Genomic DNA, 43,163 nt, shown 5'->3' on the forward strand with positions numbered 1-43,163 from the left:
ACTTGTGATCAAGAGACAGACTTGTTCGCGGGGCTTTTTTGTTGCGGTTAATCCGGCAAGGTTGCGTGTAGTTCACCCTGCAGGCAAAGGCGTTGACCAATGCCGACCATAGAGACCTGTTCGCACCAAAGGTGCAGTGGCTGCGGATGGTCAGCCAATTTTAACAATAATTGGTAGGCGCCCAACCTTGCCACAACCTCCCCGCAAACTCTGACCAGTGGCATACCGTTCACCAGCGGTTGCAAGGCTGGGCTAAGTTGTTCGGCATCGGTAAACGTGGCTTGCCACAGCGATAAGTTAAGCTGCTGATAGTCAGTCGTTTGCTCCAGCCTATCAAGTTCTGCTTCGTCGGCATCAATAATCAGAGTCTGTAAGCCGGCATAACTGCACTCTGCCAGCTCTGCGCCGGCATGAAACGGCAGTCGGCTCAGCCGTTTTAGTTTGACGCTGATTTGCATTAACGGCTCGCCATGCCAGTAGCTTGTTCAGCCTGTTCCGGCTCTTCCAGTAAGCCTTCCTGCTTTGCTACCACGCGGGCGACCATTAAATCACCTGAGACGTTGGTTGCCGTGCGCATCATATCGATAATGCGATCGACCGCAGCAATAAAGGCAATACCTTCCAGCGGCAAGCCAACCACACTCAGGGTGACGGTCAGCATCACCATGGCGGTGCCGGGTACGCCTGCTGTACCCAGTGATGCCAGGGTAGCGGTACCGGCAATGAGCAGATAATCCATAGTATCGAGCGGTATGCCGTAAATATGGGCAATAAAGATTGCCGCAATGGCAGGGAAGATGCCACCACAGCCATCCATATTAATGGTGGCACCCAGCGGCAACACAAAGCTGGCATAATTTTTCGATACCTTCAGCTCTTCGGTGGCAACCTTAAAGCTCACTGGCAGCGTACCGTAACTGCTGGCGCTACTGTAAGCGACCAGCTGGGCGGGCAGTATGGCTTTAAAGAATTGACGCCATGACATAGCGCCAAAGACTTTTACCATACCGCCATAGACGATAGCGATATGCAGCAGGCAGGCAAGATAAATCGCGCCAATAAACTTCGCCAGCGGCAACAAGGTTGCCAGACCAAAGCTGCCGACGGCCCAGGCCATCAGGCCAAAGACACCGAACGGAGTCAGTTGCAGCACCATGCGGGTGATGGCGTACATAATCTCCGCACCGGCGTTAACCAGTTTTTTCATCGGTTCCGCTTTTTCACCGACCTGATTAATGGCGATACCCACCAGTACCGCAAACACAATAATTTGTAATACCTTAGCTTCAGCCAGAGCGGCAACCGGATTGGTTGGGATCAGGCCGGTCAGTACATCAGCGACCGGTGGAATATCACGCTGTCGCACTTCAGTGGTGGTCAGTTGTAAAGCGTCGCCCCAGGGGACCAAACTACCAATGGTCAGGCCAATCAGACTGGCAATAAAGGCGGTAAGCAAGAATAAGGCAACGGTTTTAAAAGCCAAACGCTGCATTTTGCTGCTATCAGCAAGCGACGTAATGCTGTTAATCAGTGCAAAAAAGACTAACGGCACGACCAGCATCCGGATGGCATTAATAAAGAGTGTGCCCAGAGGTTTAAACGCACTGGCGTCCTGGCCGAGCAGCACACCGGTGAATACACCCAGGAGCAGGGCGCCCAGCACCCGCTGCCAGAAAGGAATGGCAAACCAGAACTTCAACATCGTTACCTCAATTAACAGTCAGTTAGCGGCTTTACAGCGGCAGCATCGCAGGGCGCTCAGTATAAAATGAAAAACGGCCACAACAAGGCCGTTTTGTCATAAGTTATAAGCTATTCGTAGCTAAGTGGATCAACGGCCTGATTTAAGGCGAAGGCTTCCAGCCGCTCCTGACAAGAGCCACACTTGCCGCAGGCCTTTTCTCGACCGTTGTAGCAGGTCCAGGTTTTGCTGTAATCCAGCCCCATCGCCAGACCATCTCTTAAAATTTCAATTTTGGTCTGCGCCAGATAAGGGCTGACAATATCCACCGGCTCATAGTTGGCGATCTGGCAGACATCATTCATCTTCTGCACAAACTCCGGCCGGCAGTCAGGGTAAATAAAGTGATCGCCGCTATGCGCACCATAATACACCGCCCGGGCACCAATAGAGTCGGCATAACCTACCGCTAGCGCCAGTAATATCATATTACGGTTGGGTACTACCGTTGATTTCATGTTATCGGCCGCGTAGTGGCCTTCTGGTACCTCAATATCGCTGGTTAGCGATGAGCCACTTAACAACTGATTGATAGCAGAGATATCAACAATTTTGTGCTTAACACCCAGTTCAGCACAGACCTGTTCAGCGCATTTCAGTTCTTTAACATGGCGCTGGCCATAGTTAAACGACAGCGCATAGACGTCGTGACCATCCCGTAGTGCCTTATGCAATACCGTGTAGGAATCCATACCACCGGAATAAATCACCACAACTTTTTGCGTCATTGGCTGCTCTCTCTTGTATAATGCCGGAAAATCGGGCCGCGTAGTATAGCGCAACACGTCCCGGCATGCATTAGCCGCTTGTAAGTGAGTAAAGGATCCCTAAGCTTGTATCAGGTAAACGAAGTATTTCAGACCATTCAGGGGGAAGGCCGGTATACCGGTACCCCAGCGATTTTTGTGCGGTTACAAGGCTGCCCGGTTGGCTGCAGCTGGTGTGATACCAAACATACCTGGACACTTGATCCTGAGCTGGCGATTACTCCGGACCAATTGCTGGCCAAGCGCGGCGACAGTCCGAGTTGGACCGGGATAACGCCTGCTGCGCTTCTGGCGCTGTTTCGACAACAGGGTTATCAGGCCCGGCATGTGGTGATCACCGGCGGTGAGCCTTGTATGTTTGACTTAACGTCACTATGCCAGACCTTGCACGCGGCGGGTTACAGCACACAAATTGAAACCAGCGGCACTTTTGAAATCAAGGCGCCGCCTGATACCTGGGTAACGGTATCGCCAAAACTGAATATGCCGGGGGGCTATCCGGTGCTGCCCAGTGCGCTTAAGCGGGCTGATGAAATCAAACATCCGGTGGCGATGCAAAAGCATGTCGACGAGTTGGTGGCATTGTTAGATCTGCATCAACTTAACGATAAGCTGGTGTATTTGCAGCCTATCAGCCAGCAAAAGCGGGCGACAGAGCTTGCCATTGCCAGTTGTATCAAGCACAACTGGCGGCTAAGTGTGCAGGTTCACAAATACTTGGGTATTGAATAACTTCGGAATGTTCTGATAGCCAACCCGGTGGTTGATCACTCAGGCGTTATGCGACAACCAGCCTTGCAGTTCTCGCAGGCAGTGTTCCGGGCTTTGCTGAGCCAGGTCCTGTTTTAACGCCGGCTGCATCGGTAGCAACTCCAGCCAGCGACCAGCCAGCCAGGCGGCATCATTAAGTTGTGGCTGCGGATAGAGTGCAGACAGTTGCGGATATTCAGCCAGTAAATCAGAGAAGGCTTGAGCCAACTGCGATTGCTCGCGAGAGAGCGAGCAAGTAGGCCAGTCAGACTGCGGTTGTACCTCGGCGACATGCAATTTATCGTCTTCCTGCCAACGCCGCACAATCCGTTGCCGGGCGACGCCTTTAATGGTAATACCCAGCAAACCGTCGGGCAGGGTTTCGAAGTCCTCTACCTCCACCTTACAGACCAGCGGCAGGATCCGGTCCGGATGCTGCTGACTGACAAAAGGGTTCAGACTTGCCATTGCAAAGGCTCTTTTGCCACTGACCGCCTCTTTTACCAAACGGACATAGCGTGGTTCAAATACCCGTAATTTCATTCTGCCTTGTGGTAACAGAAAACTGCTTAATGGGAACAGCGCCAATTGTTCGTTCATCTTACTACACTACCTGGAAAACACCTTTGATATTACGAGGCGCTAAACTAAGCAGATTGGCCAGATGAAAAAAATTAACTGCGCCGAACCGGGTCGTCTTTCAGTTTGGGTATTTTAAGCCCAAGTTCTTTGCCGCGGTTACGGGCATAGTAGGTACAACCATAAAACATCAGGCTCGCCAGCAGCAATTCCAGCACCGAAAACCAAAAATAGCTGCCACTGCTAACCCACAGATTAGTGAGGCTATGTAAAAAATACAGCATAACAATAAAGTTGGCCCAGGCGAAGGTATAGGCATGGCCTTTGATAATTCCCCACATCGGTAACCATAGGGGTAACCAGAGCAGCAACAGGGTACTCACCACACTGGGTTTAAGCGCCTGGTCCTCACCATAGCTAACCGGTGCCAGCCAGAGTTGCCATAATGGAATCAATAACCACAGGCCCCAGTAGCCGAGACGTCCAAGTAATAAAAAACGCCGGGTATCGGCGGCCATTGGGATACTATTTGCAGATTGCATTAGTCACTGAACCCCTGTTGTTTTAAACTGGCACTTAACAAGGCCAGACGTTTTCCGAATGCCAGCGCCAGCCGCTGCTCGTCGACACTGAGCTGATTATCCTGTTGCAGACCACTGACATGGCTGGGGCCATAGGGGGTGCCACCACTTTGGGTTTTATGTAGCTCCGGTTCACTATAAGGGACACCCATCAGTACCATACCATGATGTAGTAAGGGCAGCATCATACTCAATAGATTGGCCTCATTACCGCCATGTAAGCTGCCCGACGAGGTAAAAACCCCGGCGGCTTTGTTAATCAGCTCACCTTTTAGCCAGCAGGCCGTCGTGCTATCCCAGAAGGCTTTGGCTTCGGCGGCCATATTACCAAAACGCACCGGACTGCCAAACGCCAAACCATCACAAGCCGTCAGCTCTGCTTGCGTGACCGGTGGATGGCGGGTGGTTTCGCGGTCATTAAAACCGGGAATGCTGCGCAGCCAGGCCTCGGCACCGGCTTGTTGCACGCCATGGGCAATTTTCTCCGCTAAGGCGGCGACCGAGCCATGGCGGGAATAATACAACACCAGTACTCGGGCCGTCATGGTAACAACGCCTGTAATTGCTCCAGTGGCCGGCCAATGGCGGCTTTGTCACCCACCATCAGTACCGGACGTTCCATTAAGCGCGGGTGCGCGACCATAGCCGCAATCAGTTCAGTCTCGCTTAAACGTGGATTATCCAGACCAAGTGTCTGATAGTCTTCCTCTTTGGTCCGTAGTAGCGAACGTGCAGGCAGCTGCAGTTTCGCCAGCAAACTCTGCAGTTCTGTGGCATTAAGCGGCGTTTTTAAATATTCAACGATAGTAAAGTCATGGCCGCTTTGTTGCAGCCAAGCCAGGGCATCACGACTTTTTGAACAACGTGGGTTGTGGAACAGGGTAATCATCATCTCTCACTTACATCCGTTGCAACCGGTCAAATTCGGCTTGCAGTTGGCGTTTTTTGGCTTCTAAGCGCCGGTTTTCCAGCCTAGCTTCGGCTGGCAGATGATTCAAGGCTTCGTTGAGATCATCAATGGCTTTCGGGTAGTTGGCTAATTGGTAGAATAAATCTGCCCGGGTTTCATAATAGCGGGCAAACTCTTCCTTTTGCTTGTAGGCATCGGCGAGCAAATCCAGCGCCAGGATATTATCATCTTTGTAATACAACAGATTGCGTAGCAGGTGAATGGCCAGTTGATGGCTGCCGGCTTTGAGTGCAACGTTGGCGTAGTTAAGCGTAACCACCTGATTATTCGGACGTAACAGATATTCTTGTTGCAACAGGTCCAGTGCTTGTTGGTATTGCTGCTGGCCAATCATCACATCAGTCAGTACATCCAGATAGTACAGATTATGTGGGTCTTGCTCCAGCAGAGGTTCAATTTGAGCGCGTGCTGCTGCGTAATCTTTGTTATCGAGCAAGGCGACCGCCAGACCATAGCGATTGGCGCGGGTATTACCACCAGGCTCGGCCAATTTACGTTGGAAAATCGTCAACGCATCTTTGGTATCATGGTGATAGCGGGCGAGAACTCTCGCTTTGCTTAGCGTAAAATCCATGCTATCCGGCACGAAACGGGTTGGAAACTGTTGCGCTCTTAGCCGGGTATCACTGACCCGAGCCTGAGACAGCGGGTGGGTTTGCAGGAACGCCAATTGCTGGTTAACAAAGCGCGATTGCTCGCTCAATTTAGTAAAAAACTGTGGTACAGCATTAGGATCAAAGCCGGCTTCCGCCAGAATGGTCATGCCGATACGATCTGCTTCCTGTTCGTTACTGCGGGTAAAGTTAATTGCACTTTGCTGCGCCGCGCCTTGTGACGCCATCATCGCTGCCATCCCGGCTTCCGGATTCACCGTAGCCAGTACAATAGCACCGAGTAAGCTGGCGATAGTCAGCGGCGCGCGCTGGTTCTGTGCTTCGACAAAACGGGCGATATGGCGCTGGGTGACGTGCGCAATTTCGTGTGCCATCACCGAAGCAAATTCACTTTCGCTGTCAGCTACTGCCAGCGTGCCGGTATGCGAGGCAATATTACCGCCGAGCGTGGCGAAGGCATTAATCTGGCGGTTATTGACCCAATAAAACTTAAACGGGAATTTGACGTCATTGGCACGCGCCACCAGGCGGTTACCCAAAGCATTAATGTACTCATCGAGCAGGGGGTCATAGATCATCGGCAACTGACCACGGGTTTGCCGCATCATCACATCGCCCAGCTGTTTTTCTTTTTCCGGCGTTAGTGTTGAAAAGGCATTACCACCAATATCCGGCAGTTTATTCAGTGCCTGCGCCGGACTGCTCTGCAGCAGCATCAGCAGGATACTGGTAGCGAATGTCAATTTAACTGCTTGGCGTATCATAACAACGGACCTATTCTGCGGTACTAGCGGATTTTCACAAGCTTTGGCTGTTATCCGGTAACGAAGTTCAGTTTAGTGGCGCCAATAGTCGCCAGCTGCTGAATTTTTCTACGTTATCCAACTCATTGCCGGATCTGAGGCTAATTTAGCACAACCCGGCAGTTAAGCGACAGAGGCTTACTTAGCGAGCAGCCTTGTTGTTATACTGAGTCGGACTAACGATAACAACGTGGAGTAGGCATGCTTGATTGGTTAAGAAAGTGGTACACCAATAAATTCTCAGATCCGCAGGTTGTGACATTGTTCCTGATGTTAGTGTTAGGTTTTCTGGCGCTATATTGGCTCAGTGGCATGCTGGCGCCGGTGCTGGTGGCTATTGCTTTTGCTTACTTACTGGAGTGGCCGGTGGCCCGCTTGTGCCGGATTGGTGTAAGCCGCACTCTGAGCACGGCGTTGGTGGTGCTGGCATTTATGGGCTTGTTAACGCTGATCTTAATGTGGGTAATGCCACTCGCCTGGTATCAGGGCCGGACTTTATTGCGCGATCTGCCACAGATGATCGAAATTGGTCGCACCTACTTACTGCAATTGCCGGAACTCTTGCCTGGCATGGTCAGCGACGAGCAAATCTTGTTATTGATGCACTCAGTAGAAGAGCGGGTGATGGCCTTTGGCCGGCAAATGTTATCTACATCGCTGGCCTCGATTGTCAGCCTGGTGGCTTTACTGGTTTATCTGGTACTGGTGCCGGTGATGGTGTTTTTTATGTTGAAAGACAAAACCCAGTTGAGTGCAGGCTTTGTGCAGTTTTTGCCAGAGGAACGTAAACTTATTTCACAAGTCTGGCATGAAATGAACATTCAGATCATGAATTATATCCGCGGTAAAATGTTGGAAATATTAATCGTCGGTGGTGTCAGTTATCTGGTGTTTACGCTGTTTGGCTTAAACTATGCGCTATTATTGGGGATTCTGGTTGGGCTATCGGTATTAATTCCCTACATCGGTGCAGCCGTTGTGACCTTGCCTGTGGCGCTGGTCGGGTTATTTCAGTGGGGGTTTAGCGCGGAGTTTGGCTATCTGATGTTGGCCTATGGCATTATCCAGGCGCTGGATGGCAATGTGTTAGTGCCGCTGTTGTTCTCCGAAGTCGTCGATTTAAACCCGGTTTATATTATTATTGCTGTGCTGTTCTTTGGTGGCTTGTTTGGTTTCTGGGGCGTGTTTTTTGCGATACCGTTGGCGTCGCTGGTAAAGGCGACGATCAAGGCCTGGTCGACCCGGATGCATCCGGCAGAACCAGAAAATGCGTGAAGCGCAATAGGTTGTGTCGCCAAGCGCCGACACAACCACTTTTCCAGGGCGTTACCATAAGTAATCAATGCTCATACCGGCACTCAGTTGCCGGCCTGGTGCCGGTTCAAAGGCGCGGCCATTACTTTGATTGACAACGACAGCACCGACGTTCGCTCTGTCAGTCAGATTTTGTAATTCCAACCAATACCGTAGTTGCCAGTGGCCCAGTTGCTGCCTTGCGTAGGCGCTGAGATCAAACCTGACCGCGGACGGTGCAAACTGACTGTTCTGATCATCAATGGCAATGCGGCTACGATAATGGCTGCGCCATGCTAAATGCACCGGCAAACTGGCGAACGGTTGCCAATCGAGCTGCCAAAGGGCATCCCATTTTGCTACGCCTGGTAGTCGATTACCGGCCAGTTCAGCATCGACAAAGGCCGCGTCCAGCCAGCTTAAGCTGAGTTGCTGTGATAGCTGCGCTGTTATTTGTTGCTGCCACTGCGCTTCGCCCCCCTGCCGAGAGGTCGCCCCGGCATTACGATAGCTGGTGCGGCCGTTATCTGAACTGGCGACCAGTAGCTCGTCACTGCTGCGGATGCTGAACAGGCTGATACTGCCACGCGCTGCGCCGGCAGCATATTTTAACCCGGTTTCCCACTGCCGGTTTTCACTGGCGTTTAATGCCAGATTCAAACCACTGCCACTCGGCTGGTAAGCCAGTTCGGCCAGAGTAGGAGCCTCAAAGCCCAGACCCGTGCTAACAAACCAGGCCCAATTCGCACTTAGCCGATAGTTTAGTCCCAGGGCGGCGGCATGCTGATAGTAAGTCTTAGTGCCACTATCATCCGGATTGGCGCCGCTGATAAAGCGATCACGGATCTGATATTCCAGTTCGGTATAGCGCAGGCCGCCGTCAATACTCAGCGCGCTGTTGGCTTGATAGCTGACGCGCCAAAACAGGTCACGATTCTCAGCCAGATTGGTCTCATCGCGGCGTAGCTCGCCGCGCTGACCAAAATTGTTCACAAAGCCCTGGCGTTCGTCATCGCTGCTGACCCAGGCAAATCCCAGGGTAGTGCTCAGATCCGGACGCAAGCGCCACTGCTGTTGACCATTGATGCCCTGATATTGCCGGTCGAGCTGAATGTCGCCGCCAGCCGAGGTTATCGCTGCACCGGTAAACGCCAGCCGTTGCTGCACCTCACGTTGACCTTGCCAGACCGCTAATTGCCATGGGGTGTTGCCTTCATCCTGCAATTGCACGCTGAGCTGGCGTTGACGTGTCTGTTTCGTGGTATCAAATAAGGCAGCCTGACTGACGGTTTGCTCCGGATCCTGTCGCCACTGTTCGGGTGTCAGACTTAATGGATCCTGTAACAGGGGATCATAAGCCCAATCCAGACGCAAGCGTAAGCTCAGCTCGTTGCCGAGTTGATATTGCCACAGGCTTTGCAATTGTTGTTTGCGTGCCGCTGATTGCGGCCGGAAGCCGTCGGTTTCAAAATGCTTGGCGCTGAGACTAAATTGTTGCCGTTCTCCCTGCTGCTGCACGGAAAACTGGCTTTGCTGATGTTGTTGGCTCAGGGCATAGCTTGCGCCCAGCGCGGACGGGCGGTCGTAAGCGGTTTTCAAGGCAATCACACCACCAGCGCCATTGCCATAGAGCACCGCCAACGGGCCGCGTAATACTTCGATCTCGCCAATATTATCCAGCAAAATACTCGAGAGTTGGCCCTGACCATCCGGCGAGGAAATCGGAATGCCGTCCTGTGTCAGATAAATGCCGCGTACACCAAAAGCACTGCGACTACCAAAGCCTCTGATACTAAGACGGGTATCCTGAGCAAAGTTGGCCCGGCTATCAACCTGCAGTCCGGGGATACCCTGTAATAATTGACCGCTATCGATCAGTAAGCCGGCAGCAGGGATTGATCTGACCTCAATGCTGGCTGCGGCATCCAACCAGCTCTGTTGTTGTTGATTGGCAGTAATGACGATCACTTCCGGTGTTTGCGCCAGCGTTACAGACGATACCGCCAGCATAACGCTGGCGGTAACAGGTTTTAACGACCGAGCAGACATCAATTGCTTGCTGCCCGTAAGCGTAACAACTGCCCGTCAGCCTGGTCGGTTAACAGATAGACGGCACCATCCGGTCCCTGACGCACGTCACGGATCCGCTGGCCGATCATAATCCGCTCTTCATGGCTGACTTTTTCGCCATCCAGCTCTAACCGCACTAACTGACCGAAGCGTAAAGAACCCACCAGCAGATTGTTTTGCCAACCCGGGATCGCATCGTCGAGGTAGAAGGTCATGCCACTGGGTGCAATGGACGGCACCCAGTAGTGCAGCGGCTGTTCCATACCCTCTTTAGCGGTTTGACCAATTTTGCCACCGCCATATTCTTCACCATAGGTGATGGTAGGCCAACCGTAATTGCGGGTAGCGCGGGTGATATTAATTTCATCACCGCCCTGAGGCCCATGCTCATGCGTCCAGAGCTCTTTGCTAACCGGATGCAGCGCCGCACCTTGAATATTACGATGGCCATAGGACCAGATATCGTCCAGTACCTTGTCATCTTTTACATAAGGATTGTCTGCCGGCACACTACCGTCCAGGTTTAAACGTACGACTTTACCGTGGTGGTTATCGAAAGTTTGCGCGTCCTGACGGCGTTGGCCACGGTCGCCCAGCGTAACAAACAGATGACGATCGTCTGTTATCACCAGCCGGCCACCAAAGTGGTGACGACTTTGAAATTTCGGCGCCGCGCTGAAAATCACCGTGACATCCGTCAGCGTATTGTCGCGCAGCGTAGCCCGGGCCACAGCGGTGCTGCTGCCGCCAGCGGCTGGCTCGTTATAGCTGATAAAAATTTGTTGGTTTTGCGCAAAGTCCGGATGTAATAACACATCCAGTAAACCGCCCTGGCCGGCAACTTCAACTGCCGGCAAACCGGTTAACGGCTCACTGAGGCTGCCATCCTGATTGATATAGCGAATGCGTCCCGGACGTTCCGTCACCAGCATGCGGCCGTCAGGTAAAAATGCCAGGCCCCACGGATGCTCTAAGCCAGACGCAACTTTATCCAGCGTTAATTTGGCTTTTTCAGTATTGATATCCTGGGCGCTGGCACTGCTTAACGCCAGTGATAGCGTAGCGGCGAGTAACGAGAATGAGAGAGATTTTTTCATATTCAGCTCCTGTGACTGAAGGCTCAGTGCAGCTGTGCGCTGCGACCTTAATTGGCGTTTCGATGGTAGCAATCCGGCAGGCGTTCGCCAGTATTTTCAGGTAAAATGCCTGCCGAATCAGCTGAATCAGCTCTGTAAATAGTCCAGAACGACCTGATGATGGTTGCTGGTTTTGAAGTTATCAAACACTTTGGCAATTCGACCATCGGATTCGATTAAAAAGCTAATGCGGTGTAAGCCATCATATTCTTTACCCATAAATTTTTTACGGCCCCAAACGCCGAAGGCTTCCGCTACCTGATGGTCTTCATCGGATAACAGCGTAAAATTGAGTTGATCACGCTCGGCAAATTTGGCCAGCCGGGCCGGTGCATCGGTACTAATGCCCACGACCTGCACGCCGGCGTCTGCCAGCGTTTTCTGACTATCACGTAGCGCACAGGCTTGCACAGTACAACCTGGCGTCATCGCTTTCGGATAAAAGTACGCTAAAACCCGGCCTTGCTTGAGTAAGCTCGAGAGTTGTACCGGTTGTTGCTGTTGGTCTAATAGTGTGAAGTCGGGGGCCTGTTGGCCGGCGGTCAGGGTTTGCATAAGGGATCCTTATTGTTGGGCCTGAAAGTGTCCGCTCAGGCCAAGTTGTTGCATTAGAACAGCCAGTTCGTGTGCGATAATTGCAGCGTCAACGCCTTCAGGGAGTTCTAACGTCATCTGCGTATGCATCATTACACAATCAGGCTCAGCATGGGTTTCCGACTGCAAAGAGCCGATATAAATATTATGTGCTGCCAGCAGGCCGGTAATCGCACCTAGTGTGCCGACCCGGTCCGGGCCGCTGTAGTCCAATACGTAATGTGCAACCACCTGTGTACGTGGCCGCCCCGTTGTACGTTTACTCATGGTGGTTAGATCAAGTTCCAGCCCTAAGGCTGGCAATAAATGCTCGATGCGGCTAATGGCGGCCAGATCGCCAGCCAATAGCATAATAAAGGTGAACTCATTGCCAAAAATGGCCATACGGCTATCAATAATATTGCAATTACACTCGGTAACCAGCCGGGCCAGCTTACTAACAATACCGGTTCTATCCGGCCCGATAGCAGTCACTACCAGTTGTTGGGGCATAATAATCCTTGTGCTTAAAGCGAATAACAACGGGATAAAGCAGCGAGGGCGCAGTTTAACATACCGATTATTAATGTCACCTGCGGCACGGTTTAGGCTGCAGGACGAATGCATTCTTGTGTTTACTGGCCGCTATCTTTAACATAGGCGGCCATTTCATAAGATTGCGGAGCCGAAGTAAGATGTTCAGAGGTAGTTTCGTGGCCCTTATTACCCCAATGACCGAGCAGGGGCAGGTAGATGTAGCCAGTTTAAGTAAACTGGTGGACTTTCACCTGAAACAAGGCAGCGATGGTCTGGTCATTATGGGCACTACCGGTGAAGCGGCGACGCTAAGCCTTGCCGAACAACATGCGGTTTTGCAACAGGTTTGCCAGCAGGTTAACGGTCAAATACCGGTGCTTGCCGGTAATGGCGCCATGGCGACCAGTGACGCTATCGAGAAAACGCGTTATTTCGCAGATTTGCCAATTGATGGCTATTTAACGGTAACGCCGTTTTATAACAAACCCACGCAAAAAGGTATGCTGGCGCATTTTCAGGCGGTTGCCGCCGCAACAGATAAACCGGTGCTGTTATACAACGTGCCGGGGCGTACCGGGGTAGACTTATTACCGGAAACGGTAGCTGAGCTGGCAAAAGTGCCAAATATTGTCGGTATTAAAGAGGCCACCGGATCTTTGACGCGCCTGACTGCTTTACAACAACTATGCCCAGCCAATTTTTTACTGCTAAGTGGTGACGATGCCAGTTTTGCTGATTTTATGCTGGCTGGCGGCCATGGCGTGATTTCTGTCACGGCGAACGTAGCTCCGGCAACGATGGCGGCGATTTGTCAGGCTGCCGGTGCTGGTGATGTTGAGCGGGTTAAAACGCTGGATAGCCGTTTGCAGGCTTTGCATCGTGACTTATTTATCGAATCCAACCCCATTCCAACTAAATGGGCATTAAAACATATGGGGTTAATACAGTCGGATTTTCTGCGCTTACCGCTTACCCGGCTGGAACCAATTAATCAAAGTGCAATCGAACAGGCATTACAACAAGCCGGTATATAAGAGCAGGAGTAGTTTAGGTGCAAAAGTGGGCTAAAGGATGTGTCGCGATCAGCGTGCTGTTAAGTGGCTGTGCGGTATTTGAAAAAGACGCGACGGAAGACCGCCGTGCTGAGCAGATAAACTTAAAGATCCCGGCTGGTTTGGCGGTACCTAATCAACCGTCAGCTTATGATATTCCGCAGGTACAAACCTCGGGCGCGACTCAGGTTGATAAAAAGTCACCCACTTTAATCCTGGCTACGGCAACCAGCAGCAGGCTGGATGAGGAAGAGAAGCAAGCCCGGGTTTGGTTTGAACGTAATGATTATACCGGCGAATTACTGCCTTTCGTGCAGAATCAGCTACAGGCGTTTTTTGCCAGTCAGGAGATCGGTTTGACACAAACTGACGAGCAAGGCCTGGTGTATCAGACTGACTGGATTAAGCGTTCAAAAAGTTCTGGTTTTTGGTTGTGGAAAGAAGAACAGGCTGTCGATCAGCTGCGCTATCAGATAGAGCTGGCGCCAAGGCCACACGGCCGGGCACTGAGTGCAACCGTAACCTTACTAGAGCATCAGTTTTTCGATGCGGGTACGGCACTAAACGCCCAGGAAGCGAAAGCAGCAGAGGTGAATTTACTGAACCGGTTGATCAACCAGGTAGCGATTACTGAAGTACAAATCGCCAGAGAATTACGTCAGCAAGTTGCTGCAGTGTCGCTGGAGCCGGGGCTGGATAATGCAGGTAACCCGGCATTGTTATCAACACAGCCGATAGACGTAACCTGGTCGCAATTGGAAGTGCTGTTCGGTGAATTAAACCTGACCGTGACAGATTTTGATCGCTCAGTGTTTACCTATTTTGTCAGTTATACCCGTCCTGAGCGCAGTATCTGGCGTGCGGTGACTTTCCGCGATGCGCCTTTAGGTCTGCCATTAGACAACGGTGACTATCAGTTAGTATTGTCGAGAACAGCGAATAATGGCACCGCAATCAGCTGGTTGAACAAAAATGGCGAACCCTTATCGCCGGCTCAGGTTACTGCCTTGTTAGATCCGGTGGTCGCGGCAATTCGGGCCTCAGGTGCCGAGTTGTAAGATCGGAGAAAAAGTCATTTGCGAACAGGCCAAAGCCCATTATACTTTGCGCCTGATTTTCAGTGCCCGCCGTCCGGAGTAAAAAATGGTTCAAAAGACAACAGAGCTGTACCGTGGAAAAGCCAAGACTGTGTATCACACCACAGATGAGAATCTGCTGGTATTACACTTTCGCAACGATACCTCAGCCTTTGATGGTGAGCGTATTGAGCAGCTCGATCGCAAAGGCATGATCAACAATAAGTTTAACTTCTTTATCATGCAAAAGCTGGAGCAGGCCGGGATCCCGACGCAAGCCGAGCAGTTACTGAGTGACGATGAAGTACTGGTAAAAAAATTAACAATGATTCCGGTAGAGTGCGTGATCCGCAATTATGCTGCCGGCTCTCTGGTGCGTCGTCTGGGTGTCAGCGAAGGACAGCAGTTAACGCCACCGACTTTTGAGCTGTTTTTAAAGAACGACGCGCTGCACGACCCTATGGTCAATGAGTCACTGGCGGTGTCCTTCGGCTGGGCCACGGCGGAACAACTTGCAGAAATGAAGCGTCTGACCTACAAAGCTAACGAAGTATTATCTGCGCTGTTTGATGCGGCCGGTATGCTGCTGGTTGACTTTAAACTGGAATTTGGATTGTTTAACGGCCAAATCGTGCTGGGTGATGAGTTCTCGCCGGACGGTTGCCGGCTGTGGGATAAAGCAACCCGCAAAAAACTGGATAAAGATCGCTTCCGCCAGGGCCTTGGCGGCGTAGTTGAAGCCTACGAGGAAGTGGCGCAACGCTTAGGCGTGAATCTCGGGTAATACCGTCAGAATAAAGCCACCGTCAGGTGGCTTTATTTTAGCTAGTCGGTAACACCGTTGCTGAAGTAAAAAAAACAGGAGTGTGCATGGTGCAGAAAATTTGGTGTGTGCTGTTAAGCAGTTGGTTGCTGTTCAGCAGCGCTGTAATGGCTAAGCCTGAGCTGTATCAGGCTGAAGTGAGTGCCGAGCAAACTCAGCAACAATGGCAACGGGAAGCACTGACGCAGATCCTGGTACGGGTCACTGGTAACCCGGATATTATGCAGCGTGCCGAGCTGCGGACCGAATTAAGCAATGCCAGCAGCTATGTTAAGCAATTTGAAGCCGTAAGAGGCGAAGCCGGCAACAGGGTGCGGGTCCTGTTGGATGCCGAGCGGATCCGTACTTTGCTGCAGCAACTTCAGATCCCGATCTGGGGCGGTCAGCGGCCGGAAATGTTGTTCTGGATTGTTGAGCAAACCGGCAGCGAGCGCCGCTTTGTACGGCAGAGTGATGACCCCTGGCTGCAAGCCCTGACCCAGGTGATGGCTGAGCAGGCGCTACCTTTAACCCTGCCGCTTTATGATATCGATGACTTATTAAACCTAACCGAAAATGACGTCTGGGGCGGCTTCTGGGAGCCGATTTTACTGGCCAGCAGTCGTTATCGGGTCAATGAAGTGGTGCTGTTATTACTGGAGCAGAGCAGCGATACTGAGTGGCGCCTGACAGCGATCCGTCAGCAGGCCGGCCAGCAACAGCGCGATGAGCTAACCGGCACCGATCAACAGAGCTTACTGCGTGACTATGCCGCCTTGCTCAGTCAGCAGTTGGCGCGGCAATATGCCATTTTATTGGATCCGGCGGCCGAGCAGCAGGTGCGGATCCAGGTGCAGGGGACCAGCAGTTTGCGGGATGTGGTACTGCTGGAACGGACCTTGGCTGCAACCCTGGGCATTAAGCAGGTAAAACTGCTCAGTCAGGGCCAGCAACAAACCGAGCTGCAGTTGACGATTCAGGTATCACCAGCGCAATTACTGCAACTGCTTAACTTTGAACCCAGCCTGCAGCTGTTAACTGACAATAGTGCACCGCCAGCTTTTGACTGGGCTAATCCGGCGCCGCTGGTTACAGATGCGCCCCTGGCCGTTTATCAGCTAACTCGTCCCTGAATGCAGCCATTGCAGTTTACGCTGGCGGTGACGCTGCCAGAGGATGAAACCCTGGATAGCTTTTATGCGGCGGCAGAGAGCCCGGCGGTCAATTTTTTAAAGCATTACCTGCGCCAACCCGCTGGCCAGGCACCGGTCTATCTGTTCGGTGCCAGTGGCAGCGGCAAATCGCATTTGCTGTATGCCGCTTGTGTGCAGGCGCAGGAGCAGGGCCTTACCAGTCAGTTACTGACCTTGGAGAATATGGCAGAGCTTAGCCCGCGGTTGCTGGATAATCTGGAGCAGCTGGATTTGGTTTGCCTGGATAATATTCAGGCCATTGCCGGTGAGCTGCACTGGCAGGTCGCGATCTTTGATCTCTACAACCGCCTGGTGGAACAAGGCAAAGCCCTGATCATTGTCGGTAATCAGGCACCACAACAGCTGGGGATTACCCTGCCGGATCTGGTGTCGCGCTTACATGCCTGCACTAGCTTTCAGCTGCGGTTATTAAGTGATGACGATAAACAGAAACTGCTGCAACAAAAGGCCCGCTTGCGCGGTATTGAGTTGCCGGATGAAGCGGCGCGTTATCTGCTGAATCATCATGATCGGGATATCCGCTCATTGGTCAGTATCCTGGATCGGCTGGATAAAGCTTCCATCGTGCATCAGCGTAAACTGACCATCCCCTTTATCCGCGAAACCCTGCAAGCCGGTTAAACGCGTTTTACTGAAAAAGTCCAAAAAAATCCTTAACGTGCACTGCGTGCCGGCCGCTTTTTATTGTATGATTAGCGGCTTTGAAATTGATCAATCCTGGTGACACTGAGGATAACCATGAACCTGTCAGCGATATTACAAGAAGCGCTGGCCGCAGTAGCTGCGGCTAACGATATTCCGGCTCTGGAAGAGGTTCGCGTAACCTTTATGGGCAAAAAAGGCAGCATTACTGAGCTGCTGAAATCTTTAGGCGCGATGGATCCGGAAGCGCGTAAGCTGGCCGGCCAGCATATTAACGAGTTAAAGCAGCAGGTTCAGGACGCGCTGAACGAAAAGCGTGATGCGCTGCAGCAAGCCCAATTACTGGCCAAGCTGGCACAGGAAAAAATTGATGTTACCCTGCCAGGCCGTACTCTGGAGCAAGGTGGTCTGCATCCGGTCAGCCGCACTATAGCGCGGATCGAAAGCTTTTTCGCTGAGCTGGGTTTTGAAACCAAGCAGGGCCCGGAAATTGAAGACGATTTCCACAACTTTGATGCGCTGAATATTCCGGAGCATCACCCGGCTCGGGCCGATCACGATACCTTTTATTTTAATCCGAAGCTGATGTTGCGCACCCAGACTTCGGGTGTGCAGATCCGTACTATGGAGCAGCAACAGCCACCACTGCGGATTATTTCACCCGGCCGCGTGTATCGTAACGATTACGACATGACTCACACCCCGATGTTCCACCAGGTGGAAGGTTTGATGGTGGATAAAAATGTCAGCTTTACCGAGCTCAAAGGTATCCTGCATGACTTTTTACATAACTTCTTCGAAGAAGACTTAAAAATCCGTTTCCGGCCGTCGTTCTTCCCCTTTACTGAGCCATCCGCCGAAGTGGATGTGATGGGTAAGAATGGTAAATGGCTGGAGGTATTGGGCTGCGGTATGGTGCACCCGAATGTGTTGCGTTCGGTTGGTATCGACCCTGAAGTGTATAGCGGTTTTGCCTTTGGTATGGGCGTAGAGCGGCTGACGATGTTGCGCTACGGTGTGACCGATCTGCGCGCCTTCTTCGAAAATGATGTTCGTTTCTTAAAGCAGTTCAGATAAGCGGAGTAGCAAGCAATGAAATTTAGTGAATCCTGGTTACGGGAATGGGTGAATCCGGCACTGGATAGCACAGCCTTATCTGAACAGTTGTCGATGGCCGGTCTGGAAGTGGACGGCATGGACAAGGTTGCTGGTGATTTCCACGGTGTGGTAGTGGGCGAAGTCGTCGAGTGTGGTAAGCATCCGGAAGCGGATAAACTGCAGGTAACTAAAGTAAATATCGGTGGCGCCGAGCTACTGGATATCGTCTGCGGCGCCAAAAACTGCCGTCTTGGTCTTAAAGTGGCTGTCGCTACCGTTGGTGCCGTGTTACCAGGTAACTTTGAAATCAAGAAGGCCAAGTTACGCGGTCAGCCATCACATGGCATGCTGTGTTCGTTCTCTGAGCTTGGTATGGCGGATGATTCAGACGGTATTATTGAGTTACCGGTCGATGCGCCCATTGGTCAGGACCTGCGCCACTATTTAGCGCTGGATGATTTGAGTATCGAAGTAGACCTAACGCCAAACCGTGCCGACTGTCTGGGCATTAAGGGGCTGGCGCGGGAAGTCGCAGTACTGAATAAACTGAGCGTTTGTGAACCGGAAATTAGCGCGGTGCCAGCCACTATCAGTGACAGCAAAGCCATTCAGTTACTGGCACCGGCGGCCTGCCCACGTTATTTAGGTCGGGTGATCCGTAACGTTAATCTCAGTGCCGCAAGTCCGCTGTGGTTAACCGAAAAACTGCGCCGCTGTGGTGTCCGCAGTATTGATCCGGTAGTGGATGTCACCAACTATGTGCTGCTGGAACTCGGTCATCCGATGCATGCCTTTGATCTGGCGAAGCTGGACGGTGATATTCAGGTGCGCTTTGCCCACAGCGGTGAAAAACTGACGTTGCTCGATGGCAACGAGGTCACGCTGCAAGACAACACCCTACTGATTGCTGACCAGCAAAAAGCACTGGCAATGGCCGGTATTTTCGGCGGCTTGCACAGTGGTGTGACAGCGGAAACAACGGATATTTTCCTGGAAAGCGCCTTCTTTGCACCTCAGCTGATTGCCGGTAAAGCCCGGCAATACGGTCTGCATACCGATGCGTCACATCGTTATGAGCGCGGTGTTGATCCTGAGCTGCAACGTACTGCGATGGAGCGGGCAACGGCGCTGTTACTGCAAATTGTCGGTGGGGAAGCCGGTCCGGTGGTCGAAGCGGTGGCGCCTGAGCATTTACCACAAAAAGCCCCGATCCTGTTAACGGAAGCTAAGCTTGACCGTATTCTGGGACATCAGATCGCGAAAACAGAAGTCAGCGATATTCTGAGCCGGCTGGGTTTAAAGGTTACTGAAACAGCGGACGGCTGGCAGGTTCTGGTACCGGGCTATCGCTTTGATATCAGTATCGCTGAAGATCTGATTGAAGAAGTGGCGCGGGTGTATGGCTATAACAATATTCCGAATGTCGCGCCGGTAGCCGCCCTGAAAATGCGCAGCTTTAAAGAAGCCGCCTTAAGTGTTGACACCATGCGCCAGCTACTGGTTGACCGTGGTTATCAGGAAGCCATCACCTACAGCTTTGTCGATCCTAAGGTTCAGCAAAGCCTGTTCCCGGGCGTGGATGCGCTGGTATTGCCAAACCCGATTTCGGCCGATATGTCGGCGATGCGGCTTAACCTGTGGCCAGGTTTACTGCAGGCCGTGCAATATAACCAAAGCCGGCAGCAAAACCGGTTACGCTTATTTGAATATGGCCTGAAGTTTATTCCGGATGCGACAGCAGAAGGTGGCGTGCGTCAGGTACCGGTGATTGGCGGTGTGATTGTTGGTTCACTGGCCAATGAGCACTGGAGTATCGCTGAGCGGCCAGTAGACTTCTTTGATATCAAAGGCGATGTAGAAGCCTTATTGGGCTTGCTGTCAGCCAATGAGCAGGTACGCTTTAGCGCCGCTGAGCACAGTGCACTGCATCCGGGGCAAACCGCGCAAGTGTGGGTCAATGAGCAGGCGGCAGGTTATCTGGGGGCCTTACATCCGGAAGCCGAGCGCAAGCTGGGCATTAAAGGCAAAGCCTATCTGTTTGAATTAGAACTGGCTGCACTTGGTGAGCGGCACATAGTACAGGCGCAGGAGCTGTCGAAGTATCCGGCGAATCGCCGCGATCTGGCGATTGTCGTGAAATCTGATGTGCATTTTGCCGATATTGTTGCTAGTATAAAAAAAGTTGGCGTAAATCAGTTAGTTGACCTAAAATTGTTTGACGTATACACCGGTCAGGGTGTCGCAGACGGCTTTAAGTCACTGGCGATCGCGCTGACCTTGCAGGATAAGGCGCGTACCCTTGAGGATAAAGATATCCAACAAGTGGTAAATCAAGTGGTTAGCGTGCTTAAAGATGATTTCGACGCAACGTTGAGGGATTAAAGATGGCGCTTACCAAAGCTGATTTAGCAGAACGTCTGTTTACCAAATTTGGCGTGAGCAAACGCGATGCCAAGCTGATAGTGGAAGCTTTTTTTGAAGAAATTCGGACGGCACTGGAGTCGGGCGAACAGGTTAAGCTTTCCGGCTTTGGTAATTTCGACCTGCGGGTGAAGAATGAACGACCGGGACGCAATCCGAAAACCGGTGAAGACATTCCGATCTCGGCCCGCTGCGTGGTGACTTTCCGTCCGGGACAGAAATTAAAGTCGCGGGTTGAGACAGGCACCAGTAAGAAGTAAGGCTGTATCTTCGACAGAGACGGTAGTTAGGTAGCTAACTACCGTTTTTTTTTGCTTTTTTTCAAGATGATTGATCCGTTTGCACTACGGTGCTGTAAAGAAAACAAGTCAGTTATGGGTTAAAGAATATGGCAGTAAAAATTGGCATCAGTGCCTGTGTGCTGGGCGCGCAAGTGCGCTTTGATGGCGGGCATAAAGCCTCAACCTTTTGTACGCAGCAGTTAAAGCCACTGGTGGAGTATGTGCCGGTGTGTCCGGAGCAAGCCATTGGCATGGGTGTGCCACGACCGCCAATTCGCCTGCAGTATAACGCTGAGCAGCAGATCCGTTTAGTGCAAACCCGCGATAATAGTCTGGATTACACCGAGCAGATGTTGAGCTTCACCGCTAAGCTGCTGCCGCAGCTGGCAGATTTAAGTGGTTATATTGTTTGCGCCAAGTCACCAAGCTGTGGCATGGAGCGGGTAAAACTTTATGATGCCGAAGGTAATAACCTGGGGAAACAAGCTGTCGGGCTTTATACCCGGCAGCTGATGCAGCATTATCCCTGGTTACCGGTGGAGGAAGATGGCCGCTTGCTGGATCCGGCGTTAAAGGAGAATTTTATCGCCCGGGTTTTTGCTTGTTATGACTACCAGCAAAGTATGCGCGATGGCTTTAGTATTGGTAAGTTGGTGGCGTTTCACAGCCGCTATAAATTCCAGCTGTTGGCGCATAGTCCGCAAGCATACCGGCAACTGGGGCGTCTGGTCGCTGAAGCCAAGTTATTTCAGCCGCAAGAGTTGCAGCTGCGCTATCTGACGGAGTTAATGCAGGCGATGCGGCAAATTGCCAGCCGTAAACAACATACCAATGTGCTGCAGCATTTACAGGGCTTTTTTAAGAAAGTGCTGGAGCCAGCCAGCCGTGCTGAATTAAGCGAACTGATTGATCGCTACCGCCGCGGCTTCGTACCACTGTTAGCGCCGGTGACCTTATTACAGCATCATCTGCGGCGCTATCCAAACCAATACTTACAACAGCAAAGTTATTTTGCCCCTTATCCGGAACAATTAGGATTACGCGCCTGATGCAAACACCTGTACATCTGGTCTGGCTGAGACATGATTTGCGTGTCTATGATAATCAGGCACTCCATACCGCCTGCAGTGCTGCAGCGCATGACAAGGGCATTGTGCTGGCACTGTTTATCGCCACACCACTAAGCTGGAACGCGCATCAGATGGCGCCGCTGCGTCAGGACCTGCTGCGTCGTCGCGTGCAGGCGATGCAAACAGAGCTGGCGGCGTTGAATATTCCTCTGCTGGCAGTTGAGGGCACTGACTATGCCAGCTGCGCGCCATTAATCGCAGCGTTATTGCCGCTTGGTGTTAAGGCGCTGTATGCGCAAGTTGAATATGAACTGCGCGAGCAGCGGCGCGACCAGCAGGTTAGCGCCTTATTAGCACAGCAGGGTGTCGCCGCACATTGGTTTGACCGGCTTTGCATTATGCCGCCCGGCAGTATCCGCACCCAGCAAGGCGAGATCTATAAGGTCTTTACCCCCTTTAAGCGCAACTGGTTACAGCGCCTGGCGTCCGACGGTATTCAGTGTTATCCGAAGCCTACGCTGCAGACGGAACACACATTGTCGCTACCGGCATTAGCGCCGATGCAAGCGCCGGATCAGAGCTCAGGCGACTGGCCGGTAAGCGAAGCGGAAATCCTGACGCGGATGCGCAATTTTTGTCAGCAGCGGGTCAGCGCTTATCAGCAGGATAGGGATTTCCCAGCGATCGATGGTACCTCACAGTTATCGCCTTATTTAGCCATCGGTGTGATATCAGCACAGCAGTGTGTCGCCCGGCTGCAACTGGAGGCCAAAGAGGCACTGTGGCAGGAGAAAAGCGGCGCGGCGGTTTGGCTGTCTGAGCTGATTTGGCGTGATTTTTATAAGCATATCCTGGTCGCCTTTCCTCACTTAATCAAACACCGCGCCTTTCAGGCGGAGACCGATCTGATCCAATGGCCAAACGAGCAGGCACGCTTTACTGCCTGGTGTCGCGGTGAAACCGGTTATCCGATCGTGGATGCCGCCATGCGCCAGCTAAATCAAACCGGCTGGATGCATAACCGGCTGCGGATGATTACTGCCAGCTTTCTGGTTAAGGATTTACATATTGATTGGCGCTGGGGCGAGCAATATTTTATGTCAAAGCTGCTCGATGGTGACTTTGCGGCCAATAATGGCGGTTGGCAGTGGGCCGCGTCTACCGGCACGGATGCGGCACCTTATTTCCGGATCTTTAATCCGGTTACCCAAAGTGAGCGTTTTGACCCTAGCGGTGACTTTATCCGGCGATTTGTGCCAGAGCTCTCGGCGAAAACTGGCAAGGATTTACATTGGCCACACCGGCTGGTTACCCCCAAAGGCTACGTAAAGCCAATAGTTGATCATAATGAGGCTCGTAAACAGACGCTGGCGCTGTTTGCAGCAGTAAAAGGTAAGGCGGCGGAGGCAGTCGATGCTTGACCCTAAACTACAAGCGTTTTTAGATTTTTATAACAGTCTGTCTGCGAATGGTCTGGATGCCATCGCTGACTATTATGCGGAACAGGTACAGTTTATTGATCCGGTGCATGAAATTAATAGCCGCTCTGCGTTACAACACTATCTTGCTCATGGTTATCAGCGCTTAAATTATGCCCGCTTTACACCGGTAAGCGGCCTGTGTCAGGGCGAGCGGGGCTTTCTGAGCTGGCAGATGCGCTTTAGTCACCCGGCCTTTGCCAAAGGGCAGGAAATTCTGGTGCACGGTAGCACCGAGCTGGCCTGGCAGGATGGGCGGATTTGTTATCACCGCGATTACTATGATCTGACTGAAATGGTCTATCAGCATATTCCGCTGTTGGGCTGGTTAACCCGTCAGGTTAAACAAAAAATCGCTGCGAGCTAATAGTCGCAGCTTATGTCACTTAAATTGATGATAAGTATTTCATAAGGGATCTTATGCGTATAGCAGTAATAGGTGGCGGTATCGCCGGTATGCTCAGCTGGTATTTACTGAAGCAAAAATACCAGGTGACCTTGCTGGAAGCCAATGATTATCTGGGTGGCCATACCGCGACCAAGCTGGTGGAATACCAGGGTAAAACCTATCCTATCGATACCGGTTTTATTGTGTTTAATAACTGGACTTATCCGGTGTTTAATAAGTTTATTGCCGAATTGGGTGTGGCATCGCTGCCTACTGAGATGAGCTTTTCCGTTAAAAATACCCAACATAATCTGGAATATAACGGCAATAACTTCGCCTCGTTGTTTGCGCAGAAGCGAAATATCCTGCGTCCTTCGTTCTGGAAAATGCTGCTGGAGATTGTGCGCTTTAATAAGCTTGGTAAGCAGTTGGTTGCTGAAGATCATGCGGATCTGGATTTGGATCTCGGTACCTTTCTGGATAAACATAGCTTTGGTAAAGGTATTCGAGATAACTATTTAATGCCGATGGGCGCGGCGATTTGGTCAGCCGGTTTGACCGAAATGCCAAAATTTCCGGTGCGTTTTTTCCTGCGCTTCTTTAACAATCATGGTCTGCTTAATGTCAATGAGCGGCCACAGTGGGCGGTGATCAAAGGTGGCTCCAAAAGCTATGTTGACGCACTGCTGGCAAAGGCGGGCACTGATAGCATTCGCTTAAATCAGCAGATCAGCGGAGTGCGCCGTGACGAGACGGGTGTGACCATTCAATTTGCGGACGGTCATACCGAGCAGTATGACAAAGTCGTGTTTGCTTGCCATAGCGATCAGGCATTAAAGCTGTTGCAGGATCCAAGTAACGAGGAGCAGCAAATTCTCGGCGGTATTGCCTATCAGGAAAATGAGGTGGTGTTGCATACCGACACCTCTTTGTTGCCGGTGCGTAAAGCCGCCTGGGCCTCATGGAACTATAATCTGGACAGCCAGCATAGCGATCGCGCCACCCTGACTTACAATATGAATATTCTGCAGCGTTTGCAGGCACCTGTCACCTTTTGTGTTACGCTGAATAATACCCAACGTATTGCTAAGGATAAGATTTTGGGGATCTATCACTATGCCCATCCGGTGTATAACCATATGACCCTGGCTTGTCAGCAGCAACGCAGCCAAATTAACGGTCAGCGGCATAGCTATTTCTGCGGTGCCTACTGGTATAACGGCTTTCATGAAGATGGCGCCCGTAGCGCAGTTGACGTTGCCGCCCTGTTGGGAGTGGACTATTGATGCAGCCCGGTCACGCTGTCTATTGTGGCCGGGTCGGTCATAAACGCTTTTTGCCAAAGCAGCATGGTTTTGATTATCCCTATGCTGCCTACTGGCTGGACTGCAGCCAACTGACCCCTGCCAGCTTAACCGCGGTGGGTATTCAGGCTGAACGTTTCGGCGCTATTAGTTTTCGCCGTGCCGATTATCTGGCGGGTGATGCTGATTTAGCGCAGGCGGTACGCGATAAGGTACAACTGCTGGGTGGTACAGAGCCAATCGCCAAGGTGTTTTTACTGTCACCATTGGCCAGTTGGGGGCTTTATTTTAGTCCGCTGACGCTGTACTACTGCTATAACGACAGTGGTGAATTGCGTTATTTGCTCTGTGAAGTTACCAATACGCCGTGGAATGAGCGGCACTATTATTTGCAAACGCTAAGTAGCGAACAGCAGCAGTATAAGCATCAAAAAGCCTTTCATGTCTCGCCGTTTAATCCGCTGGATATGGAATATCGCTGGCAAATTGATGCGCCCACTGAGCAGCTGTTTTGCAGTATTACCAATTTAAAGCAGCAGCAGGCGGTATTTAGCGCCTGGTTTAAATTACAACGCTTTGCGCTGACCCAGACGGTACGCCGGCGGATCCTGATCCGGCAGCCGTGGCAAAGCGTACAGATTATGAGTCGTATCTACTGGCAGGCATTGAAGCTTTTGATAAAACGCGTTCCGGTGTATGCCCACCCTAAATCCCGAGGTTCTGAGTCATGAGTTTATCGCTAAGCGAAAAAGCGGTGTTTGATAATTTAGGCTGGTTTGACCGGCTGTGTCGCAAGTTTACCCTGAATTTTTTAAGTCAGTTACGCCATGGCAGTATTACCGTAATAGAAGCCGGTGAAGCGCAGCAGTTTGGTGATGCTGATGCCGAACTAAAAACCACTATTACAGTGACCGATCCAGCCTTTTATCAAAAACTGGTGCTGGCCGGTTCAGTGGGCGGGGGCGAGGCCTATATTCACGGTTTTTGGCGCTGCGATAACCTAACTGCGCTGGTGCAAATCTTTGCTCGTAACCTTGATGTTCTGGATAAGATGGATTCCACCTGGGCGCGCTTGAGCCGGCCAATGCTTAAGCTGCTGAATTTCCGTAACCGCAACACGATTTCACAGTCCAGACGCAATATTGCTGCCCATTATGATCTGGGTAATGCCATGTATCAGCTGTTTCTGGATCCGAGCATGATGTATTCCAGCGCGGTCTATCCAACGGCAGACAGTACACTAGAGCAGGCACAACAGCATAAGTTACAGCAGATCTGTGAACGTTTGCAGTTAAAAGCCTCTGATCACCTGCTTGAAATTGGTACCGGTTGGGGCAGTATGGCGATCTATGCCGCCCAGCACTATGGTTGTAAAGTCACCACCACCACGATTTCACAGCAACAATACGATTATACTAAGGCGCGGATAGCTGAGCTTGGCCTGCAGGATAAAATCACCTTACTATTTGAAGATTATCGCTTACTAACCGGTACATACGATAAGTTAGTCTCCATTGAAATGATCGAAGCCGTCGGCGATGATTTCCTGGATAACTACTTTGAAAAGTGTAGCAGCCTGTTAAAGCCAGACGGCATTATGGTGCTGCAAGCGATTACGATGGTCGATCACCGTTATCAACAGTATGTGCGTGAGGTCGACTTTATTAAACGCTATATTTTTCCGGGCGGTTGTTTACCCTCAATTAGCCGGATGGCCAGTGCTGTAGCCAATAAAACCGATCTGGTGATCCGTCAGGTACAGGATATTGGTTTTGATTACGCCAGAACCTTAAAAGACTGGTGTGATAATTTTATGGCACAGCGTGATGCTGTGCATCAGCTGGGTTATGACGATAATTTTATCCGGTTGTGGCACTTTTATCTGTGTTACTGTGAAGGCGGCTTTCGTGAGCGTGCCACCAGTGCGGTGCATTTGGTGCTCAGTAAACCGCAGAACCGCAGTGTGTTTTAACCCAGCGTAAAGAAGCAACAAAACAACAACGCCGGCATTATTGCCGGCGTTGTTGTTTAAAACTAACCCTGTCAGGTATCAGCAGCCGGTTGTTCCGGCACTAATAGCAAACCTTGTTCAGTGATCACAATTTTGCGCTCTTTATACAGGGTGCCGATGGCCTGTTTGAAGGCTTTCTTGCTGGCACCAAACTGCTGATAAATCAGCTCCGGCGCGCTCTTATCGGTTAACGCCAGTTTACCGCCGTTCGCTTTTAACTGCTTTAAGATCTGGTTACCCAGCACGTTAGCTTGCTCAAAGGTCGCTTTGTTCAGTCGTAAATCGAGCTTACCATCATCACGGACTTTCACCACATAAGCGGTCAGCTTGTCACCGCGGCGCAGCGGCTTAAATACTTCATTTTTATATAACACGCCAAAGTGTTGATGATTAACGACGGCTTTGTAACCGAGATCGGTCTGCTCACTGATAATCACTTCCACCTTGTCACCCTCTTTATAGGGGGCAGCGGTTTTATGCAGATGGCGATCCAGCTTGGTTGAGGCGACAATGCGGTTACTGACATCAACATAGCAATACACCAGATAGTGCTGGCCGACTTTTAGTGGAATTTGTTGTTCACTAAAGGGCACCAACAAATCTTTTTTCAGGCCCCAATCTAAAAAAGCACCGACTTTAGTGCTGGCGACGACCGGTAAATAGGCAACCTGGCCCACCATCACTTTCGGACGCTCGGTAGTGGCGATTAATTGATCTTCGGAGTCGAGATACAGAAACACATTCAGTTGTTGACCAGGCTGTAAATCCGCCGGTGCGACATTGTTGGGCAGTAAAATTTCGCCCCAGCTTTCGCCATCCAAATAAAAACCGAACTTAACCTGTTTCTTTACGGTTAGGGTATTAAGGGTACCCAGTGACATCATCGCTATTTTTGCCTTATTACAATCAAATAGCGGCGAGTATAGCGGTTTTAACGCTTTGCTGCTGCATAATCGCAGCAGCAGGGCTATAACTTGATAAAACCTTTAGTCAATAACGGCGTTGCGGGTGCTTTTTTCCGATCAAACTTCTGCCAGATTTTCTCATGAAAGAAGTAGCCCACGGTATTAACGGCCGGCTCGATAATGGCCACCAGACCGCCTAACACCAAATCACCGGTGATCAGGTAAGTTACACCAAAGGCAATACTAAAATGCATAATGGCAAAGGTAATGGTTTTAATCATAACGGGTCTCCCGAATCATCTGCTTAAGTAAATGATAGCGGTTCTCATTATTAATTAAAGTGAATAAATAAAATTGTGTTAATCATAAAATGTGATGAATCTTTCGTGCTATGGCAGCGTAAAATGGTAAGGTTCGCGCAATAGAGTAAAAGGTGGCAAGGTGGATTGTCGGCAATTGCTAGATATTAAGCAGTACGAGTTTTTGATGAACTATTTTATGCGCCGCCAGCAGGAGCTGAACGTAGCGGAGCTGAATGAGCCTTTTAGCTACGACGGTTTTAGCCTGTATGATCAAATTTTTCAGCAACTGACCAAGGAAGCGGAAGTGGCTTATATCGAATGTTTTGCCGAGCCACCACCGCCAATTGCTTTAACCAACCTGTATCATCTGGCGGAGTTAGAATTGGCAGGGCGCCGGCCGAGAATCAAAGCGCCGGGTACGCTGCAGTAATAGCTGAGCTAAAGTAACAAGCCTTAGTCTTCCAGGCGTTTTAGCGCATCCACCAGCATAGGCACATTTAACGGATCGTTAAGCGGCACCAGGGTACCCGCCGACCAGACGCCGTAGCTGCCGTCCTGGCGCAAGATCATCATCTTATCTTTGCGGATACTGATAATATCCTGCTGACTGATATTCAGTTTGGGCAGGGTTTCCGGCTGAAATAAATTATCGCCCAGCCAGCTGTTTTCGGTTTCACAGCCAATACTGCCCAATAAGGTCGGTAACCAGTCCAGTTGCTGACTACCATGTTGCCGGGCCTGACTTAACAGCGCCGGCCAGCGCAGATAGGCTGTAACCGGCGCCAGCTGAAATTTAGCATTTTCGCTATGTAGCGGCACGACGATTAGCCGGCTAAATTGCTGGTATTCTGACCAATGCCGGGAAAAGTCCGCATCAAATACGATATTTAGCCTGGCAGGTGTAAGCGCTGTGTTGGCCCAGGGTAGTAACGAATTCAGCTCTGGCGTGCGGTTAACCACTTGCACATCAGAGGTATTAACGCTGTTGAGCCAGGCTGGCATCGTCTGCAGTGCGCCGGCGGCATCCGCTGTCGCTTTAAACTGACCGTACAGCAGGTTTAACAGGGCTTCAGCAGCATTGTTCGGGACGAAATGCTGATCATGGCTGCGCAGGCCTTGTTGCTGTAATAAGGTCAAGTGTTCCGTGGTGATGCTGGCTGTAACCAATAATAAGGTCGGCTCGGTAGCGCCGGCCTGGCAGCTTAACAGCTGACTGCTGCGATTAGCGTGTTCCAGACTGAGCTTATCGGCCTGGCGTTTGGCGCGTTCGGTTAAATCTACCAACTGATAGCGGGCTAGTAAGCTTTTCGCCGTGGCCGGGTAGGAAAACGGCAGCACATTATCCTGGCGGGTAATATCAAAATTCAAGCGGGCATCGGCGTAGATGTGCAGCAGATGGCTGAGCATAAAGCTACCAAAGAATATGGCCAAAGCCGGTTGACCGACACCGGAGGCGGAGAGGCGGCTGATTTTTTTCCAGCAAAAGTTACTTAACCAGATCTGCAGCGTTAGCAACAGGGCGCCGACCAGCGTGACAATCAATACAAAATTGCGCAAATTGGTGACCACCTGCGCCCTGAGTAAGGCCAGGGTTTGGTCGAAGGATGCACTACCAAGATGATAACCAAGCTGGTTATAGACATAGGCATCAAAAATCAGCAATACCATGCCAATGGTGGCCAGGGTTGCGCCCAGGCCGCGGACATGTTTTTGATAAGGAAAGATCAGCGACAGTGGGAAAATGGTCAGAATAAAGAACATAAAGCACAGAAATGCGGTATGTCCTAACCAGTTAACCAGCAGATACACACTGCCCAACACCGTTTGTGGCAGGGGCTCTGACCACCAGAAACTGCTGGTTACCAGCAGCGCCAGCAGAATATTAAAAAAGGTAAACCAGTGTCCCCAGTTTAGTAACCGGTTAACTTTCTTAACTAAGGACAGGTTTTGTTCCAGCACCATAAGGCTTAATGTTTATCGCTTTGAATGGCGTCAGCCAGAGCCTGACTAAAGCTGCTGGCGACGGCGGTACGTTGCGCTGCCGGCACAGAGGTATTGATAATATGGCTAACCGCATTACCCAAACACATCAGACTTAGCTCAGTGGTGGCGTGTTGCTGGTGCAGGGTGTCGAGCAGTTGATTGACCAGCTTTTCAATCTGGCTACTGGAATATTTTGATACAATCGGCATGGATTACTCAGATTAAAGACGCATAAACAGATAGAATAGTAACAGAATTCAGAATAAACAGGAAAATTTATGTCGGTAGAGATGCAGCATCTGGCCATTAATTATATTGCGCTAACAGACAGTGGTGAGCACCAGGCCCACTATCGGGAGGCACTGATTGGACGTAGCGGCGCCGTAGCGAATTTGGTCGAGCAGCTTCACCTGGCTTATAACGGCAAACCGGCCAAAGGCTATGCTGCCTTTGAAACTGAAAAGTCACCCAAGGTGGCTTTGGCGCTGGCTGACTGGCAGAGCTGCAACAGTGATTATCTGGGGTTTAGCCGTGCTACCACCGACGCGCTGGTGCAGGAGTTATCCCAGCATCAACTGCCGGAGACCGGTTATTTACTGCTGGCACATTATCGTTATCTGGCCAGCGAATTCTTATTGATCTGCCTGCTGGGCAGTAAAGATCATTTTGAATTAACTGAGCAGCTGGAGCTGGCAACCTCCCGCCATCTGGATATCAGCCGGATGCAACTGGCGGCGCGGCTGGATCTGACCGAATATGCGGTAAATCGTGAGCAGGGGCATTACATCAGCTTTATCCGTGGTCGCGCCGGGCGTAAGGTTGCGGATTTCTTTCTGGACTTTCTGGGTTGTGCCGAAGGCACTGATGCCAAAGCAAACAGTCAGCTGGTGTTAGCTTCGGTGGAGGAATATCTGGGGGCGGCCGAATTTGCGCCGGAAGAAAAAACCGCAACAAGGCGCCAGGTATTTGATTATTGTGAAGAGCGCGCGAAAGCTGGACAAGAAGTAGTGTTAGCTGAGCTGTCTGCCGTGGTCGATCCGGAGCAGGAAAACGGCTTCCTGCACTATTGTGCCGAGCAACAGCTGGCAGTAGCGGAGCAGTTCCCGGTAGAAGTTAAGGAGCTGAAAAAGCTGGTAAAATTTAACGGTACCGGCGGTGGCTTATCGCTCAGCTTTGATGAAAAGCTGCTCGGCGAGCGGGTGAGTTATGATCTGAAAACCGATACCCTGGTGATCAAGGGCACCCCGCCTAATCTGCGCGATCAGCTGCAGCGTTTTCTTCAGGGCTATTCGGCTTTTGAGCAGCAGGGGGATTAACCTCTGTTTCAGCCTGCGCGCCAGACTTATTGTCTTTGCCGTCTCCCGGCTGTTTTGGGAACGGCTCAGATAAGTCTTTCAGGCTGGGCATTTTGATTTTCGCCGAGTGTTTGATTAGTATGATATTGCCAACGATCACGCCAAACGCCAGTGCCAATGCCCAGAAAAGTGGCCAGTTCATCACTGCTCCTTACAAATATTTGTCACAAATTTCGAAAATAGCGTCGGCAATGCTGCCAGCACTTGCTGTTGCTCGGCAATAGGATGTGTAAGCAAAACGTGTTGTAGCAGCTCTGGACTGAAGGCTTGCAAACAAGGCTCTGCTAATGGCCGGTAACTCAGATGCCAGGGCTCAGCGGCAATACCACCTTGATAACGTGCGTAAGGCCGGAAAAAACCAAAACTTGTCATATGCTGTTGCAGCCAGTTGTTTAGCCGATAAAACGGGCCGTTAGTAGCATATTCGGCCGCGGTAAGTTGCACCTGATAGTCAGCAGGCACTGCAGCGGCGTCAAAAATATCACAGTCTGTTCCCCAATGATGGCGGCTGGCACCGGGGAGTGCCGAATACAGTAAGATCGCTTCCAATTTCGCCAATCCGCTAAGTTCAGTGATCGCAACAGGTTGTTGGGTTAGATCATAGACCGGACGCAGACCGTTGCATTTCGCTTGCCAGATTGTGGCTTGGCGCTGAAAACTGCGCCAGCCTGAAACCAGGCGGATCTGAATGCCCTCGCTGGCTGCAGCATGCTGCAGCTCGCGATAGGCGGGGATCACCTCTTGATGTAGCCATTGGTTATTCTCTACCTGCTGCATCGGGCTTTGATTCAGACCAGTCAATAAGCTGGCATCGGGTTTAACGCTTAGCATGTGCAAGCCGCTGTTGCAGGTTAACCAGCAGAGCGTGGTAGATTTCGGTCAGTTGGGTCAGATCGGCGATCGCCACACATTCGTTAATTTTGTGAATCGTCGCGTTAATTGGACCCAGCTCTATCACCTGAGCACCGGTAGGCGCGATAAAGCGACCATCTGAGGTACCGCCTGTTGTTTCCAGGCGTGGCGTGATGCCGCGCACCTGCTCAACTGCAGATACGGTCGCAGCGACCAAATCACCGCTGGCGGTCAAAAACGGCAAGCCATTTAAAGTCCAGTCCAGCTGATAATTCAAACCAAAGCGATCCAAAATGGCGTAGACCCGTTGCTGTAAAATTTCAGCGCTCACTTCGGTACTATAGCGGAAGTTAAACATCACCTTTAATTCGCCCGGGATCACATTCGATGCCCCGGTGCCGGCATGGATGTTGGCAATTTGAAAGCTGGTTGCCGGGAAGAATTGATTACCGTGGTCCCAAACCTCAGCGGCTAATGCCGCCATCGCAGGAGCAGCTTTATGCACCGGATTATCCGCTAATTGTGGATAGGCAACATGCCCCTGAATGCCTTTCACCACTAAATGACCAGTTAGTGAGCCTCGGCGGCCATTTTTAATAACATCTCCCAACTGTTTCCCACTTGAGGGCTCGCCAACCAGACACCAGCGGATCTTTTCCTGGCGAGCCTCCAGCGTTTCGATCACCTTAACGGTGCCATTAATAAAGGGCCCTTCTTCGTCACTGGTAATCAGATACGCCAGATCAAAGGCCGGCTCCGGATATTCAGCGATAAAACGCTCTGTTGCGACAACCATCGCCGCTAAGCTACCTTTCATATCGGCCGCACCTCGGCCAAACAACGTATCGCCGATAATGGTTGGGGTAAAAGGTGGGGTATGCCATTGCTCTATCGGGCCAGCAGGAACTACATCGGTATGTCCGGCAAAGCAGAATAGTGGTTTGCCTTGACCCCGACGCGCCCACATATTTAAGGTGTCGTGGAAAGGTAACATCTCGATCTTAAAGCCAACTTGTTGCAAACGCTCTGCCATGGCCTTTTGACAGCCGGCATCTTCCGGGGTAACTGAGGGTCTGGCCATCAGGTCTATTGCCAATGCCAGCGTTGGGTTTGCGGCGGGGTCTAATACTGTACTCATACGACTACCCTAAGATTGCTTAATAAAGGTTTGATAACTTTGCTCGGTAAACCCGAGTAAGTAGTGCTCAGCGTTAACTAATACCGGTCTTTTGATCAGTGCCGGTTGAGCCAACATCAGACTTAATGCTTTTTGCTCGTTCAGGTCAGTCTTATCCGCTTTACTTAGCGCGCGCCAGGTGGTACCGCGGGTATTTAATAGTTGTTGCCAGCCCAACTTTGCTGCAAATTCGGCAAGTAGTGTTGGGTCCAAGCCATCTTGGCGGTAATCGTGAAATTGATAGTCAACTCCGGCATGCTCCAGAAAACGACGGGCTTTTTTGATGGTGTCACAGTTCTTAATACCATATAGCATCATGATAGTGGTTTCTTCAGTTGCATTATAAAAAGTGGGTCTTGCCCGGCGGCTAGTCGTGATTGCCGGCAGTATAGCGCATCAATTCGCACCGGGCTGTCAAGGTAGAGCAGGCAGTATAGTTCCTCGAGATCCAGTTCCAGCTGCAGGAAAGCCAGATCCAATTGTAATACCGGTGTGCCCGTTGCAAGCATTTGTTCTTTTGCTGCCAGCCAATGTAAGCCTCGACCATTTAGCTTTGCTAGTTTGGGTGAAAGTTCCAGACATAGTTTGGTGCCAGATTGGTGTAGAAAGTGCAAGCGGCGATCAGCCGCTAATGTTGTCTGCAGCTGGCAGGCAAAAGGGGCCAGGATCAAACCGTGTTCAAGTCGTACGCAAACGGCAGCAGGCAGTAAATCTTGTTGATAGAGGGGCTCCGGATGTTGTGTCACCGGAAAAAGTTGCCCGGTAACTGGGCTCTTTACCGGCACTCCGCTTACTTTGCGCCAGTCTTGTTGCCAATTTATCACAGAATGCATCTTGCCCAACTCCGTAAAACCATTGACCAGATAATAACGTAAAGACCTTGTAGCTGCAGCATTTTTAGTTATCACTGTTGGTCTGCCGCTTGAACTGACAAGGTATCGACTTAGCGAAAATAACCTAAATAGCAGGTTAACTGAGAAAGACAGCTAAAACCCGTATTTTTTATAGCTAAGTTTTGGTAACGAACCGGCTTTTATAGGATTAATGCGGGATTTGTTGTCCACAGAATCTGTGGATAACATTGTTGGTAACAGTGGGCTATCTTTTTAGTTGACTGATTATATTGAATTATTATTGGTGGCATGAATTTTGTTAGTTTGGTTGATTGCCATAAAACTGTAAAAGTACTTAAAAATTAGTGTTGAGCTAACAAAAGCTTTGCATTTAAATGTTTAATAAATGTAAACATTTTGCGTTTTGCTGGTTGTTTAACGCAGTTCAATCCGTTCTTTTAGCGTGAATTTATGCTAAAGTTGGAGTGGTGTAATTGCTGTCATCACACAGTTTTAGGGGGAGTTGGTTATGCGTTTTTCGTTATTTTCAACCTTAACAACAGGTTGGCATTACAGTCGTGTATGGCCGACGAAAACTGAACTGAATGCGATTTTCCCGGAGAATAAGGTCATTTACTTGACCAAGCAGGGGGCTCGTTATCTTCCAGTATTAGCCGTACTAACGGCAGTGGCCCAACTTAAACTGCTGGGACCCGATTTTTTGGGACAGATCCTGGCTATGATGCTACTTTTAGTTTCGATGCCACTGCAAGGTTGGTACTGGCTTGGTGTTCGAGCTAATAGTGCGTTGCCGCCTGCCTTAATCAATTGGGGCAATGAGATTCGTGAGCAAATACAACAGCATAGTCAATCTCAGGGTATACCCGGCGCCCCTAAAAACTACTTTGATTTGGCTCGCTTGTTACAACTTGCTTATCAACAGTTGGATAAGACAGTCATGCGCCGCTGGTTTTAAGCGGCGCCAAAGCGACTAGGGTTTGAACACGGACCAGACCGGGGCATGATCAGATGGCCGCTCCAGGCCGCGGATCTCGTAGTCGATTCCTGATTCAACACACAGGGCGGCCAGCGGCGGTGTAGCCATTACCACATCAATTCTCAGACCGCGGTTATCGTCAAAGCCTTTTGAGCGGTAATCAAACCAGCTATATTGCGCGCCTTGCTCCGGATGTATCGCCCGGAAAGTATCGATTAGTCCCCAATCCTTTAGCTGTTGTAGCCAAGCGCGCTCTTCTGGCAGGAAAGAGGTTTTTCCCTCACGCAGCCAGCGTTTTGCATTTGCCTCACCGATACCAATATCCAGATCAAGTGGGGAAATATTGATATCACCAATCACCGCCAGATAGTCTGTAGCGCTGTTATGATATTGTTCCAGATAGCGCTGCAAGTCGGCATAAAACCGGGTTTTTGCCGGAAATTTGATTTCGTGATTGCGATTTTCGCCCTGTGGAAAATAGCCATTAAGTACGGTCAGGGTTTTATCGTCTGCCAAACTAAATTGACCTATCAGCATTCGCCGCTGTGCATCTTCTGCATCGCCCGGGAAACCGTACTGCATGGTTAATGCCGGTAGTTTACTCAGGATTGCGACGCCATAGTGGCCTTTCTGGCCAAAGTGATAGACGTGATAGCCCATTGCTTGTACTTCAGCCAACGGAAATTCGCTGTCCTGTACTTTTATCTCCTGCAAGCCGATAATGTCAGGCTGATGCTTATCGATTAATGCCTGAAGTTGATGAAGGCGGGCACGGATCCCATTAATATTAAAAGAGATGATCTTCATTCTGATTCCATTTATTCCAGCGATTGCATTGCGAGTTGCAACAGATGATAACATGGGCTGGCGCGGTAGCGAAATTGTTGGCGGCCGCCATAAAACACTGATAATTTCTGGATTGGGCCATGCCTGATTTTGCTTACCAACTGCAGCTAAGCAATAAGCGCCGTACTGTACAATTGCTGATTCGTAATGGTGCGGTTATTGTTCGTGCACCGAAGTCAATTTGTCGCCAATGGCTACAGAGCTGGTTGCAGCAGAAGCAAGATTGGGTTTACAAAACGCTAGCGGTACAGCCGGAGGCAGCACCCATTTGCTGGTTGACGCGCCCAACAGTGCTGTTGGGCGGTAAAGCCCTGGCGTATCAGTGGTCCCTGGCAAAAAAAAGTGGTTTAACACGAACAGAGCAGGCTGTAACGCTGTATTTGGCAGAGCGGATCTCAGAAAAGCGTTATCCGTTCTATTTGCAGAAGCTGTGGCGTGAGTATCTGACGACTGAGGCTGAGCAGGTGTTTGGGCAACTTGTTACAGATTATGCAGCTAAGATGCAGTTGCAGCCAAAGGCTATCATTATTGGTGATTGGCGCAGTCGCTGGGGATACTGTAAGCAAAGTGGTGAACTGGGGTTTAACTGCCGCTTGATGCAAGCCCCATTGTGGGTAGCGCGTTATGTCGTGGTACATGAACTGGCACATTTGCGACACATGAACCATTCTGCTGCTTTCTGGCAGCTGGTACAGGCTTTTGAGCCGGATTATCAGGCGGCTAAAGCCTGGCTCAACAAGCATCAACACGAGTTATTGGCATAAAAAAAGCCGACCCTGGGGGTCGGCATCTAAAGGACATCGATCTAAGGAGAGATGTTCACCAGCTTTACTTCAATTATTCAGACTAATCACTTTGAAAAAGATTCCCGACGTAACGCAATATTTTTAAATTTTTTTGGTTTCCGGAGGCACTTCTGGTTTAATCAGCCGGTTAACACAGAATAGAAGTTATGTTCGCGATTTAAGATAAGCTCAGACAGAGTGCCTTACCATGACTAACCCATTAAAATTATTACAGCTTTTAAAATTATTAGATTTAACCCGTTTAACAGAAACGGATTCCGGTTCAGATGTTGCTAAATGGCTGGACGCGATTCCACAGTTGCCGACGCCGGTTGCAGCGCTTTGTGTCTATCCGGCTTTTTTAACTCAGACCAAGGCTTATATTACTCAGCATCTCCCGGGCGCGGATTTAGCCACAGTCGTCAACTTTCCAGGCGGCACTCAGCCTTTAGCTGAAGTATTAAATGACATTAGCCATGCCATTGCCGCCGGTGCTACTGAAATAGATTGCGTGTTACCTTATCAGCAGCTCATGGCAGGTGACGAGCAGGGCGTGGCACAGTTCCTGGCAGCGGTTAGGCAAGCGACACCCAATATCTGTTTGAAGATTATTATTGAATCGGGCGAGCTGTTGACCGCGCAGCAAGTGGCTAAGGCCAGCGAACTGGTGATCGTCAGTGGTGCTGATTTTGTGAAAACCTCAACCGGTAAAGTACCGGTTGGCTGCACCTTGGAAGCGGCGCGGATTATTCTAACCAGTATTGCAGCAGCAAATCGCCCGGTGGGTTTTAAAGCCTCGGGTGGGGTGAAATCAGTGGAACAAGCACTGCAATTAGTTAATATGTACGAGGAAATTAACGGCAAAACTGCCATAAAACATGGGATGCGTATTGGAGCCAGCAGCTTGTTGACGGATGTGCTTGCCTTGTTACCACGCTAGTCTGTCTGGCGTCATTGCTTTGCAATGACGTCACCACAACAAGTCGCCTTGCAGGCCAGCGTCACTGCGTTCCGCTGTTCAATGCTGCGCATTGTCGAACCTGACGAAGGTTCTCACCTTCCCCTGATTCGTGTACTTGTTAAGAATTGTTTTAACCTAGGAGATTGATGCTAAGAAGGAAAATGGTGGAGGGGGAAGGATTACTCGCTGTGCTCGCCTTGCAGGCCAGCGTCACTGCGTTCCGCTGTTCAATGCTGCGCATTGTCGAACCTGACGAAGGTTCTCACCTTCCCCTGATTCGTGTACTTGTTAAGAATTGTTTTAACCTAGGAGATTGATGCTAAGAAGGAAAATGGTGGAGGGGGAAGGATTAGAACCTTCGAAGGCAGTGCCGGCAGATTTACAGTCTGATCCCTTTGGCCACTCGGGAACCCCTCCACGAGTGCGCGCATCTTATCAAACTGATTTTTGATGTAAAGCACTTTACTAAAGTTTTTTGTCTGTCTGCCGATTAACTCAGCAACTAAGATAAAATCGCAGAACTATGCAGCCGCTAATTAATGAATGGCAACTTGGTAGTAAGTTAAATCAAGCCTTGCAACAGCAGCATCGGGCTGATTTTTCGCTTTGGCTGGCGTTGTTGTCTCCGGCGATTGAAGAAATGGCGGCGTTTCAAACGCCGGTCAGTGAAGCCAAACCTGCTAACAGCGACCTATACCAAGTACTAGGTTTAGTGAAAACCCGAAGTTTTGGTTGGCAGCAGCATGATACCACGACGTTGCAACAACAAAGTGTTGCCATACAGCACAGCCTTGCGCAACTGAAGCTACATAGTTATTTGCAGCCGGAACCTTGGGTTTTGCAGGAAGACTCACGCAAGCTGGATTCGCAGATTATTGCTGATCTTGACGCCCATTGCCGTCGCAGACTCAATAGTGCACCGATTGAAAGACCTGCAACAGATGAAACCGCATTGTTTGAGATCTTAGAACAGTTAGCAGATGAACCTTTCTTTACCCCAGCCTGAGCCTTATTATTTGGTGTCGGGCGATAACAGACGGGTAGGCGACATATATCATTGTCCGCTAGGCAGATGTTGCTGGCATTGTTTTACTTTTTTCATGCTACCGCAAGGGCACAGATCATTTCTACCTAGTTTGACGGTGGGTTTGCTACGAAGTTTGCCGCTAACATAATACCAGCGATCCGCGAAGGCAAAGTCAGACACTTCGACAATAAAGTCCAGCTTTTGCTCATGGATAAAACTGGCAATAAAGCTTACCTGGCCAGCGTCCGGTCGGTTGGTTACCTCGATTATTTCTAATTTACAAAAATGTACCGCTCGCGCAAATGCACTAATCTCAGCCGCAGATTCTTGCTGCCGCTGTGCTGGTGCCAGTGTCGCTAGCAGATAGTCGCTATCAGCAAGGCAATATGCACTATAGCGGGAACGCATCAGCGCCTCACAGTTATCCGGCAACACAGCGCCACTGATATAAGGGTGACAACAGTGTTCAAATAACTGACCAGAACAACAATAACATTGCATAAGGATATCCTTCGCCCAGCGCTTTGACTCTACCTAAGACGTGATATTGAGTTAATCCCGCTAGCTCAACATCAACATCAACTTTACAGCTTCCAGTTTATCCTTTTTATTAGCCGCTGACAGCCCGGTTGTGTTAAGCGAGTTAGTGAGTTTGCAGCTGTATGTCTGCCAGGGTGTGCAGAACTTTCCCATATTGTTTCGCAGCGTGTTGACAGCGTGCCAGTTCAACATCCGATAGCGGCTGACAATTAATAACCACCTTGCAATCCTTATTACTTAGCGCAGCTAGGATAGTATTACTTGTGCTGCTTTGATCTTTTGGATGGACTAAGATGATCCGCTCCAAAGGTAAATGACAGGCCTGCCAAAATGCTTTAACGGGTTTTATCTGTGGCGCGACTAAAACGATCCAGCCGTTGGCACTGCGATGATGTAATAAAACCTTAAGTAAAATTAACTCCGAGCTGTCACGTTGCAGAGTGCTTAACGTATTTATGCTGGTGATAGTGTCTTTTGGGCTAAGGGATGTTGAATTTGGCAAGTTGTAGGCAAGCATCGCAACCTCTATCTGTTTATTTGTACAGTGTATGCATATACAGTAGTTGCTGTATAAATAAAACGCAAGTATTTTTTTTCGGTGGCAAGATTTTTTGTAGTCATATAAATGTCATTTGCACTCAGTACCATTGGCCAGTTGTCGTTAACGGAGCTGAAAGATGGCCGTTGCTGAAGTTTATTGCGCTGAATTAGAAAAAATATTGAAAGCCCGGGCGTTACAGCCAATCTTTCAACCTATAGTCAATCTCCAGGATGGCAGTATTAGTGGTTATGAGGCGCTGATTCGAGGCCCGTCAGATAGCCCATTACATTCGCCGCTGCAGCTTTTTAAAACAGCAGTTGCTTGTGAGCGGCTCGAGCAATTGGAAATGCTATGCCGCCAGCTAAGTATTGAGAGCTTTGCTGCGGCCCAAACTGACACCAAACTCTTTCTCAATGTGAATCCGTTACTGTTACTGACTGCAGATCATCCCAGTGGTCTAACTAAACAGATGTTAAGACAGGCGCAAGTTGATCCTTCTAGGGTTGTGATTGAAATTTCAGAACAGTATCAGGTAGAGGATGCCGAGCTATTAGTAAAAGCGGTACAACACTATCGACAATTAGGTTTTCTGATTGCGATAGATGATTTAGGCAGTGGTTTTTCCGGTCTTAAACTTTGGTCTGAACTGCAGCCTGATATTGTCAAAATTGACCGGTATTTTATTAGCGAGCTAGATAAGGATCCTACCAAACGCGCCTTTGTTCGGAATATTGTTAGTCTCGCTAAAGCTATCGGCGCCACTATTGTCGCTGAAGGTATCGAGACAGCGGACGAGTTGCGGTTGTGTCGCGAGCTTGGCGCTGATTTGGCGCAAGGTTACTTGCTGGGCCGGCCACAGGTAACATTAAAACCTGCGCTAAATAATACTGCCGCTCTACTCGCAAATCTGTTGCCGCTGGAAGGTGTGTTAGACAATGTCGAACAGCTGTTAATAAATGTCATGCCGGTTACTCATAACCAATCCGCGGCAGAGGTCGCGGAGCGCTTTCAGCAAGAACCTAAGTTGCAAAGTTTAGCGGTTTTACAGCAAGGTCGGGCGGTCGGTTTGATTTGTCGTAGCGATTTGCTGGCATTATTTGCCCAGCCATTTGGTCGGGCACTCTATGAAAAAAAACCGATCGGCAAGGTGATGAACGCCAAGCCAGTTATAGTCGATGTTCACTGTTCACTGGATGAAGTCAGCCAGATTGTCGCAGACGATGAACATAATGCTGCCAGTTGGTACTTCATTATTTGTCGTAATGGCCAATACCTCGGGCTTGGTTCGGTACGACAACTATTAAAAAAAATTAGCGAACGCAAACTGCAACACGCGCGCTATGCCAATCCATTAACTTTATTGCCGGGTAATGTACCGATTTACCAACGAATTGACATGCTGCTGCAACAGCAAGCTGATTTTGCCGTGGCGTATCTCGATCTGAATCATTTTAAACCCTACAACGATTTCTACGGTTACAGTAAAGGCGATATGGTTCTACTGATGTTGGCAGAGGTTATTCAACACCAGGCAGCTAATAAGCATTTTATCGGGCATATAGGTGGCGATGATTTTGTCCTGGTGAGTTCGCCCGGCGAATGTGAAACGCTGTGTCAGCAAATCTTGCAGCGCTTTGCTACGCAGATCTCGCATTATTATCGCCAGGAAGATCTGCAGCAGGGGGGCATTACCACCTTAAGTCGCAGTGGCGAACCTTGCTTCTATCCACTGCTAACTTTAGCGATCGGAATTGCGATACCGGATCCGCAACTTTGTCGCAGTCATCATGATGTTGCGGCACTGACCGCCGCTGCTAAATATGAGGCTAAACGCGTTGGTGGTAATGCGATTTTTTGCTCCCGGCGGCGTGGTCCGGAGTTACAACTAAATAAAGCACTGGCTAGACCATCTGTAGCGTGAATTGAGCTACAATGTTGCTCTTTACGCAGTAGCAGAGATAAGTAGATGTTGTTAGACGCTTTTGTAAGTCGCCACGGTGAGGCATTCAGTTTTAGCCGTCAGCACTCCTGTACATTCGCCAAACAAGTAGCCGGTGACTTTAACCCGATCCATGATGTCGATGCGAAACGCTTTTGTGTGCCGGGTGATTTGTTATTTAGCTATTTACTTAGCCGCTATGGCTTAAGTCAACAATTGAGCTGTCAATTTTCCGGGATGGTTAGTGCTGATGTGCTGCTGTACTGTAAACTGACCGAAGACCAAATTCAGGTCTGTGATGCTCAGGATCGGATTTATCTGACAATTCAATTTAGCGGCCAACATAGTCATGATTTGTCAGTGATTGAACCTTTGTTTCAAGATTATGTGCGCTTCTCCGGAAAAAACTTCCCCGATATTTTACAACCTTTAATGGCTGAACAAGGCGTGATGATCAATCCGCAGCGACCATTGGTTATTTACGAAAGTATGTCGCTGTCCTTTAGTCAGTTACCCACTAAGACAGCTAAGCTGTCATTGTCTGACAGTAAGCTGGAAGTCGAAGGTAAACGCGGTAATGTTACGCTTAGCTTCACTCTGGCAGAAAATGGTACAGTGATTGGTGAAGGTGAAAAGAAAATGATTCTGAGTAATCTGCAACCTTATGACGAAGCCGTTATGCAGCAAATGGTCGGTGAATATAATAATCGTCGCAGTGCTGCTGGTTGTTTTGAGCCAGCAGTTTGACAGCTAGATTTGAGTTCAACGATCAGAAACAAGCTTTTGTGCAAAAAACAGCCGAACAAACGCAATTTCAAAAATACTGCTTGCAGGCTGTTTTAAACTCCCTATAATGCGCATCCACAGAC

At 50.1% G+C, this 43,163-nt stretch carries 48 protein-coding genes, 1 tRNA gene and 1 other RNA gene; 24 read left to right on the forward strand and 26 right to left on the reverse strand.

The genetic code is table 11. The features are described 5' to 3' along the window. Positions 1 to 47: 47 nt before the first annotated feature. The 3 genes from AAY72_RS05590 to queC all read right to left on the reverse strand — a co-directional run bounded on the left by AAY72_RS05590 (position 48) and on the right by queC (position 2,469). Positions 48 to 458 carry a hypothetical protein gene (locus AAY72_RS05590; RefSeq protein WP_057785934.1) on the reverse strand — a complete coding sequence of 137 codons (411 nt, stop codon included), beginning with the start codon at positions 456 to 458 and terminating at the stop codon, positions 48 to 50. After that, positions 458 to 1,702 carry a dicarboxylate/amino acid:cation symporter gene (locus tag AAY72_RS05595; RefSeq protein ID WP_057785937.1) on the reverse strand — a complete coding sequence of 415 codons (1,245 nt, stop codon included), beginning with the start codon at positions 1,700 to 1,702 and terminating at the stop codon, positions 458 to 460. Before AAY72_RS05595 ends, AAY72_RS05590 begins: the two co-directional genes overlap by 1 nt. A gap of 110 nt (positions 1,703 to 1,812) precedes the next feature. Further along, a complete protein-coding gene (gene queC / locus AAY72_RS05600) occupies positions 1,813 to 2,469 on the reverse strand; it encodes a 7-cyano-7-deazaguanine synthase QueC (protein WP_008983405.1) in 657 nt (218 codons plus the stop codon). A 105-nt stretch (positions 2,470 to 2,574) separates the two neighbouring features. Between queC and queE the strand changes: the two genes are divergently transcribed. Further along, the gene (gene queE / locus AAY72_RS05605; RefSeq protein WP_057785939.1) at positions 2,575 to 3,240 is read left to right on the forward strand and encodes a 7-carboxy-7-deazaguanine synthase QueE; all 666 of its coding nucleotides are present in this window, start codon (positions 2,575 to 2,577) and stop codon (positions 3,238 to 3,240) included. Positions 3,241 to 3,279: 39 nt separating this feature from the next. Here the strand turns inward: queE and AAY72_RS05610 are convergent, their stop codons facing one another. The 5 genes from AAY72_RS05610 to AAY72_RS05630 form a co-directional block, all read right to left on the reverse strand. Continuing rightward, complete coding sequence (locus AAY72_RS05610) at positions 3,280 to 3,858, reverse strand: LON peptidase substrate-binding domain-containing protein (RefSeq protein WP_008983407.1); 579 nt, start codon at positions 3,856 to 3,858, stop codon at positions 3,280 to 3,282. 74 nt (positions 3,859 to 3,932) lie between these two features. After that, positions 3,933 to 4,379 (reverse strand): DUF2069 domain-containing protein, encoded by a 447-nt coding sequence (locus AAY72_RS05615; RefSeq protein ID WP_057785941.1) that lies wholly within the window; start codon positions 4,377 to 4,379, stop codon positions 3,933 to 3,935. Next, positions 4,379 to 4,963, reverse strand: coding sequence for an NAD(P)H:quinone oxidoreductase (gene wrbA / locus AAY72_RS05620; protein WP_008983409.1), 585 nt, complete (start codon positions 4,961 to 4,963; stop codon positions 4,379 to 4,381). The genes AAY72_RS05615 and wrbA overlap by 1 nt, the downstream gene beginning before the upstream one ends. Beyond that, the gene (arsC, locus tag AAY72_RS05625) at positions 4,960 to 5,310 is read right to left on the reverse strand and encodes an arsenate reductase (glutaredoxin) (RefSeq protein ID WP_231728904.1); all 351 of its coding nucleotides are present in this window, start codon (positions 5,308 to 5,310) and stop codon (positions 4,960 to 4,962) included. Before arsC ends, wrbA begins: the two co-directional genes overlap by 4 nt. Before the next feature lie 7 nt (positions 5,311 to 5,317). Then, positions 5,318 to 6,745, reverse strand: a complete 1,428-nt coding sequence (locus AAY72_RS05630; RefSeq protein WP_231728905.1) for a M48 family metalloprotease — start codon at positions 6,743 to 6,745, stop codon at positions 5,318 to 5,320. A 261-nt stretch (positions 6,746 to 7,006) separates the two neighbouring features. Between AAY72_RS05630 and AAY72_RS05635 the strand changes: the two genes are divergently transcribed. Beyond that, positions 7,007 to 8,080 carry an AI-2E family transporter gene (locus AAY72_RS05635; RefSeq protein WP_008983412.1) on the forward strand — a complete coding sequence of 358 codons (1,074 nt, stop codon included), beginning with the start codon at positions 7,007 to 7,009 and terminating at the stop codon, positions 8,078 to 8,080. A 51-nt stretch (positions 8,081 to 8,131) separates the two neighbouring features. Here AAY72_RS05635 and AAY72_RS05640 read toward each other — a convergent pair whose 3' ends face one another. From AAY72_RS05640 to AAY72_RS05655, 4 genes are all read right to left on the reverse strand, one after another. Continuing rightward, positions 8,132 to 10,147 (reverse strand): TonB-dependent receptor domain-containing protein, encoded by a 2,016-nt coding sequence (locus tag AAY72_RS05640; protein WP_057785943.1) that lies wholly within the window; start codon positions 10,145 to 10,147, stop codon positions 8,132 to 8,134. Then, complete coding sequence (locus AAY72_RS05645) at positions 10,147 to 11,265, reverse strand: PQQ-dependent sugar dehydrogenase (protein WP_008983414.1); 1,119 nt, start codon at positions 11,263 to 11,265, stop codon at positions 10,147 to 10,149. Before AAY72_RS05645 ends, AAY72_RS05640 begins: the two co-directional genes overlap by 1 nt. A 126-nt stretch (positions 11,266 to 11,391) precedes the next feature. After that, on the reverse strand, positions 11,392 to 11,859 hold the full coding sequence (gene bcp / locus AAY72_RS05650; RefSeq protein WP_057785945.1) for a thioredoxin-dependent thiol peroxidase: 468 nt from the start codon (positions 11,857 to 11,859) through the stop codon (positions 11,392 to 11,394). 9 nt (positions 11,860 to 11,868) lie between these two features. Next, the gene (locus AAY72_RS05655; RefSeq protein ID WP_008983436.1) at positions 11,869 to 12,390 is read right to left on the reverse strand and encodes a glycine cleavage system protein R; all 522 of its coding nucleotides are present in this window, start codon (positions 12,388 to 12,390) and stop codon (positions 11,869 to 11,871) included. 182 nt (positions 12,391 to 12,572) lie between these two features. Between AAY72_RS05655 and dapA the strand changes: the two genes are divergently transcribed. From dapA to AAY72_RS05725, 14 genes are all read left to right on the forward strand, one after another. Further along, the gene (gene dapA, locus AAY72_RS05660) at positions 12,573 to 13,448 is read left to right on the forward strand and encodes a 4-hydroxy-tetrahydrodipicolinate synthase (protein WP_057785947.1); all 876 of its coding nucleotides are present in this window, start codon (positions 12,573 to 12,575) and stop codon (positions 13,446 to 13,448) included. Between the two features lie 17 nt (positions 13,449 to 13,465). Next, positions 13,466 to 14,524 carry an outer membrane protein assembly factor BamC gene (gene bamC / locus AAY72_RS05665; RefSeq protein WP_008983438.1) on the forward strand — a complete coding sequence of 353 codons (1,059 nt, stop codon included), beginning with the start codon at positions 13,466 to 13,468 and terminating at the stop codon, positions 14,522 to 14,524. A gap of 85 nt (positions 14,525 to 14,609) precedes the next feature. After that, on the forward strand, positions 14,610 to 15,326 hold the full coding sequence (purC, locus tag AAY72_RS05670) for a phosphoribosylaminoimidazolesuccinocarboxamide synthase (RefSeq protein ID WP_008951994.1): 717 nt from the start codon (positions 14,610 to 14,612) through the stop codon (positions 15,324 to 15,326). A gap of 86 nt (positions 15,327 to 15,412) precedes the next feature. Then, entirely contained in the window at positions 15,413 to 16,477 is a 1,065-nt protein-coding gene (locus AAY72_RS05675; protein ID WP_057785949.1) for a DUF2066 domain-containing protein, read from the forward strand. Next, complete coding sequence (hda, locus tag AAY72_RS05680; RefSeq protein WP_008951996.1) at positions 16,478 to 17,179, forward strand: DnaA regulatory inactivator Hda; 702 nt, start codon at positions 16,478 to 16,480, stop codon at positions 17,177 to 17,179. A 117-nt stretch (positions 17,180 to 17,296) separates the two neighbouring features. After that, complete coding sequence (pheS, locus tag AAY72_RS05685) at positions 17,297 to 18,277, forward strand: phenylalanine--tRNA ligase subunit alpha (protein ID WP_008951997.1); 981 nt, start codon at positions 17,297 to 17,299, stop codon at positions 18,275 to 18,277. Positions 18,278 to 18,292: 15 nt separating this feature from the next. After that, the gene (gene pheT / locus AAY72_RS05690; protein ID WP_057785951.1) at positions 18,293 to 20,680 is read left to right on the forward strand and encodes a phenylalanine--tRNA ligase subunit beta; all 2,388 of its coding nucleotides are present in this window, start codon (positions 18,293 to 18,295) and stop codon (positions 20,678 to 20,680) included. Positions 20,681 to 20,682: 2 nt separating this feature from the next. Continuing rightward, complete coding sequence (gene ihfA / locus AAY72_RS05695) at positions 20,683 to 20,979, forward strand: integration host factor subunit alpha (RefSeq protein WP_008610466.1); 297 nt, start codon at positions 20,683 to 20,685, stop codon at positions 20,977 to 20,979. 128 nt (positions 20,980 to 21,107) lie between these two features. Continuing rightward, on the forward strand, positions 21,108 to 22,049 hold the full coding sequence (locus AAY72_RS05700) for a DUF523 and DUF1722 domain-containing protein (RefSeq protein WP_057785953.1): 942 nt from the start codon (positions 21,108 to 21,110) through the stop codon (positions 22,047 to 22,049). Then, positions 22,049 to 23,491, forward strand: coding sequence for a deoxyribodipyrimidine photo-lyase (phrB, locus tag AAY72_RS05705; protein WP_057785955.1), 1,443 nt, complete (start codon positions 22,049 to 22,051; stop codon positions 23,489 to 23,491). The genes AAY72_RS05700 and phrB overlap by 1 nt, the downstream gene beginning before the upstream one ends. After that, entirely contained in the window at positions 23,484 to 23,915 is a 432-nt protein-coding gene (locus AAY72_RS05710) for a nuclear transport factor 2 family protein (protein ID WP_008610470.1), read from the forward strand. Before phrB ends, AAY72_RS05710 begins: the two co-directional genes overlap by 8 nt. A gap of 53 nt (positions 23,916 to 23,968) precedes the next feature. After that, positions 23,969 to 25,222: an NAD(P)/FAD-dependent oxidoreductase gene (locus AAY72_RS05715; RefSeq protein ID WP_057785957.1), complete on the forward strand. Its 1,254-nt coding sequence runs from the start codon at positions 23,969 to 23,971 to the stop codon at positions 25,220 to 25,222. After that, entirely contained in the window at positions 25,222 to 25,971 is a 750-nt protein-coding gene (locus AAY72_RS05720) for a DUF1365 domain-containing protein (protein ID WP_057785959.1), read from the forward strand. Before AAY72_RS05715 ends, AAY72_RS05720 begins: the two co-directional genes overlap by 1 nt. Continuing rightward, positions 25,968 to 27,212, forward strand: a complete 1,245-nt coding sequence (locus AAY72_RS05725; RefSeq protein WP_057785961.1) for a cyclopropane-fatty-acyl-phospholipid synthase family protein — start codon at positions 25,968 to 25,970, stop codon at positions 27,210 to 27,212. The genes AAY72_RS05720 and AAY72_RS05725 overlap by 4 nt, the downstream gene beginning before the upstream one ends. Positions 27,213 to 27,283: 71 nt before the next feature. Here AAY72_RS05725 and AAY72_RS05730 read toward each other — a convergent pair whose 3' ends face one another. After that, a complete protein-coding gene (locus tag AAY72_RS05730; protein ID WP_057785963.1) occupies positions 27,284 to 28,135 on the reverse strand; it encodes a S1 RNA-binding domain-containing protein in 852 nt (283 codons plus the stop codon). 83 nt (positions 28,136 to 28,218) lie between these two features. Then, positions 28,219 to 28,437, reverse strand: coding sequence for a DUF2061 domain-containing protein (locus AAY72_RS05735; protein ID WP_008610476.1), 219 nt, complete (start codon positions 28,435 to 28,437; stop codon positions 28,219 to 28,221). 205 nt (positions 28,438 to 28,642) lie between these two features. Here AAY72_RS05735 and AAY72_RS05740 point away from each other — a divergent pair, with 205 nt between their 5' ends. Then, complete coding sequence (locus tag AAY72_RS05740) at positions 28,643 to 28,888, forward strand: hypothetical protein (protein ID WP_231728906.1); 246 nt, start codon at positions 28,643 to 28,645, stop codon at positions 28,886 to 28,888. A gap of 23 nt (positions 28,889 to 28,911) precedes the next feature. On the opposite strand, the gene AAY72_RS05745 is transcribed toward AAY72_RS05740, so the two are convergent. Both AAY72_RS05745 and AAY72_RS05750 read right to left on the reverse strand, forming a co-directional pair. Continuing rightward, positions 28,912 to 30,420: a DUF3413 domain-containing protein gene (locus tag AAY72_RS05745; RefSeq protein WP_057785967.1), complete on the reverse strand. Its 1,509-nt coding sequence runs from the start codon at positions 30,418 to 30,420 to the stop codon at positions 28,912 to 28,914. A 5-nt stretch (positions 30,421 to 30,425) separates the two neighbouring features. Then, on the reverse strand, positions 30,426 to 30,650 hold the full coding sequence (locus tag AAY72_RS05750; RefSeq protein WP_008952008.1) for a DUF1414 domain-containing protein: 225 nt from the start codon (positions 30,648 to 30,650) through the stop codon (positions 30,426 to 30,428). A 69-nt stretch (positions 30,651 to 30,719) separates the two neighbouring features. Here AAY72_RS05750 and yejK point away from each other — a divergent pair, with 69 nt between their 5' ends. Then, entirely contained in the window at positions 30,720 to 31,757 is a 1,038-nt protein-coding gene (gene yejK / locus AAY72_RS05755; RefSeq protein ID WP_057785969.1) for a nucleoid-associated protein YejK, read from the forward strand. Here yejK and AAY72_RS17035 read toward each other — a convergent pair. Genes AAY72_RS17035 through AAY72_RS05775 form a run of 5 tightly spaced genes read right to left on the reverse strand, consistent with a single transcriptional unit; the run spans position 31,690 to position 34,658 of the window. Then, positions 31,690 to 31,938, reverse strand: coding sequence for a DUF2897 family protein (locus AAY72_RS17035; protein ID WP_082628948.1), 249 nt, complete (start codon positions 31,936 to 31,938; stop codon positions 31,690 to 31,692). The genes yejK and AAY72_RS17035 overlap by 68 nt on opposite strands. Further along, positions 31,938 to 32,627, reverse strand: coding sequence for a M15 family metallopeptidase (locus AAY72_RS05760; RefSeq protein WP_057785971.1), 690 nt, complete (start codon positions 32,625 to 32,627; stop codon positions 31,938 to 31,940). The genes AAY72_RS17035 and AAY72_RS05760 overlap by 1 nt, the downstream gene beginning before the upstream one ends. Then, on the reverse strand, positions 32,614 to 33,786 hold the full coding sequence (dapE, locus tag AAY72_RS05765) for a succinyl-diaminopimelate desuccinylase (protein WP_057785973.1): 1,173 nt from the start codon (positions 33,784 to 33,786) through the stop codon (positions 32,614 to 32,616). Before dapE ends, AAY72_RS05760 begins: the two co-directional genes overlap by 14 nt. A gap of 9 nt (positions 33,787 to 33,795) precedes the next feature. Beyond that, positions 33,796 to 34,146: an ArsC family reductase gene (locus tag AAY72_RS05770; RefSeq protein ID WP_057785975.1), complete on the reverse strand. Its 351-nt coding sequence runs from the start codon at positions 34,144 to 34,146 to the stop codon at positions 33,796 to 33,798. Beyond that, positions 34,140 to 34,658 (reverse strand): PTS glucose transporter subunit IIA, encoded by a 519-nt coding sequence (locus tag AAY72_RS05775; protein ID WP_082628949.1) that lies wholly within the window; start codon positions 34,656 to 34,658, stop codon positions 34,140 to 34,142. The genes AAY72_RS05770 and AAY72_RS05775 overlap by 7 nt, the downstream gene beginning before the upstream one ends. 529 nt (positions 34,659 to 35,187) lie before the next feature. Between AAY72_RS05775 and yfbV the strand changes: the two genes are divergently transcribed. Then, entirely contained in the window at positions 35,188 to 35,634 is a 447-nt protein-coding gene (yfbV, locus tag AAY72_RS05780) for a terminus macrodomain insulation protein YfbV (protein WP_057785977.1), read from the forward strand. A gap of 15 nt (positions 35,635 to 35,649) precedes the next feature. Here the strand turns inward: yfbV and xthA are convergent, their stop codons facing one another. Beyond that, on the reverse strand, positions 35,650 to 36,462 hold the full coding sequence (gene xthA, locus AAY72_RS05785; protein ID WP_057785979.1) for an exodeoxyribonuclease III: 813 nt from the start codon (positions 36,460 to 36,462) through the stop codon (positions 35,650 to 35,652). Positions 36,463 to 36,581: 119 nt separating this feature from the next. Between xthA and AAY72_RS05790 the strand changes: the two genes are divergently transcribed. Then, complete coding sequence (locus AAY72_RS05790) at positions 36,582 to 37,265, forward strand: M48 family metallopeptidase (RefSeq protein ID WP_057785981.1); 684 nt, start codon at positions 36,582 to 36,584, stop codon at positions 37,263 to 37,265. Positions 37,266 to 37,494: 229 nt separating this feature from the next. Beyond that, the gene (deoC, locus tag AAY72_RS05795; protein WP_057785983.1) at positions 37,495 to 38,226 is read left to right on the forward strand and encodes a deoxyribose-phosphate aldolase; all 732 of its coding nucleotides are present in this window, start codon (positions 37,495 to 37,497) and stop codon (positions 38,224 to 38,226) included. A gap of 183 nt (positions 38,227 to 38,409) precedes the next feature. Here the strand turns inward: deoC and AAY72_RS16475 are convergent. Together AAY72_RS16475 and AAY72_RS05800 are read right to left on the reverse strand one after the other, a co-directional pair. Next, positions 38,410 to 38,533: non-coding RNA, RtT sRNA (locus AAY72_RS16475), on the reverse strand. A gap of 46 nt (positions 38,534 to 38,579) precedes the next feature. After that, positions 38,580 to 38,664: transfer RNA gene (locus AAY72_RS05800), tRNA-Tyr, on the reverse strand. Between the two features lie 106 nt (positions 38,665 to 38,770). Between AAY72_RS05800 and AAY72_RS05805 the strand changes: the two genes are divergently transcribed. After that, the gene (locus tag AAY72_RS05805; protein WP_008983459.1) at positions 38,771 to 39,253 is read left to right on the forward strand and encodes a VC2046/SO_2500 family protein; all 483 of its coding nucleotides are present in this window, start codon (positions 38,771 to 38,773) and stop codon (positions 39,251 to 39,253) included. Between the two features lie 48 nt (positions 39,254 to 39,301). On the opposite strand, the gene AAY72_RS05810 is transcribed toward AAY72_RS05805, so the two are convergent. Both AAY72_RS05810 and AAY72_RS05815 read right to left on the reverse strand, forming a co-directional pair. Next, entirely contained in the window at positions 39,302 to 39,775 is a 474-nt protein-coding gene (locus tag AAY72_RS05810) for a YchJ family protein (protein ID WP_008983460.1), read from the reverse strand. A 142-nt stretch (positions 39,776 to 39,917) separates the two neighbouring features. After that, positions 39,918 to 40,331: a hypothetical protein gene (locus AAY72_RS05815; protein ID WP_057785985.1), complete on the reverse strand. Its 414-nt coding sequence runs from the start codon at positions 40,329 to 40,331 to the stop codon at positions 39,918 to 39,920. Between the two features lie 160 nt (positions 40,332 to 40,491). On the opposite strand from AAY72_RS05815, the gene AAY72_RS05820 reads away from it, so the two are divergent. Both AAY72_RS05820 and AAY72_RS05825 read left to right on the forward strand, forming a co-directional pair. Continuing rightward, complete coding sequence (locus AAY72_RS05820; RefSeq protein WP_008983462.1) at positions 40,492 to 42,276, forward strand: GGDEF domain-containing protein; 1,785 nt, start codon at positions 40,492 to 40,494, stop codon at positions 42,274 to 42,276. A gap of 45 nt (positions 42,277 to 42,321) precedes the next feature. Next, the gene (locus AAY72_RS05825; RefSeq protein WP_008983463.1) at positions 42,322 to 43,041 is read left to right on the forward strand and encodes a DUF3581 family protein; all 720 of its coding nucleotides are present in this window, start codon (positions 42,322 to 42,324) and stop codon (positions 43,039 to 43,041) included. Positions 43,042 to 43,163: the final 122 nt, after the last annotated feature.

The sequence above is a fragment of the Alishewanella sp. WH16-1 genome, assembly GCF_001441695.1.
Lineage (GTDB): Bacteria > Pseudomonadota > Gammaproteobacteria > Enterobacterales > Alteromonadaceae > Alishewanella > Alishewanella agri.

Bases quoted from the DNA above. Each gene is read 5' to 3' on its own strand.
- AAY72_RS05590 (WP_057785934.1), bottom strand. From the start codon at position 458: ATGCAAATCAGCGTCAAACTAAAACGGCTGAGCCGACTGCCGTTTCAT.
- AAY72_RS05595 (WP_057785937.1), bottom strand. From the start codon at position 1,702: ATGTTGAAGTTCTGGTTTGCCATTCCTTTCTGGCAGCGGGTGCTGGGC.
- queC (WP_008983405.1), bottom strand. From the start codon at position 2,469: ATGACGCAAAAAGTTGTGGTGATTTATTCCGGTGGTATGGATTCCTAC.
- AAY72_RS05610 (WP_008983407.1), bottom strand. From the start codon at position 3,858: ATGAACGAACAATTGGCGCTGTTCCCATTAAGCAGTTTTCTGTTACCA.
- AAY72_RS05615 (WP_057785941.1), bottom strand. From the start codon at position 4,379: ATGCAATCTGCAAATAGTATCCCAATGGCCGCCGATACCCGGCGTTTT.
- wrbA (WP_008983409.1), bottom strand. From the start codon at position 4,963: ATGACGGCCCGAGTACTGGTGTTGTATTATTCCCGCCATGGCTCGGTC.
- arsC (WP_231728904.1), bottom strand. From the start codon at position 5,310: ATGATGATTACCCTGTTCCACAACCCACGTTGTTCAAAAAGTCGTGAT.
- AAY72_RS05635 (WP_008983412.1), top strand. From the start codon at position 7,007: ATGCTTGATTGGTTAAGAAAGTGGTACACCAATAAATTCTCAGATCCG.
- AAY72_RS05640 (WP_057785943.1), bottom strand. From the start codon at position 10,147: ATGTCTGCTCGGTCGTTAAAACCTGTTACCGCCAGCGTTATGCTGGCG.
- AAY72_RS05645 (WP_008983414.1), bottom strand. From the start codon at position 11,265: ATGAAAAAATCTCTCTCATTCTCGTTACTCGCCGCTACGCTATCACTG.
- bcp (WP_057785945.1), bottom strand. From the start codon at position 11,859: ATGCAAACCCTGACCGCCGGCCAACAGGCCCCCGACTTCACACTATTA.
- AAY72_RS05655 (WP_008983436.1), bottom strand. From the start codon at position 12,390: ATGCCCCAACAACTGGTAGTGACTGCTATCGGGCCGGATAGAACCGGT.
- dapA (WP_057785947.1), top strand. From the start codon at position 12,573: ATGTTCAGAGGTAGTTTCGTGGCCCTTATTACCCCAATGACCGAGCAG.
- purC (WP_008951994.1), top strand. From the start codon at position 14,610: ATGGTTCAAAAGACAACAGAGCTGTACCGTGGAAAAGCCAAGACTGTG.
- AAY72_RS05675 (WP_057785949.1), top strand. From the start codon at position 15,413: ATGGTGCAGAAAATTTGGTGTGTGCTGTTAAGCAGTTGGTTGCTGTTC.
- hda (WP_008951996.1), top strand. From the start codon at position 16,478: ATGCAGCCATTGCAGTTTACGCTGGCGGTGACGCTGCCAGAGGATGAA.
- pheS (WP_008951997.1), top strand. From the start codon at position 17,297: ATGAACCTGTCAGCGATATTACAAGAAGCGCTGGCCGCAGTAGCTGCG.
- pheT (WP_057785951.1), top strand. From the start codon at position 18,293: ATGAAATTTAGTGAATCCTGGTTACGGGAATGGGTGAATCCGGCACTG.
- ihfA (WP_008610466.1), top strand. From the start codon at position 20,683: ATGGCGCTTACCAAAGCTGATTTAGCAGAACGTCTGTTTACCAAATTT.
- AAY72_RS05700 (WP_057785953.1), top strand. From the start codon at position 21,108: ATGGCAGTAAAAATTGGCATCAGTGCCTGTGTGCTGGGCGCGCAAGTG.
- phrB (WP_057785955.1), top strand. From the start codon at position 22,049: ATGCAAACACCTGTACATCTGGTCTGGCTGAGACATGATTTGCGTGTC.
- AAY72_RS05710 (WP_008610470.1), top strand. From the start codon at position 23,484: ATGCTTGACCCTAAACTACAAGCGTTTTTAGATTTTTATAACAGTCTG.
- AAY72_RS05715 (WP_057785957.1), top strand. From the start codon at position 23,969: ATGCGTATAGCAGTAATAGGTGGCGGTATCGCCGGTATGCTCAGCTGG.
- AAY72_RS05720 (WP_057785959.1), top strand. From the start codon at position 25,222: ATGCAGCCCGGTCACGCTGTCTATTGTGGCCGGGTCGGTCATAAACGC.
- AAY72_RS05725 (WP_057785961.1), top strand. From the start codon at position 25,968: ATGAGTTTATCGCTAAGCGAAAAAGCGGTGTTTGATAATTTAGGCTGG.
- AAY72_RS05730 (WP_057785963.1), bottom strand. From the start codon at position 28,135: ATGATGTCACTGGGTACCCTTAATACCCTAACCGTAAAGAAACAGGTT.
- AAY72_RS05735 (WP_008610476.1), bottom strand. From the start codon at position 28,437: ATGATTAAAACCATTACCTTTGCCATTATGCATTTTAGTATTGCCTTT.
- AAY72_RS05740 (WP_231728906.1), top strand. From the start codon at position 28,643: ATGAACTATTTTATGCGCCGCCAGCAGGAGCTGAACGTAGCGGAGCTG.
- AAY72_RS05745 (WP_057785967.1), bottom strand. From the start codon at position 30,420: ATGGTGCTGGAACAAAACCTGTCCTTAGTTAAGAAAGTTAACCGGTTA.
- AAY72_RS05750 (WP_008952008.1), bottom strand. From the start codon at position 30,650: ATGCCGATTGTATCAAAATATTCCAGTAGCCAGATTGAAAAGCTGGTC.
- yejK (WP_057785969.1), top strand. From the start codon at position 30,720: ATGTCGGTAGAGATGCAGCATCTGGCCATTAATTATATTGCGCTAACA.
- AAY72_RS17035 (WP_082628948.1), bottom strand. From the start codon at position 31,938: ATGAACTGGCCACTTTTCTGGGCATTGGCACTGGCGTTTGGCGTGATC.
- AAY72_RS05760 (WP_057785971.1), bottom strand. From the start codon at position 32,627: ATGCTAAGCGTTAAACCCGATGCCAGCTTATTGACTGGTCTGAATCAA.
- dapE (WP_057785973.1), bottom strand. From the start codon at position 33,786: ATGAGTACAGTATTAGACCCCGCCGCAAACCCAACGCTGGCATTGGCA.
- AAY72_RS05775 (WP_082628949.1), bottom strand. From the start codon at position 34,658: ATGCATTCTGTGATAAATTGGCAACAAGACTGGCGCAAAGTAAGCGGA.
- yfbV (WP_057785977.1), top strand. From the start codon at position 35,188: ATGCGTTTTTCGTTATTTTCAACCTTAACAACAGGTTGGCATTACAGT.
- xthA (WP_057785979.1), bottom strand. From the start codon at position 36,462: ATGAAGATCATCTCTTTTAATATTAATGGGATCCGTGCCCGCCTTCAT.
- AAY72_RS05790 (WP_057785981.1), top strand. From the start codon at position 36,582: ATGCCTGATTTTGCTTACCAACTGCAGCTAAGCAATAAGCGCCGTACT.
- deoC (WP_057785983.1), top strand. From the start codon at position 37,495: ATGACTAACCCATTAAAATTATTACAGCTTTTAAAATTATTAGATTTA.
- AAY72_RS05805 (WP_008983459.1), top strand. From the start codon at position 38,771: ATGCAGCCGCTAATTAATGAATGGCAACTTGGTAGTAAGTTAAATCAA.
- AAY72_RS05810 (WP_008983460.1), bottom strand. From the start codon at position 39,775: ATGCAATGTTATTGTTGTTCTGGTCAGTTATTTGAACACTGTTGTCAC.
- AAY72_RS05815 (WP_057785985.1), bottom strand. From the start codon at position 40,331: ATGCTTGCCTACAACTTGCCAAATTCAACATCCCTTAGCCCAAAAGAC.
- AAY72_RS05820 (WP_008983462.1), top strand. From the start codon at position 40,492: ATGGCCGTTGCTGAAGTTTATTGCGCTGAATTAGAAAAAATATTGAAA.
- AAY72_RS05825 (WP_008983463.1), top strand. From the start codon at position 42,322: ATGTTGTTAGACGCTTTTGTAAGTCGCCACGGTGAGGCATTCAGTTTT.